Annotated in this window: 55 protein-coding genes and 1 riboswitch; of the genes, 17 read left to right on the top strand and 38 right to left on the bottom strand. The window is 43.4% G+C overall.

Annotation, left to right across the window (positions count from 1 at the left end):
- Positions 1–191 precede the first annotated feature (191 nt).
- Positions 192–644, top strand: coding sequence for an RNA recognition motif domain-containing protein (locus AACW75_RS14605; protein WP_004736687.1), 453 nt, complete (start codon positions 192–194; stop codon positions 642–644).
- On the opposite strand, the gene murI is transcribed toward AACW75_RS14605, so the two are convergent.
- Genes murI through AACW75_RS14590 form a run of 3 tightly spaced genes read right to left on the bottom strand, consistent with a single transcriptional unit; the run spans position 607 to position 4,008 of the window.
- The gene (gene murI / locus AACW75_RS14600) at positions 607–1,413 is read right to left on the bottom strand and encodes a glutamate racemase (RefSeq protein WP_029222711.1); all 807 of its coding nucleotides are present in this window, start codon (positions 1,411–1,413) and stop codon (positions 607–609) included. The genes AACW75_RS14605 and murI overlap by 38 nt on opposite strands.
- Before the next feature lie 60 nt (positions 1,414–1,473).
- Positions 1,474–2,139, bottom strand: coding sequence for an adenine nucleotide alpha hydrolase (locus AACW75_RS14595; protein ID WP_145572099.1), 666 nt, complete (start codon positions 2,137–2,139; stop codon positions 1,474–1,476).
- A 48-nt stretch (positions 2,140–2,187) separates the two neighbouring features.
- Positions 2,188–4,008, bottom strand: coding sequence for a TonB-dependent receptor domain-containing protein (locus tag AACW75_RS14590; protein WP_145572101.1), 1,821 nt, complete (start codon positions 4,006–4,008; stop codon positions 2,188–2,190).
- Between the two features lie 40 nt (positions 4,009–4,048).
- A riboswitch (cobalamin riboswitch) is annotated at positions 4,049–4,252 on the bottom strand.
- Between the two features lie 155 nt (positions 4,253–4,407).
- Between AACW75_RS14590 and trmA the strand changes: the two genes are divergently transcribed.
- Positions 4,408–5,517 (top strand): tRNA (uridine(54)-C5)-methyltransferase TrmA, encoded by a 1,110-nt coding sequence (gene trmA, locus AACW75_RS14585; protein ID WP_017075923.1) that lies wholly within the window; start codon positions 4,408–4,410, stop codon positions 5,515–5,517.
- 86 nt (positions 5,518–5,603) lie between these two features.
- On the opposite strand, the gene AACW75_RS14580 is transcribed toward trmA, so the two are convergent.
- Both AACW75_RS14580 and fabR read right to left on the bottom strand, forming a co-directional pair.
- Positions 5,604–5,975, bottom strand: a complete 372-nt coding sequence (locus AACW75_RS14580; protein ID WP_004736696.1) for a YijD family membrane protein — start codon at positions 5,973–5,975, stop codon at positions 5,604–5,606.
- Positions 5,975–6,616, bottom strand: a complete 642-nt coding sequence (gene fabR, locus AACW75_RS14575; RefSeq protein WP_017075925.1) for an HTH-type transcriptional repressor FabR — start codon at positions 6,614–6,616, stop codon at positions 5,975–5,977. The genes AACW75_RS14580 and fabR overlap by 1 nt, the downstream gene beginning before the upstream one ends.
- A gap of 327 nt (positions 6,617–6,943) precedes the next feature.
- On the opposite strand from fabR, the gene sthA reads away from it, so the two are divergent.
- Positions 6,944–8,344 carry a Si-specific NAD(P)(+) transhydrogenase gene (gene sthA, locus AACW75_RS14570; protein ID WP_004736699.1) on the top strand — a complete coding sequence of 467 codons (1,401 nt, stop codon included), beginning with the start codon at positions 6,944–6,946 and terminating at the stop codon, positions 8,342–8,344.
- Between the two features lie 195 nt (positions 8,345–8,539).
- Here the strand turns inward: sthA and dinF are convergent, their stop codons facing one another.
- The 4 genes from dinF to AACW75_RS14550 all read right to left on the bottom strand — a co-directional run bounded on the left by dinF (position 8,540) and on the right by AACW75_RS14550 (position 12,071).
- Positions 8,540–9,895 (bottom strand): MATE family efflux transporter DinF, encoded by a 1,356-nt coding sequence (dinF, locus tag AACW75_RS14565; protein ID WP_186437226.1) that lies wholly within the window; start codon positions 9,893–9,895, stop codon positions 8,540–8,542.
- Between the two features lie 122 nt (positions 9,896–10,017).
- Entirely contained in the window at positions 10,018–10,896 is an 879-nt protein-coding gene (locus AACW75_RS14560; RefSeq protein ID WP_145572103.1) for a class I SAM-dependent methyltransferase, read from the bottom strand.
- Between the two features lie 97 nt (positions 10,897–10,993).
- Entirely contained in the window at positions 10,994–11,614 is a 621-nt protein-coding gene (gene lexA, locus AACW75_RS14555) for a transcriptional repressor LexA (RefSeq protein WP_017075928.1), read from the bottom strand.
- 94 nt (positions 11,615–11,708) lie between these two features.
- Entirely contained in the window at positions 11,709–12,071 is a 363-nt protein-coding gene (locus AACW75_RS14550) for a diacylglycerol kinase (RefSeq protein ID WP_102551204.1), read from the bottom strand.
- Positions 12,072–12,291: 220 nt separating this feature from the next.
- On the opposite strand from AACW75_RS14550, the gene plsB reads away from it, so the two are divergent.
- On the top strand, positions 12,292–14,715 hold the full coding sequence (gene plsB / locus AACW75_RS14545) for a glycerol-3-phosphate 1-O-acyltransferase PlsB (protein WP_017075930.1): 2,424 nt from the start codon (positions 12,292–12,294) through the stop codon (positions 14,713–14,715).
- 116 nt (positions 14,716–14,831) lie between these two features.
- Here the strand turns inward: plsB and ubiA are convergent, their stop codons facing one another.
- Positions 14,832–15,686: a 4-hydroxybenzoate octaprenyltransferase gene (gene ubiA, locus AACW75_RS14540; protein WP_102551202.1), complete on the bottom strand. Its 855-nt coding sequence runs from the start codon at positions 15,684–15,686 to the stop codon at positions 14,832–14,834.
- Positions 15,687–16,229: a chorismate lyase gene (locus tag AACW75_RS14535; RefSeq protein ID WP_167853062.1), complete on the bottom strand. Its 543-nt coding sequence runs from the start codon at positions 16,227–16,229 to the stop codon at positions 15,687–15,689.
- Between the two features lie 162 nt (positions 16,230–16,391).
- Here AACW75_RS14535 and AACW75_RS14530 point away from each other — a divergent pair, with 162 nt between their 5' ends.
- Positions 16,392–16,799 (top strand): flagellar basal body-associated protein FliL, encoded by a 408-nt coding sequence (locus AACW75_RS14530; RefSeq protein ID WP_017075933.1) that lies wholly within the window; start codon positions 16,392–16,394, stop codon positions 16,797–16,799.
- A gap of 87 nt (positions 16,800–16,886) precedes the next feature.
- Here the strand turns inward: AACW75_RS14530 and glpG are convergent, their stop codons facing one another.
- The 6 genes from glpG to ftsY form a co-directional block, all read right to left on the bottom strand.
- Positions 16,887–17,729 carry a rhomboid family intramembrane serine protease GlpG gene (glpG, locus tag AACW75_RS14525; protein ID WP_135459030.1) on the bottom strand — a complete coding sequence of 281 codons (843 nt, stop codon included), beginning with the start codon at positions 17,727–17,729 and terminating at the stop codon, positions 16,887–16,889.
- A gap of 58 nt (positions 17,730–17,787) precedes the next feature.
- Complete coding sequence (glpE, locus tag AACW75_RS14520) at positions 17,788–18,108, bottom strand: thiosulfate sulfurtransferase GlpE (protein WP_017075935.1); 321 nt, start codon at positions 18,106–18,108, stop codon at positions 17,788–17,790.
- Between the two features lie 419 nt (positions 18,109–18,527).
- On the bottom strand, positions 18,528–19,385 hold the full coding sequence (gene rpoH, locus AACW75_RS14515) for an RNA polymerase sigma factor RpoH (RefSeq protein ID WP_029225174.1): 858 nt from the start codon (positions 19,383–19,385) through the stop codon (positions 18,528–18,530).
- A 177-nt stretch (positions 19,386–19,562) separates the two neighbouring features.
- On the bottom strand, positions 19,563–20,531 hold the full coding sequence (ftsX, locus tag AACW75_RS14510) for a permease-like cell division protein FtsX (RefSeq protein WP_145572105.1): 969 nt from the start codon (positions 20,529–20,531) through the stop codon (positions 19,563–19,565).
- Complete coding sequence (gene ftsE, locus AACW75_RS14505; RefSeq protein WP_004736585.1) at positions 20,518–21,195, bottom strand: cell division ATP-binding protein FtsE; 678 nt, start codon at positions 21,193–21,195, stop codon at positions 20,518–20,520. The genes ftsX and ftsE overlap by 14 nt, the downstream gene beginning before the upstream one ends.
- A gap of 78 nt (positions 21,196–21,273) precedes the next feature.
- A complete protein-coding gene (gene ftsY, locus AACW75_RS14500) occupies positions 21,274–22,509 on the bottom strand; it encodes a signal recognition particle-docking protein FtsY (RefSeq protein ID WP_145572107.1) in 1,236 nt (411 codons plus the stop codon).
- 230 nt (positions 22,510–22,739) lie between these two features.
- Here ftsY and rsmD point away from each other — a divergent pair, with 230 nt between their 5' ends.
- On the top strand, positions 22,740–23,342 hold the full coding sequence (rsmD, locus tag AACW75_RS14495) for a 16S rRNA (guanine(966)-N(2))-methyltransferase RsmD (RefSeq protein ID WP_017075939.1): 603 nt from the start codon (positions 22,740–22,742) through the stop codon (positions 23,340–23,342).
- Between the two features lie 10 nt (positions 23,343–23,352).
- A complete protein-coding gene (locus AACW75_RS14490) occupies positions 23,353–23,619 on the top strand; it encodes a DUF1145 domain-containing protein (protein WP_017075940.1) in 267 nt (88 codons plus the stop codon).
- Between the two features lie 143 nt (positions 23,620–23,762).
- Here the strand turns inward: AACW75_RS14490 and AACW75_RS14485 are convergent, their stop codons facing one another.
- The 4 genes from AACW75_RS14485 to AACW75_RS14470 form a co-directional block, all read right to left on the bottom strand.
- A complete protein-coding gene (locus tag AACW75_RS14485) occupies positions 23,763–24,347 on the bottom strand; it encodes a YhgN family NAAT transporter (protein ID WP_029225176.1) in 585 nt (194 codons plus the stop codon).
- 262 nt (positions 24,348–24,609) lie between these two features.
- Positions 24,610–24,846, bottom strand: a complete 237-nt coding sequence (locus AACW75_RS14480; protein WP_102552876.1) for a YecH family metal-binding protein — start codon at positions 24,844–24,846, stop codon at positions 24,610–24,612.
- A 90-nt stretch (positions 24,847–24,936) separates the two neighbouring features.
- Complete coding sequence (locus tag AACW75_RS14475; protein ID WP_145572109.1) at positions 24,937–25,557, bottom strand: lysoplasmalogenase; 621 nt, start codon at positions 25,555–25,557, stop codon at positions 24,937–24,939.
- A gap of 928 nt (positions 25,558–26,485) precedes the next feature.
- Positions 26,486–26,860 (bottom strand): hypothetical protein, encoded by a 375-nt coding sequence (locus AACW75_RS14470; RefSeq protein ID WP_029225178.1) that lies wholly within the window; start codon positions 26,858–26,860, stop codon positions 26,486–26,488.
- A 244-nt stretch (positions 26,861–27,104) separates the two neighbouring features.
- Between AACW75_RS14470 and AACW75_RS14465 the strand changes: the two genes are divergently transcribed.
- A complete protein-coding gene (locus AACW75_RS14465) occupies positions 27,105–27,434 on the top strand; it encodes a DUF2500 domain-containing protein (protein ID WP_017075943.1) in 330 nt (109 codons plus the stop codon).
- Between the two features lie 73 nt (positions 27,435–27,507).
- On the opposite strand, the gene AACW75_RS14460 is transcribed toward AACW75_RS14465, so the two are convergent.
- The 7 genes from AACW75_RS14460 to rhtB all read right to left on the bottom strand — a co-directional run bounded on the left by AACW75_RS14460 (position 27,508) and on the right by rhtB (position 33,980).
- Complete coding sequence (locus tag AACW75_RS14460; protein ID WP_102550984.1) at positions 27,508–28,521, bottom strand: acyltransferase; 1,014 nt, start codon at positions 28,519–28,521, stop codon at positions 27,508–27,510.
- 109 nt (positions 28,522–28,630) lie between these two features.
- Entirely contained in the window at positions 28,631–29,851 is a 1,221-nt protein-coding gene (gene arsJ, locus AACW75_RS14455; protein ID WP_145572114.1) for an organoarsenical effux MFS transporter ArsJ, read from the bottom strand.
- Between the two features lie 98 nt (positions 29,852–29,949).
- On the bottom strand, positions 29,950–30,441 hold the full coding sequence (locus AACW75_RS14450; RefSeq protein WP_135459020.1) for a cyclin-dependent kinase inhibitor 3 family protein: 492 nt from the start codon (positions 30,439–30,441) through the stop codon (positions 29,950–29,952).
- A 171-nt stretch (positions 30,442–30,612) separates the two neighbouring features.
- Positions 30,613–31,614 (bottom strand): ArsJ-associated glyceraldehyde-3-phosphate dehydrogenase, encoded by a 1,002-nt coding sequence (locus tag AACW75_RS14445; RefSeq protein WP_017075947.1) that lies wholly within the window; start codon positions 31,612–31,614, stop codon positions 30,613–30,615.
- 41 nt (positions 31,615–31,655) lie between these two features.
- Positions 31,656–31,997, bottom strand: a complete 342-nt coding sequence (locus tag AACW75_RS14440; protein ID WP_135459018.1) for a metalloregulator ArsR/SmtB family transcription factor — start codon at positions 31,995–31,997, stop codon at positions 31,656–31,658.
- Positions 31,998–32,096: 99 nt separating this feature from the next.
- Positions 32,097–33,317, bottom strand: a complete 1,221-nt coding sequence (locus AACW75_RS14435; protein ID WP_017075948.1) for an EAL and HDOD domain-containing protein — start codon at positions 33,315–33,317, stop codon at positions 32,097–32,099.
- A gap of 45 nt (positions 33,318–33,362) precedes the next feature.
- Positions 33,363–33,980, bottom strand: coding sequence for a homoserine/homoserine lactone efflux protein (gene rhtB, locus AACW75_RS14430; RefSeq protein ID WP_029225179.1), 618 nt, complete (start codon positions 33,978–33,980; stop codon positions 33,363–33,365).
- Between the two features lie 81 nt (positions 33,981–34,061).
- Between rhtB and AACW75_RS14425 the strand changes: the two genes are divergently transcribed.
- Positions 34,062–35,042, top strand: coding sequence for an alpha/beta fold hydrolase (locus AACW75_RS14425; RefSeq protein ID WP_145572118.1), 981 nt, complete (start codon positions 34,062–34,064; stop codon positions 35,040–35,042).
- Between the two features lie 186 nt (positions 35,043–35,228).
- On the top strand, positions 35,229–36,056 hold the full coding sequence (locus AACW75_RS14420; protein WP_145572120.1) for a Cof-type HAD-IIB family hydrolase: 828 nt from the start codon (positions 35,229–35,231) through the stop codon (positions 36,054–36,056).
- Positions 36,057–36,211: 155 nt separating this feature from the next.
- On the opposite strand, the gene AACW75_RS14415 is transcribed toward AACW75_RS14420, so the two are convergent.
- Positions 36,212–36,679, bottom strand: a complete 468-nt coding sequence (locus tag AACW75_RS14415; RefSeq protein WP_145572122.1) for an EVE domain-containing protein — start codon at positions 36,677–36,679, stop codon at positions 36,212–36,214.
- A 39-nt stretch (positions 36,680–36,718) separates the two neighbouring features.
- Here AACW75_RS14415 and AACW75_RS14410 point away from each other — a divergent pair, with 39 nt between their 5' ends.
- Both AACW75_RS14410 and AACW75_RS14405 read left to right on the top strand, forming a co-directional pair.
- On the top strand, positions 36,719–38,263 hold the full coding sequence (locus AACW75_RS14410) for a COG3650 family protein (protein WP_145572123.1): 1,545 nt from the start codon (positions 36,719–36,721) through the stop codon (positions 38,261–38,263).
- 2 nt (positions 38,264–38,265) lie between these two features.
- Entirely contained in the window at positions 38,266–38,868 is a 603-nt protein-coding gene (locus AACW75_RS14405) for a tRNA-uridine aminocarboxypropyltransferase (RefSeq protein ID WP_145572125.1), read from the top strand.
- A gap of 250 nt (positions 38,869–39,118) precedes the next feature.
- Here the strand turns inward: AACW75_RS14405 and AACW75_RS14400 are convergent, their stop codons facing one another.
- The 8 genes from AACW75_RS14400 to lptM all read right to left on the bottom strand — a co-directional run bounded on the left by AACW75_RS14400 (position 39,119) and on the right by lptM (position 49,089).
- Positions 39,119–41,599: a bifunctional diguanylate cyclase/phosphodiesterase gene (locus AACW75_RS14400; RefSeq protein ID WP_145572127.1), complete on the bottom strand. Its 2,481-nt coding sequence runs from the start codon at positions 41,597–41,599 to the stop codon at positions 39,119–39,121.
- 192 nt (positions 41,600–41,791) lie between these two features.
- The gene (locus AACW75_RS14395) at positions 41,792–44,290 is read right to left on the bottom strand and encodes a bifunctional diguanylate cyclase/phosphodiesterase (RefSeq protein ID WP_145572130.1); all 2,499 of its coding nucleotides are present in this window, start codon (positions 44,288–44,290) and stop codon (positions 41,792–41,794) included.
- A 167-nt stretch (positions 44,291–44,457) separates the two neighbouring features.
- Entirely contained in the window at positions 44,458–45,174 is a 717-nt protein-coding gene (yigB, locus tag AACW75_RS14390; RefSeq protein ID WP_145572132.1) for a 5-amino-6-(5-phospho-D-ribitylamino)uracil phosphatase YigB, read from the bottom strand.
- 15 nt (positions 45,175–45,189) lie between these two features.
- Entirely contained in the window at positions 45,190–46,122 is a 933-nt protein-coding gene (xerC, locus tag AACW75_RS14385) for a tyrosine recombinase XerC (protein ID WP_017075958.1), read from the bottom strand.
- Positions 46,091–46,789: a DUF484 family protein gene (locus AACW75_RS14380; protein WP_145572134.1), complete on the bottom strand. Its 699-nt coding sequence runs from the start codon at positions 46,787–46,789 to the stop codon at positions 46,091–46,093. The genes xerC and AACW75_RS14380 overlap by 32 nt, the downstream gene beginning before the upstream one ends.
- A gap of 45 nt (positions 46,790–46,834) precedes the next feature.
- The gene (dapF, locus tag AACW75_RS14375) at positions 46,835–47,665 is read right to left on the bottom strand and encodes a diaminopimelate epimerase (RefSeq protein WP_145572136.1); all 831 of its coding nucleotides are present in this window, start codon (positions 47,663–47,665) and stop codon (positions 46,835–46,837) included.
- An 11-nt stretch (positions 47,666–47,676) separates the two neighbouring features.
- Positions 47,677–48,930, bottom strand: a complete 1,254-nt coding sequence (lysA, locus tag AACW75_RS14370; RefSeq protein ID WP_145572138.1) for a diaminopimelate decarboxylase — start codon at positions 48,928–48,930, stop codon at positions 47,677–47,679.
- A gap of 42 nt (positions 48,931–48,972) precedes the next feature.
- A complete protein-coding gene (gene lptM / locus AACW75_RS26580; protein WP_017075962.1) occupies positions 48,973–49,089 on the bottom strand; it encodes an LPS translocon maturation chaperone LptM in 117 nt (38 codons plus the stop codon).
- 75 nt (positions 49,090–49,164) lie between these two features.
- On the opposite strand from lptM, the gene cyaY reads away from it, so the two are divergent.
- A complete protein-coding gene (gene cyaY / locus AACW75_RS14360; RefSeq protein WP_017075963.1) occupies positions 49,165–49,479 on the top strand; it encodes an iron donor protein CyaY in 315 nt (104 codons plus the stop codon).
- 71 nt (positions 49,480–49,550) lie between these two features.
- Here cyaY and AACW75_RS14355 read toward each other — a convergent pair whose 3' ends face one another.
- Positions 49,551–52,079, bottom strand: coding sequence for a class I adenylate cyclase (locus AACW75_RS14355; RefSeq protein ID WP_017075964.1), 2,529 nt, complete (start codon positions 52,077–52,079; stop codon positions 49,551–49,553).
- Between the two features lie 344 nt (positions 52,080–52,423).
- Here AACW75_RS14355 and hemC point away from each other — a divergent pair, with 344 nt between their 5' ends.
- From hemC to AACW75_RS14335, 4 genes are read left to right on the top strand one after another with little or no spacing between them, the layout of a single operon-like run.
- Entirely contained in the window at positions 52,424–53,362 is a 939-nt protein-coding gene (gene hemC / locus AACW75_RS14350; RefSeq protein ID WP_145572140.1) for a hydroxymethylbilane synthase, read from the top strand.
- 2 nt (positions 53,363–53,364) lie between these two features.
- A complete protein-coding gene (locus tag AACW75_RS14345) occupies positions 53,365–54,093 on the top strand; it encodes a uroporphyrinogen-III synthase (RefSeq protein WP_145572142.1) in 729 nt (242 codons plus the stop codon).
- Between the two features lie 19 nt (positions 54,094–54,112).
- The gene (locus tag AACW75_RS14340; RefSeq protein WP_145572144.1) at positions 54,113–55,330 is read left to right on the top strand and encodes a uroporphyrinogen-III C-methyltransferase; all 1,218 of its coding nucleotides are present in this window, start codon (positions 54,113–54,115) and stop codon (positions 55,328–55,330) included.
- Positions 55,330–56,511 (top strand): heme biosynthesis protein HemY, encoded by a 1,182-nt coding sequence (locus AACW75_RS14335; protein WP_145572145.1) that lies wholly within the window; start codon positions 55,330–55,332, stop codon positions 56,509–56,511. The genes AACW75_RS14340 and AACW75_RS14335 overlap by 1 nt, the downstream gene beginning before the upstream one ends.
- The last annotated feature ends 1,160 nt before the right edge of the window (positions 56,512–57,671 follow it).

The following is a 57,671-nucleotide window of genomic DNA, read 5'->3' as shown; positions in this document are numbered from 1 at the left end:
GGGCTTTTTTGAATAAAAGTTTTGTTCGCCTAAAAAGCCACCAGATCCGCATTTTTCGAATAAAAACTAAACATTTGAGACGTATCACAGCAATACATTGGCAAAATGGAAACCATGAACGTAAGATTCATGTATCTATTTTGTTAAGAGTAGATGCGTCTATTTCGTTTATTAATATGTAGTATTCCGATATGAACTCAAAAAAATCGATGTTGTTAATTGTCGCACTAGCTGTTCTAGGTGGCATTGTTTTCTCTCAGGTAGATATATCGCCTGCAATTACCTTTATCCTTGGTGTCTTGGCTTCCGCTTTTGTTGTTAACTTTTCAAGCACCGACTCAAAATCAGATTCAGAACCTAAGGCATCAACAAAAACACTTTATGTAGGTAACCTTCCATACAAAGCGAATGAATCACACGTACGTGAATTATTCTCAGAGTATGGTGAAGTATTTGCAGTACGCTTAATGAAAGACAAACGTACTGGAAAAAGAAGAGGCTTTGGATTTGTCGTAATGGCTAGCAATGATGTAAATCATGCTATTTCAGAACTTAACGATAAAGATTACATGCAACGAACTTTAAAAGTGCGAGTTGCAAATGATCCTAAACATCCAGAAACGGACGAAGCTGAACTGAGCTAAATCCTAACTGCTTTAACATGCTATTTAGTGCACTTTCTTTCTTAGGAAGTGCACTACAAAAAACCTCGCGCACTCCCCTTTCTTTATTACCACTTTCCAAATCCAATAAATCTTGAACTCGCTTCGCAATCGCTTTACCGGAATCAACCAATAAAACACTCTTACCTAAGACTTGTTGAATCTCTGATTTGATCAGTGGGAAATGTGTGCATCCTAAAACGGCCACATCAATTGTATTGATCATCGGTTGAAGGATTTGCTGTAACTCTTCAAGATTAATCGCCTCACCTCTGAGTTTATCTTCAGCCATATCCACCAGCCGAGTAGAACCTAAAAGCTCGACTCTTTTATTACTCGAGAAGTTTTTGATGAGCTCGTGTGTGTATTCACGAGTAATCGTTGCGGGAGTAGCAATGAGGCCCACAGCTTTATTGGCAAGTAGGGATGCCGGCTTGATTGCCGGAACAACGCCAACAATTGGAATTAGATTATTAGCACGGAGTGTAGGTAACACAATCGTACTTGCGGTATTACAGGCTATTACTACGATATCAATAGCGTGGCTAGCCACAAAGCTAGCGACGATACTTTGGACTCTGCGGACAAGAACTTGTTGATCGAGTTCACCGTATGGATAAGCCTCGTTATCGAATACATAAGTATAGTTATGATTCGGTAGTAACTGGCTTATCTCTTTATATACAGATAGACCACCCACCCCAGAATCAAAGACCAATATATTTTTTTGCAGACTATCCGACACAACGATTACCTATAATAAGTTTCGCTGCAATGATACTCCTTCGCTTAGTTTTCGCCAATCCTCACTCTATATAATGCAAGCTTGATAACGTTGATGAACAAAGCGCTCACCTTGCTCTACATTTCCTAGCTCTATCTTGAGCTTACCTTTAAAGCATGGCGCTGACGTCACTAAGGTGTGGAACTCACCATCTTCGCCACATGGATCGACATGACTCGGTAAGCTGCCTATTAGCTCAAGTGTGTATTCCTTCCCGCAATAGCTCATGTCTAATGCATCGCTATCGACCGTGACGAGAAAGGTTTCGATTCCTCTGTCTATTATTTCACTCGCAAGTGCCTGACTGCTCTCTCCCATGAGAGGGAACACACATTCCCAACCAGCGGGTTCTATATAGCTTCTTCGATAATCGGCAATGCCATTACAAAACATATCGCCAAATGCGACCGCATCAATTGATAAGCCTGAGCCTTTCAATGCTGAAACAATGGTACTTTGATAGATCTCGTTACTTGGAAACACTTCAGGAAGTTCAATCGTTACTAATGGTAAACCTACCAGCTTAGCTTGCATGGCAACCAAATCAATCGGAGTCACTTGGAAAGGGACCTCATCACCAACGTAAGTAGTATAGAGAGCAACAACTTCATATTCGGAGCTTTCAAGTAGACGCTCCAACGTTAATGTCGAGTCTTTACCTGACGACCAACTTATGACGACTTTCTTTTTCATTGATATACCCAATAAGAAAAAACCGCCCGGAGGCGGTTTAGGTGTAAATTAGAATTGGTAAGCTAGATTAGCAAAGTACCTGCGTTCAGGAGCGTTATATCCTAGCGTTGTTTGGTATTTCTCGTTAGTTAAGTTATCAACTCGACCACGAACCACTAGCTCAGGGGAGATCCAATACCCCACAGAAACATCCCACAAGCTCACTGATGGCAAAATATTATCTGGATCGGTTGTTTCTTTTGGATTACCCGCTCTATCACCCGTGTATGTATAAGTGAGGTTCAAATCAAAATCTTCATATGAAGCATCCATCAACCACTTATAGTTTTCATCAGCACGCTTCGCTAATTTGTTGCCCGCAGAGTCTTTATGATCTTTAAATTCAGCAACAACCGTGTGATGGATAAACCACGTGTCAAAATTACCTGTAATTTCTATGCCTTTAAGTTTTGCATCTACGTTTTGAGGATACCAAAATGGGCTACCTTCATACCAAATGATTAAGTTATCGACTTCATTATCGTATGCAGTCACATCCAGCTTGAATAAATCGAATTCACCGGTGTATCCAATTTCGCGATTTTCAGCTTCTTCAGGCTTCAGGTCTGAGTTTGTTGTCAGATCAGAATAGCTCGGAGCTTTAAATGATGTTCCTGCGGCAGCTCTTAACGAGTGTTTCTCAGTTAGGTAATAGCGAGTACCTAAAGACCAAGTCGTATGATTGTCGTATGTATCGTGTTTATCGTTACGCACACTACCTACGATTTGAACATCACCGAATCTAAGTTCAGAAGAAGCGTAAACACCCGTCGTATCGCGAGACTCGCCAGCTAGAGCATCAGGAGAACCATATGACAAAGCATCATCATCAAGCTTTTCTCTACGCCAATCTGCACCAGCACCAACAGAAACGTTCTCGTTAATGTAATACTGATTTAAGAACTGTAAGTTCGTTAGGTCTATTTTCTTCTTAGTACCTGCATTATCTTTACCCTGAGCTTGCGAATAGTCTAGGTTCTCGATCGCTTGTTGATTGGCCCTAAGAGTCGAGCTTAAGTTATCACCTTTATAATCAAGAGCAGCTGTAACACTCAGATTCTCAGAATAGCCATAGTTCTTACCACCAGAGTCATACTCAGTTAAACTATCGAACCAACGAACTGAAGCACTCCCTGAAAAGGCCTCATTAATAGGTTGAGAATACGATGCAAAAAGATTTTGGCTTTCATATCCATAATTAAGTCCAGTAGCAGGATCTTTGATATCGTAACCTTCAGTCTCATCAAAACCACCAGCGAGTTTTAATGTTCCGCCATTAGACAAATTACGAGTCGTCGAAAAGTTAGCTTCCTTTTGAGCGTCGCTACCAGCTCCAACGGAAATCATTGTCGATTCAGTTGAACTACCAGAGGCTGTAATAATATTAATTACACCCGCTACAGCATCAGAACCATAAAGAGCGCCGCCAGAACCACGAATCACTTCAACTCTCTCAATAATGCCTACTGGGATATGATTAAAATTAATACCGCCAGCAGCAGAGTCAATACGGACACCATCAACTAGAAACAAGACTTGATCACTGTTGTAGCCGCGCATAAAAACAGATGCGCTGTGTCCACGTCCGCCACTTTGAGAAACTTCAACACCAGGTACTCGTTTCAAAACATCCACTAGAGATTTAGCTTGGATTTCTTCTATTTCTTGTTTTGATACAACAGTCGTTGATGCAATAACCTCACTGAGAGGTTGCTCAAAACGGTTAGCCGTAACCACCATGGTTTCGTCAGCAGATGCTTCTTGGGCGTGTAAATTGGAGATAGGTGAAAGTAGCGATGCTACAGCAACCGCTAAAAGGGATTTGTTCATGTTGTGATCCTAAATCGCGTAAAGTCCTACCAAACCACATTGTATGGCTTAGCCGCTGGCAGGTATTCGGACTCAAGAGCACAACCTTTTGGTTTACCTCATATTCGACTTCCCACAAAACGCTATTTGCAGTGTCTATGAATATTCGTTCTCTTTTACCGCTGCGCGTCAGTTCTGGATTCACACCAGATTCCCTCTTCAGCCATCTATACATCCAAATGGCACCAGCTTGCGGGAGATAGTATTAATCTATGAATCATTTGTCTAGTCTAAGATAGTTATAAGCTATAGTTTTCATGGTCGATTTACACTGAATAGCTCTCAACACTGGACAAGCGTCTGTGATTGAATAAAATCTGCGCTCTTGATTTAAAAGCACGACAGCAAAAAGGCATAACAATGGCGAATTTAGATGTAAACCCGCAACGCTACCAAGAACAACTGACAGAAAAGACCGAACGTCTTACTGAAATGTTCTCACAATACAATGTGCCTGAGCTGGAAGTGTATGAATCACCAGAACAACACTACCGCATGCGTGCTGAGTTCCGCGTGTGGCATGAAGGTGACGATATGTATTACGTCATGTTCAATCAAGAAACCAAAGAAAAATATCGTGTAGACCAGTTCCCTGCTGCTAGCCGTCTTATCAACGACTTAATGCCTCTATTAACGAGTGCAATGAAAGAGAACCATTCTCTACGTCACAAGCTATTCCAAGTCGATTTTCTTTCTACATTAAGTGGTGAAATCTTAGTATCACTCCTTTACCACCGTCAATTAGGTGAGCAATGGATTCAAGATGCCAAAGCACTTAAACAGCAACTAAACGATGAGGGTTTTAACCTAAACCTTATTGGTCGTGCACGTAAGATGAAAATCGTACTGGATCGCGACTACGTCATTGAAAAGCTAGACGTGAATGGTGACAGCTACATCTACCAACAAGTAGAAAACAGCTTTACTCAGCCAAACGGCAAAGTAGCAGAAAAAATGCTGGAGTGGGCTGTCGACTGTACTCAAGACAGCAAAGGTGACTTACTAGAGCTTTACTGTGGTAACGGTAACTTTTCATTAGCGCTGGCACAAAACTTTGAGCGAGTATTGGCAACAGAACTAGCGAAACCATCAGTGGAATCTGCGCAATACAACATTGCAGCGAACGCTATTGAAAATGTTCAGATCATTCGTATGTCTGCAGAAGATTTTACTGTAGCAATGGAAGGTAAGCGTGAATTCCGCCGCCTGCAACAAGCAAACATCGATCTGAAGAGCTACAACTGCAACACTATCTTTGTTGATCCACCGCGTTCAGGTATGGATGTTGATACTTGTAAGATGGTGCAAGGCTACGAGCGTATCATGTACATCTCTTGTAACCCTGAGACATTGAAAGAGAACCTAGACATTCTAAGCGAAACACACGACATCACTCGTTTTGCTCTATTTGACCAGTTCCCTTATACGCACCACATGGAAGCCGGTGTATTCCTAGAGCGTAAAGCGTAAATATCGCTCTCTAGGTCGAAGCCAAAGCCAAACAACGGATACAAAAAACGAGCCAATTGGCTCGTTTTTTTTATTTGTAGATTGGTTTAAGCGGTTTTGCCGATAAAGCCTAGCTTCTTACCGACCCAAGCGAGCAGCAGCATCGCGACGATAATCGCAAAGAAGTTTGAACCTGCATCAGGGTGTTGTGCTTTCACAAAAGCCGAGTGACCAAATGCACCAACAAAGAAACAAGCTAAACCTACCAGCGGAATATCTTCAGATACTGGATTCGTTAGATATTCTTGGTAAAGCGCTTGTACAGCCAAAACTAAAGCAATAAGAGGGAAAATAGAGAAGCCCACTTCGCTCATTGTTACCCAAGATAACAATGCATCACCACACACACCTGCAACAACAGCAAGTACGAGTGTCTTTCTTTCAGAACCACGGTTTACAGTATTATTTTCATTCGACATTATTCAATCCCGCCTTTTAATCGGTTACGTTCACGTTCTTTACGATACCAAAAAGCCCCTTTGGCCATCATTCGCAATTGCATGATCAAGCGATCAGCCAATTCATCTCGCTGACGTCGATCTAAATCTAATGCTTCTGCCCCTGAGTTAAAGACCAATATGACGGAAGCTTCAGCTTGAGTAAAAGCTTCATCTCGTGTCATGCCAGTCGTTATAAGATATTCGGTTAACTCAGCAGAGAAGTGCTGTATCTCACGAGCTACCGCTGCACGAAACTCAAATGAAGTTCCTGAACGCTCTCGTAATAACAGTCTGAATACGTTTGGACTGCTTTCAATGAACTCCATAAAGGTTTCAACCGATGTGCGAATCACACTGCCTTCTTTTGCTATACGCTGCCGAGCTTGACGCATTAGTTGGCGTAGTAATAAGCCTCCTTCATCAACCATGGTTAAGCCAAGCTCATCCATATCTTTGAAGTGACGATAAAAGGAAGTCGGTGCTATTCCAGCCTCACGAGCGACTTCTCTCAAGCTTAGGTTGGAAAAACTACGATCGGCGCTAAGTTGGCTAAATGCTGCATCAATTAAGCTACGACGAGTTTTTTCTTTTTGCTGTGCGCGAATGCCCATTGGTTTCATACTTTATCAATTTCTTCTTTTACAGCCTAAACAGGCATGTCTAAACCTCGGTTTAATATAACGCGAATCACTTATTTATATAAGGCAATCTGGTTATATAAGACACTAAACACGCCTCTTTGTTCACGTACCGAAGTAAATACGTTCGAAGAAAAAATTTCAATATCCACACTGTCATTTGGAGACATACAACATACCAAATATTATTTTTTCGATAACACTGCGTGATCCCACCGACTCTCTGATGCCCTTTTCATGTACCCAAGAACAGAATCAGTTAAAATCTCGCTAAAGCAATGTTAATCAAATATAACAAGGAAGATATCTATGCCGCACTCCAACCACTTTGATGTAATCGTAATTGGTAGTGGCCCCGGAGGAGAAGGGGCAGCGATGGGATTAACCAAAGCCGGGTTGAACGTTGCAATCATTGAAAAAGAGAGCAGTGTTGGTGGTGGTTGTACACACTGGGGAACCATTCCTTCAAAAGCACTTCGCCATGCCGTAAGTCGTATCATTGAATTCAACAGTAATCCGCTGTTTTGTCAGAACAACAAAAGCATTCACTCGACCTTCTCCAATATTTTGGGGCATGCTAAATCAGTCATCGACAAACAGACTCGATTGCGTCAAGGCTTCTACGACCGTAACCAGTGCACATTGGTATTTGGTACGGCGCGTTTTATCGATACTAACACTATCTCAGTCATGCAGAGCGATGGTACTGAAGAACATTACAGCGCAGACAAATTTGTTATCGCAACAGGTTCTCGCCCTTATCAACCAGACAACGTCGACTTTCTGCATGAACGTATCTACGACAGCGACTCGATTCTTTCTCTTAAACACGATCCTCAACACATCATCATCTATGGTGCTGGCGTTATTGGTTGTGAATACGCTTCAATCTTCCGGGGTTTAGGCGTGAAAACCGATCTTATTAATACTCGAGATCGCCTGCTGTCATTCTTAGACAATGAAACCTCGGATGCTCTGTCTTATCACTTCTGGAACAGCGGCGTTGTTATTCGTAACGATGAGACCTTTGAGAAAATTGAAGGCACTGATGACGGTGTAATCATTCACCTAGAGTCAGGTAAGAAAATGCGTGCTGACTGTCTACTGTATGCCAATGGCCGAACAGGTAACACAGACAAGCTGAATCTTGGTGCCGTTGGCTTAGAAGCGGACTCTCGAGGACAAGTCTCAGTCAACAGCAACTACCAAACCAGTGTTGAACATGTTTACGCTGTCGGTGATGTGATTGGTTATCCTAGCCTAGCAAGTGCTGCTTATGATCAAGGTCGATTCGTGGCCCAAGCCGTGGTGAAAGGTGAAGCAGAACGACACCTTATCGAAGATATCCCAACAGGTATCTACACCATTCCTGAGATCAGCTCTGTCGGAAAAACAGAACAAGAGCTTACCGCGGCTAAAGTACCTTATGAAGTGGGACGATCTTCATTCAAGCACTTAGCTCGTGCTCAAATCGCAGGTAAAGATATTGGTAGCTTGAAGATACTTTTCCATCGTGAAACTAAAGAGATTTTAGGTATCCACGTGTTTGGTGAGCGTGCTGCTGAGATCATCCACATCGGTCAGGCGATCATGGAACAGAAAGGTGAAGCAAATACCATCGAGTACTTTGTGAATACGACCTTCAACTATCCAACAATGGCCGAAGCTTATCGCGTCGCAGCGCTTAACGGACTTAACCGTTTATTCTAAACAAAGAACCAAAAGGACTATTTGACCACCTGTAGGCCAAATACATAAACAGCAAGCCATGAGCTTGCTGTTTTTATTTAAACTACTGAATTATATAGCCATGTTAGCATTTAGATCATGATGTTCTAAATACCTTTTTACCTGCACAGCTTCTATTTATCGATCCCTGAACTAATCTATCTAAGGCTATCTAAGCTAAGCGAGAAACTCTCCTTTCTTCCACTGAGAAACAAATAAAATACCAAGACCAACCCCACGCATCGCCATAAAGCTCAGCATCGCTAGCCACAGCGCGTGGTTCTCTAAACCTGATGCTAAGTAAAAAATCGCAAAAAAACTGCAGGTGGCCACAAACATACTGTTACGCATATCTTTGCCTTTGGTCGCGCCCACGAAAATACCGTCTAGCAAGAAGCACCACATAGAAACGAGCGGCATTGCAATCAACCATGGCAGATACACCTCAGCCTGACTCTTAACTTCTGGGATTGTGGTGATCATGTTAATCAAGCTAGACCCCGCAATCGCGAACACAATGGTGAGCACCAAGCAAATGTTGAAGCTCCAAAAGAAGGTACCAATCAACGACTGATTTAACTCATCTTTATCTTTCGCACCAATAGCCTTACCCACCATAGCTTCCATTGCGTAGGCAAAGCCATCCATCCCATAAGAGATAATCATCAGAAAACTCATCAACACTGCATTGGCTGCTACCACATCATCACCAAAACTTGCCCCTTGGAAGGTCATAAAAGTGAAAGTCGCTTGCAGACACAGCGAACGCAGAAAGATATCGCGATTCAGTTTTACGAAACGACTCAAACCTTGACTGGTTTTCTTAAGCAGATCCCATGGCGATGGTAACTGCTTCTTTGCCCAGATTCGGCAAACACAAACCAAGCCAAACGTTAGGCCGGCATAATCAGCGATCACCGACGCCAGCGCCGCGCCTTCAACTTGCCAACCTAGGCCAAGAACAAACACGATATCCAAAACGATATTGGTGATATTGGTAATAATCACCATCCACATTGGCGCTTTAGCATTTTGGGTTCCGAGCAACCAACCTAAAATGACAAAATTAGTCAGCGCAGCAGGCGCACTCCATGCTCGTATTGAGAAATACTGTTGACCATAATGTTTAACTTGATCACTAGCACTACTCAGAGAGAAAACCGTATCCGCAACAAAACTGTGTAAAAGTAAGAAGACACCAGCAAATCCTAAAGCCATAGTCACGCCTTGCACGAAGACCAAGCCGAGCTGCTTGCTATCATTCGCACCGTAAGATTGCGCGGCTAATCCCGTCGTCGACATTCGTAGGAAACCAAGTAACCAAAAAGTCACACTGATCATCGTGCCACCTAACGCCACACCACCTAAATACCAAGAATGCTCAAGATGACCAATAACCGCAGCATCGACTAAGCCGAGTAGAGGAACCGTAATATTGGAAAGAACCATAGGGATCGCAAGTAATAGCACTTTTTTGTGCATCGCCTGATTAGATAAGGTTTGAAAAATAGTTTGGGGGTTGAATAACTTCACGATCACCTCTTCGATTAGAGGCGATAGTTTAACCTAGTGAGTATGCTTTCACTATGCTGCTCGCTTTTACTTATGTCGCGCGTTTGCTGAACTACCTATTTGATAGAGTAAGTAATCTTGCATTACCATTTCACGAGCACCAATTGTGGAGTTAGACGTTTTTTTAACTGAGAAATCTTACACAGTAATCGCTGCCACAATTTCCAACGATTGCATTGCTGTTCTAATGGTGAAAATGACTTAACCCATTGCGCCCAAGGTAGCCAATTAAGAACACTGTCTATCGGAGAAGATAAGCCATGTGCATATTTTCCAGAACCGAGCTTTTGTCCCAGAGCGCTAGAGCTTTTATCTCCAGCTAACACTAAACACGCATGTGCGTGGGTAAAGTAACGACTAAGCGACTGAATAAAATGTGCCGTCTGTTGTTCATTGCAGTCAAGCAAAGCATGTTCACACACCACCATCACCGAGGCTTGCTCTGGAATGTTGAGTTCATCCAACCAAGTAAGATCATCAACGGAACCACACTCTAAACGATAGCGTTCATTTTTGTGGAACAGGCGTTGTCGCCAAACTAGATTCTCGGTTACATCCAGTTCAACCCAATGACAGCGACCATTATCTAAGCGGTAGAAACGGGTATCGAGACCGGCCCCAACATTGATAATCCACGCGTCTGGGTTATGAGATAGAAACCGTTGAACTTGAGAGTCACAAAGTTGAGTCAATGTGGCATAGAGAAGTTGTTGTTGGTCGAGTTCGCCAGTAAGACATTCTGGTGCCAATTGGCAACGCTTACAGGCTTGTGCTGCAATAGGGTCATAAACTAGACCGTCATCGGCAAGGCTTTCACGACTGCGAAACCAAAGGTGTTGAACGAGATTGGTCGGAACTTGGAATTCTTGATGTGCAGACCCTCGATAAGAAGAAGCCTTTTGATCAGAGGAGCGCGGCTTACGAATAAGCGGCTTTATTTGAGGTTTGGTTGGGTTTGGCATCATCATCTTCCTTGTATCTCGACAAAGAAGATGATAATGAATATCAATTACAATAACAAGTTATTGAGAATAAATATCAATAAGCGGTTTGTACTGACTACATCCAATCGGTATTTCGAATAATACCAACCGCAAGTCCTTCGATAGACAAGTGTTGAGATTCTAGATCAACATGAATAGGAGAAAAGTCTTCATTTTCAGCATGTAACAGAACCGTTGAACCTTTTCGTTCTAGACGTTTTACTGTTACATCATCGTCGACACGAGCTACAACTACCTGACCATCACGTACATCTTGTGTTTTATGAACAGCCAGTAAATCACCATCCATAATACCGATATCTTTCATACTTTCGCCATTTACACGAAGTAAGAAGTCAGCTTGTGGTTTAAACATACCTGGGTCAACTTGGTAATGCATTTCTACATGCTCTTGAGCCAGAATAGGCTCACCAGCGGCAACCTGACCGATTAATGGTAAACCTTGCTCTTCATTCGCTGCATCTTCAAGCAAAATACGAATACCACGAGACGCACCCGGGATAATCTCAATCGCTTCTTTACGAGCAAGAGCTTTTAAATGTTCTTCTGCAGCGTTAGCAGAACGGAAGCCTAATTCACGCGCAATTTCTGCACGTGTCGGTGGCATACCGAAATCTTCGATCTTACCTTTGATAAGGTCAAAAACTTGTTGTTGGCGGGGCGTTAACGGCTTCATGATTCACCTGTCTTTTTATACAGTTGACTGTGAGTATATCCAGTAACTGGACAAAAGCAAAGCAATTGGTTGTTTTTAGTTCATTTTTAACTAATTACAAAAATAAGATCTCTAACCACACATAACCCGCTAGCGCTAAACAGATGAAAACCGCTGCCGATCCGACATCTTTCGCCATCCCTGATAGCTCATGATGTTCACTACCAATTCGGTCAACGACCGCTTCAATCGCGGTATTTATCAACTCGACAACGAGCACTAATACAACAGCTGAGATCATTAAGATCCGCTCAACCTGGCTTACGTCTAGGTAAAACGCTAATGGGATAAGCACTGCTGCCATAAACACTTCTTGTCGAAATGCGGCCTCGTTTTTAAACGAACTCGTAATACCTTGCCATGAAAAGCCTGCCGCTTTCACGATACGTTTGAATCCGGTGTTTGATTTTTTAGCCATTTTTAACCCTATACTCAATCAGTTGATGAATGATTTTCCACAAACTTAACGGCAATATGACTATTTCCATTAAAAGGTTAGACCAGTTTCTGGTATTCTTGCATCGATTAAATTTACGCCTAGGCTTATCCCTATTTCACTCATAGGTTTTATCCTTTTCATCATAGAAATAGAGATACGCTTAAGCACATTGAAATAACTATTGAGGCAGTGAACCTATATGTCTTCTGGACAATCTTTTTCACGTTCATTAATGAAGCTACCTTTATCCATTTTGGTAAAAGGCACATCAATCCCTTCGAACCCTGTTGAGGATTTGAACATTGATTTAGGCAAACCGATTGTATACGCCTTACCGTTTCGCTCAAGTGTCGACCTTCTGACACTACAAAAGCATGCGTTGGAATTAGGTTTACCCGATCCTTTAAGCAAACTTGAAATAAGTGGCAAATCACTGCAACGCTACGTTTTTATCTCTTCTCGCAAAACACTGCTTCAAGACGATGATTATGTACCAAGCTCTTCTATTGAGGTCTTCTCGGAGCTGCTTTCATTGCATGCTGAAGACTCTGAGCTCGATGTTCAAGTTATCCCTGCTACTGTGTTGTGGGGACGTAAACCTGGTAAAGAGAATAACCAAAAACCTTACCTACAAGCAATGAACGGCTTAGAAAAGTCAAAAGCAGTATTGCTAGCAGGTCGTGACTGTTTAGTTCGCTTTAGCCCTGTGGTTTCTTTACGTTACATGGCCAACTCACACGGTACCGACAGCACCATCGCACACAAACTGGCACGCGTGGCACGTATTCACTTCTCACGCCAAAAGCTAGCTGCATCAGGGCCTAACCTACCAAGTCGCCAAGCTCTTTTTGACCGCCTACTAAAATCTGAAGCGATTAAGAAAGCGATTGAAGACGAAGCACAAGCAAAGAACATCTCTATCGAGAAAGCGAGCAAAGAAGCTCAAGACATCATGGACGAGATTGCTGCGAACTTCTCTTACTCGCTAATCAAGCGTGGTGAGAAGATTCTTGGTTGGCTATGGAATAAATTGTATCAAGGCCTGCATATTAGCAACGCTTCAACAGTTCGCAAGCTGGCTCAAGATGGTCATGAGATCGTTTATGTGCCTTGTCACCGAAGCCACATGGATTACTTACTGCTTTCTTATGTGCTGTATCACGAAGGTATGGTTCCTCCACATATCGCTGCGGGTATCAACCTGAACTTCTTCCCTGCCGGTCCTATTTTCCGTCATGGCGGTGCGTTCTTTATTCGTCGTAGTTTCAAAGGCAACAAGCTGTACTCGACTATTTTCCGTGAATACCTAGCAGAACTGTTCGCTAAAGGTTACTCAGTAGAATACTTCAGTGAAGGTGGTCGCTCTCGTACCGGTCGTCTGCTGCAAGCCAAAACCGGCATGCTAGCGATGACCATTCAAGCGATGCTACGCGGTATGAACCGCCCGGTTACTTTGGTTCCGGTTTACATCGGCTACGAGCATGTGATGGAAGTGGCAACTTACGCGAAAGAACTTCGTGGTAAACGCAAAGAGAAAGAGAACGCGAGCCTTGTAATTCGTACTCTGCGTAAACTGCGTAACTTTGGCAAAGGTTATGTGAACTTCGGTGAGCCTATTCAGCTGAACCAATACCTGAACGAGCACGCACCAGAGTGGACCAAAGACATCGACCCAATGGGAACCAGCAAGCCACAATGGATGAATCCAGTGGTTAATGACCTGGCAACCAAAATGATGACGCACATTAACGATGCCGCGGCGACTAACGCACTGACTCTTTGTGCAACGGCACTATTGGCTTCAAGACAGCGTGCATTGTCCCGTGACTCTTTGGTTTCTCAGATCAACTGTTACCTGTCTCTGCTTAAGAACGTACCTTACTCTGATACATTTACGGTACCAAAAGACAGCGCTGAAGATCTGGTAAAACACGCTGAATCACTGAACAAGTTCCTAATTGAATCAGACTCAATGGGTGACATCATCTCGCTAGACCGTCACCAGTCGATTCTGATGACTTACTACCGTAATAACATCATTCATTTGTTTGCTCTACCATCGTTAATCGCTCAAATGACCATTCGTCAGCGCGGTTTATCGATTGAAGCCATTCAAAAGAATGTTGCAGCAATTTACCCGTTCTTGAAGAAAGAGCTGTTCTTAAGCTACGACGAATCACAGCTTGAAGGCGTAGTCGCAAACATTATTGATGAACTAGTAAGCCAAGGCATGATTGTGGTGTCTGACAATGAAGTGACGATCAACCAATCGAACAGCCAAGCTCTTATGCTGTTAGGTCGTACGATTTCAGAGACGCTACAGCGCTACTCTATTGCTCTAAATTTGTTGGCAGAGAATCCTGAACTGGATAAGTCTGACCTTGAGCAGAAGAGCCAAGACATCGCACAGCGCCTTGGTCGACTGCATGGTATCAATGCTCCAGAGTTCTTCGACAAAGGCGTATTTGCCTCGATGTTCGCAACGTTGAAGCAGCAACAATATCTAGATAACGACGGTAACTGTGATTTAGAGAAAACTCAGCAATTTGCTAAGCTTCTTCACTCGATGCTTTACCCTGAAGTTCGCCTGACGATTCAAGAGAGCATTCACCAAGCAGAGTAGTCTCTTTTCAATACTTAGCTTCAATACTTAGTTGTAATAGCTAGATTGAGCACGATCAGAAAAGGCACCCAATGGGTGCCTTTTTATTTGGCTTTTTCTTGAGCGAAAACTGATACTTACCAGAAGGTAATGAACAAACCGACCGTGACTGCCATTCCAACATAGTTATTGTTTAGGAAAGCTTGAAAGCATAAATCTCGATCACGGTGGCGCATCAAATGTTGTTGGTACACGAACAAGCTTCCTGCCGCCAATAACGCCCAGTAGAAGGTATCGCCCAATTGATACTGCATGCCCAATACAATCAACATCGCTAGTGTCACTAGCTGCAAGAAACCCACAATAAGCTTATCAAAACGCCCGAATAAAATTGCCGTCGATTTAATGCCGATCTTCAGATCGTCATCTCGATCGACCATCGCGTATTGAGTGTCGTAAGCGATCGTCCACAATGCGTTAATTGCAAAAATAAACCAGACAACACTTGGCAATTCGTTAGTTTGCGCCGCCCAAGCCATTGGGATTGCCCAACTAAACGCTAAGCCGAGGAACAACTGTGGAAGGTGCGTAAAACGCTTCATAAAAGGATAAATGAAGGCTAAGCCAACACCGATAACAGAGAGCTTAATCGTCAGCGGGTTCATGGTAAGTACTAATAAGAATGAAACCACTGCCAACACTACAAAGAGCAGTATCGCTTCCTTACTGGAAACCAAACCTGACGGTAATGGACGCTGCTTAGTGCGCTTTACATGACCATCGACTTTACGATCCGCAAAATCATTGATCACACAGCCAGCCGAACGCATTAACACCACGCCTAGAACGAAAACAACCAAGACATCAAAGTCCGGCATACCTTGCGCGGCGATAATCAGCGACCACAAAGTTGGCCAAAGGAGTAACAAGGTACCAATCGGGCGATTCATTCGCGTTAATTGCCAGTACGCTTTCGCTTTGGTGGCAAGCATTTACACACTCTCCTTAGAGTAAATGGGTGATGTTGGTAAAAATAGTTCGGCTACAAGCATCGGTTTATGGTTCATCCATAATCGAGAGCGACGCGCGAGTAATCGCTCATCACCTGCGATAACCCAACCGACTTGCAACGCATCTCGTTCTACATTCTCAGCACTAAAAACGGTTAACCCTAGCGGGACGTTACCTTGTTGAGAAAGGTCGGAGTGCTGATGATCTTCTAATGTGACTCGAGGAATTAAGGTTCGACCTAACACCCACGGTTCATCATCACCCTTTAAGATTACTTTACGTAGTAAGCAATCATACGATGATAAAAGATGTTCCTCGTCTTGTTGCAGCATTGAGCGTTCTACAACTTGATTGTGAAGCAGCTCAACAGACAGGTGCTGACAACACTCCCCCAACTTGCGGGAAAGAGAACCTTGCTCCATAAGCCACTCTTGGGTGGTTTTATTAGGAAAATCAAATGTTTCTGTACTTTGCCAATCTACATTCATTAACGAATTAAGATACAGCGATATTGGCTGATTCATACTAGTATTCAATAGGTGACTTTACACGTACAATAAAGCTTCAACTTTCGAACAAAATTAAAGCGTTCTTCGAATTGTAAACGTATTTAGATTTAGACCGCTCATTGTAACAAGACTAATGCGTTTCGAATATCGCGAATAAACTAAAGAAAAGTCACAAATATGCACAAACGTTATGTAGCCCAAATATTTCTTGCGATTAGCCTGCTGTTTTCAGCATCAAGTTTTGCTGAAGAAGAGTCGACACCCAAATTAGCCTACTTCACGCTAGAGCCTGACCTGACCACCAATTTTTACACTAAAGGTAAAAAACTGGGCTACATTCAGGTACGCCTCGATATCATGGTCGCGAATAGTAATGACTTGGCAGCTATTGAACACCACCAACCGCTGATTCGAGATGCGGTGATTGAATTACTTGGCAAACAAAACGAAGAAACCATTAAATCTTTGTCCGGTCGTGAAGATTTGAGAAAAACCTTAGTTGAACATCTCAACAAGGTTTTACTTCCTGAAACAGGAAAAACCCTCATTGCTGACTTGTTGTTTACTAAGTACCTTTACCAGTGATATCAGTCCAACACGATTCCCAATAAAAAAGCGGCTGATAGCCGCTTTTTTATATTTATAATTTATCTACTTACGATGAGGCATGAGTTAACTTGTTGCAGAGCGAGGTGCTTTCATTGAATCAATTAAACCAATAATTAAACCCGCTACCAAACCAGCTAAATGCGCGGTGTTTGCGATAGCCATGAACGGCTGCATATACCCAAGCACTAACCACACCAACATAAAGCCAACAATTTGTCTTGGGATACCCAAACCAAGTTGAGGAGCTTTCACACTAATCACCCATAAATAACCTACCAACGCATACACTACACCAGACAAACCACCAAAGTTTGCACCTTCAACCCAATACTGCCCAGCACCTGAAAGCGCTGAAGATACAGCAAAAATTTGAAGTAACTTGAGACTGCCTAGTTTTTTCTCGATATCTCCACCTAACTGCCACCACCACAAGATATTAAATGCGATGTGCATAACCGAGAAATGCAATACAGCATGGCTCAACCAACGCCACAGTTGCCATTGTTGTCCATCAACTGCCGGAAAATGTAAGGCATTGAAAATAGCCTGACCAAAACCAATTTGCTGCAGCGCAAAAATAACCACACACACTAACATCAGGCTAAGCGTCACAGGGCCCGCTTTGGCTTTTATCATGCCCATGAAGCTCGGTGTGTGATAATGAAAGTTGCTCTTTCTGGTCTCAGCCATATCCCAAGACGCAGCTTGATAACGTTTATGATTGGGTTCAGCAAGAAAACGATTCAGCTCTGCCTCAGTTTCAACCTGATATTGATCGTCGATAAGCCAAAGAGCAAAACGCCCTTCTCCCTCTGGAGACATTTGAATAGGGATCTGACGAGAAGCCATATAATCAATAAATGCTTGAGCAAGACGAGGATTATCCAACACCATCAGTCTAATCATTATTACTTCCTATTCATGCTATGAGAGATGCTTAAAGCGGTTCCAATGTTAAAGGTTGTTAACCGGCGATTACCGGAAGTTCAGCACGATGCCAAGCTTCGAAACCACCATCAACACTATATACCTCTTCAAAGCCTTGATTCACTAAATATTGTGCTGCTCCTTGGCTACTGATGCCGTGGTAACACATCACCAAGACAGGTTGTTCGAACTCTACCTCATCCATAAACGTCACCATCGTATCATTGGTGAGGTGATAAGCTGTTTTTGAGTGAGCAACCGCGAAAGATTGCGGGTCACGTATATCGACAAGTCTGGCTTCGCCTTGTTCTATGAGGGCTTGAGCGCTTTTAACATCGATATGTTTAAACTGGTCCATGACTTTCTCTTTTATGCTGATTTACTTTGCTGCCATTGTAACCTATCCCAAGGCTAACAATCACATCCACTTAATAAGGTTATCCACCAGCGATCACTTTTACACCGTTTGTGGATAAATCTGTGGATTGCGTGAATAAAGTGCTTTTTTAAAAATAGATCCACAACATGTAGTGATGATCCTGATCTAACTGTGGGTGTTATGAAAAATATCCCCACATCAAAAACCCTCACAAAGCCTTACTACACCCTGCTTTTAGACAGCTGACGAATAAACTTCTCACAGAGTTATCCACAAAATCATTTTGCAAATTTCGATCGCAAAAATTGCGAAATCGATCCAAAACAAAAAGGCCGAGATCTCTCGATCTCGGCCTTTTTAAAATTCAGCTTATTTTATCGCTTCTGGCTTACTTGCTTTTAGAAGTCACCAACAGCTTGTTTCAACTTCTTCATCGCATTCTTTTCTAACTGACGAACACGTTCAGCAGAAATACTGTAAGTATCGGCTAAATCTTGAAGTGTCGATTTGTTATCATCCAACCAACGTGAGCGCACAATGTGCTGACTGCGTTCGTCTAAGCTTGCAAGCGCTAATCCTAGACGGTTGTTGGTGTGTGATTCCCAGTTTGCTGCTTCAACCGTCTCAGCGACGTCTGATGCTTTATCTTCAAGATAGTAAACCGGAGCAGTATAAGCAGAACCACCGTCATCGTCGTCCATAGGCGCTTCAAACGTAGCATCTTGAGCCGCTAAGCGAGATTCCATTTCACGAACCTCTGAAGGCTCAACACCTAGCTCACGAGCAACAGTTTCTACTTCACCATTATTGAACCAACCTAAACGCTTTTTAGATTTGCGCAGATTAAAGAACAATTTGCGTTGTGCTTTCGTCGTTGCGATCTTAACGATACGCCAGTTACGTAGCACGTACTCATGGATCTCAGCTTTAATCCAGTGAACAGCAAAAGAGACTAGACGAACACCAACTTCTGGATTGAAGCGCTTAACAGCCTTCATTAAGCCGATGTTACCTTCTTGGACAAGGTCAGCCATTGGTAACCCGTAGCCAGAGTAGCCTCTTGCAACGTGCACCACGAAACGTAGGTGGGAAAGGATCAAGCCTTTTGCAGCATCGATCTCACCTTTGTAATGTAATCGCTCTGCCAGTCCACGTTCCTCTTCAGGCGTCAGCATTGGGTAACTGTTCGCTGAGCGGATATAGCTATCTAAACTATCTTGTGTGACTAAAGCCATTTGATACGCTTTGTTTGCCATTCGGTTCCTCATCAATCTCTGATCTGGAGTAATACATCTATTAAAACCCAACAATCTTGAACCTAAAATGAACAGGTTTCAAGGAGGGGGAAGTAATTATGCATAATCAATTCATCTATACAAGGCAAAAACTGGTTAAAAAGTGCCTATTTTTCGTCTAAATATGACTCTATTCACCTAAACTGGTTCAATTTCTTTTAGGTGACGCTGTGCAGAAAGCTTCGCAGCCACACTGCCAAGCAAGGTTCCAACGATCAAAAGCAGTAAAGACTCATCCCAACTCAGGCCAATTAATCTGAAGTGACTATCATAAAGCTGAGCCAAGTCATCTACCGCACTGTTAAGCAATACGGTAATCAAAGCCGTCATCACCCAAGCACTAATCGAACCTAACACACCAAACCACATCCCAGCATAAAGGTATGGTCGAAGAATGAAACTGTCGGTTGCACCAATCAGCTTCATGGTTTGAATTTCTTCTTTGTGCGCCAACACATTAAATCTTAATGTATTGCCGATAATCAAAAACACCGCACCCAACATCAACACCGTTAAGGTAATAACGATGACCGCCGCTAATGCTTTGATAGCATCTAATCTGGCTAACCAATCTTCATCTAAACGAACATCGGTCACTAACTCTTGTTTTTTAACTGTACTCGCTAGCTCTTTGATTAAGATATCGCTGTGTACACTTGGTGTAATAACCAAAACACCTGGCAATGAATAATCGTCTAGGATAGTCAGAGCATCCTCAAAACCAGAATATTGGCTTAGATCGGCAAGACCTTGCTGCGGTGAAATGTATTCCACCAGCTCAACTTGATCCCAGCTTTCTATTTCATCTTTAAGCACCATTACTCGTGGTTCAGGAATGCCATCTTCTACATAAGCACTAATCTGTGACGGGCTTGTGACATCTTGAGCCACCTCGCCAACGTTTTTACCCAGTAAATACAAACAAGCCGGCATTGCCAGAGCCATTGAGATAACCGCAAGCGTTAGCAAATTACCCAATGGACGTTGCCACATTTGCGAGAAAGAGGATTTGGCTTGTTTCCAATGAACAACAAAAAAACCGTCACTTGAAGCGCGGTTTGCAGCTCGGTTGGATTGAGGTTTTTTGATACGCTTATTCGCGGCCATAGTCTTCGACCTCACTCAAAAAGCCTTGGTTTAATTCAAGATGACGATATTGAGGGCGAGTGTTCACTAACCCGATATCGTGTGTTGCTAGGATAATAGTGACGCCCGCGCGGTTAAACTCTTCAAAAAGTCGCAACACGCGGTTAGATAATTCAGGGTCGAGGTTACCAGTTGGTTCATCCGCTAACAGCAAAGTGGGACGGTTCACCACAGCGCGCGCAATACCTACTCGCTGCTGTTCACCACCAGATAACTGACTTGGCAGGCAACGCGCTTTATCGAGTAAACCGGTTTTATCCAACGCAGCACTCACTCGACGTTTTATTTCATTTTCAGAAATAGACTCAATGCGCATAGGCAGAGCGACGTTATCGAAGATCGAGCGATCCATCAGCAGGCGATGATCTTGAAAAACAATTCCGATATTGCGGCGTAAAAAGGGGATGTCTTTAGCTGGAATACGAGTGATATCGTGATCGTTGAACCAAACACGACCATCGGTCGGACGCTCAATAGCACAGATCAACTTCAGCAAGGTACTTTTACCAGCTCCAGAGTGACCACCCAAAAAAGCCATCTCTCCACGTTTAAGATGAAAATCCACTTTTTGGAGCGCTTGTCGCCCACCTCGGTAGGCTTTACTCACTTGCTGAAATTTGATCACCGAAAATTCCTCTTACGATCACTCATATCAAATTTAAAAACGGTAGCAGGTTAAGGATAAACCACTTTGCTACGCGCGTTACTCTTCGCGACTAAATAGTGCTTCAATAAAGTCTTTTGACTCAAACGGACGCAGGTCATCAATGCCTTCACCCACACCGATGTAGCGGATTGGAATCTGGAACTGGTCCGCGATTGAGAAAATCACACCACCTTTTGCAGTGCCATCTAGCTTAGTTAGTGTAATACCCGTTACTGGTGCAACTTCACTGAACAGCTTCGCTTGGCTGATCGCGTTCTGACCAGTACCGGCATCTAGTGTTAGCATGATTTCATGGGGCGCAGAATCATCAATCTTCTTCATTACACGAACAATCTTGCGTAGCTCTTCCATCAAGTTGCTCTTGTTCTGCAAACGACCCGCAGTATCTGCAATCACAACATCGACACCACGAGCTTTCGCCGCTTCAATCGCATCGTAAATAACAGACGCACTGTCAGCACCGGTATGTTGAGCGATAACGGGAACATCATTGCGCTGACCCCAAACTTGAAGTTGCTCAACGGCTGCCGCACGGAAGGTATCACCTGCAGCAAGCATCACTTTCTTGCCTTCACCTTGGAACTGTTTAGCCAGTTTACCGATAGTGGTTGTTTTACCTACACCGTTCACACCGATCATTAAGATAACGTAAGGTGTTTTGGTGGTATCTACAACTAATGGCTGTTCTACTTGGCTTAGAATATCGGCCATCTCTTCTTTGAGCAGACCATATAGAGCTTCGCCATCTTTTAAGTCATTGCGAGATGCTTTTTCTGTCAGATTTTCAATGATCTTAACAGTGGTATTCATGCCTACATCGGCAATCAAAAGTTGCTCTTCTAACTCTTCAAACAGATCTTCATCGATTTGCTTGCCTTTGAATAAACCAAAGAAGCCAGCACCAATATTTGCTTTAGTACGGCTAAGGCTACGCTTAAGACGTGCAAAAAAGCTTTCTGTCGGCTTTTCTTGTACTTCTTCAATCTTAGCTGCAGGAATAATAACCTGTTCTGCTTCTGCTTCTGCTTCTGCTAAAACAGGCTGTTGCTCTTCTTGGTTTTGTTCAAGCTCTTGCTTTGTTTCAGTAGGCTTAGATTCAACTGCCGTAGTTGCCTCTAGTTCAGGCTCGGCTTGTTCAACCTCGACTTGTGATTCAACTTCAGTCTGCTCTTCAACGCTTTCTACGTTCGCTTCATTCTGAGTTTTTGGGCTTTGTTCTTCTTCACCAAAACCAAGCCACGATAATAATCCGCGCTTCTTTTTTTCCGTCATCAGAGGAGTTTCCTAGATCTACTAATTAACTGCATTGACTTAATGCACGTCGACTCTTTGCTATTGTTATACAATACAAGCTTGTACAAACGAATAGTAAAGAAAAATGACAAAGCAGTGATAAGTTTGCTTTTAGCTTGATACACTTTGTCATTGCAAATTTATTTAATATTCGAACCCACTTAAATTGGGCTCGGTATAGTATCACTTTATTAGCGGTCAAAAAATCTATGGTAAGACGTCGCCAGCAAAACACATCACAAAAAAAGCCATCCGGAGGCTTTGTTCGAATTATTAGTGGCTCATGGAGAGGCAGAAAACTGCCTGTTCATGATTTAGAAGGCTTACGCCCAACCATTGATCGAGTAAAAGAAACACTCTTTAACTGGGTAGCACAAGATATCCCACACTCGACCTGTTTGGATGTATTTGCCGGTTCTGGTGGTCTAGGTTTTGAAGCAGCTTCTCGCCAAGCAAAAATGGTAACGCTGTTGGAAATGAATCAAAAGGCCGCAAAGCAGCTTGCTGATAACGCTAAAGAGCTCAAAGCAGACAACATCAACGTGGTAAACACCGATGCGATCTCTTTTCTCAAAAAGCCAGGTACCCCCTACGATATGGTCTTTCTTGATCCTCCGTTTCGCAAAGGCTTATTAGCAGAAACTGTACAACTACTTGAGAGTAATGGTTGGCTTACAGATAATGCCATTATTTACGTTGAAACAGAGAAAGAACTGAAGCTCGAGGCTATGCCAGAAAACTGGGAATTGCATCGCGATAAGACCACTGGCCAGTCTAGCTACCGACTGTTTAATCGAACCACTGAAGAATAGGAGTTATTGAATGAAGTTCTTACTTCCACTAGCAAAAATAGCCATCGCCTTTGTTTGGTTTATCTTAATCGTAAATATTTTCTACCCATTCCCGGGTAATGCTGCGATTGCGCTTTATATCATGACAGCATTCTTGTTCTTCATGCACGGCCTACAGATGCTAATCTTTATCGGTGCTTTCGGCGATAAGATCGAAATGTCACGTTGGGAGAAGTGGTCAATATTGATTTTCGGAGTCTTTGCCCTCCTCGATATCCGACGCAAACACATGATGTAGTCGAGCTAGAGCCTAGATATACAAGCTTCAGTACACAGTACTCGATGCAGAAAGCCTAGTTACGAGAAAAATAAATACAAAAACGCCGCTCATTTGAGCGGCGTTTTTTATTGTTCGAGAAGAAATTGAATGATAAGAAAATGCTAAGACATGTAGCTTTTCACACCATCTAAGAACATTTGAGTCGACAGCATAACCAACAATAAGCCCATTAGACGCTCTATCGCCTTCAGACCTCGTTCTCCCAAAATACGCAGGAAGAATCCATTAAACATAAGAATGAAAAACGTCACGCCCCACGCAAGTAACACTGACAGAGATAATTCAAACATATTGTCAGGGTTTTGAGTCGCCAGAAGAATAAGGGCAGCGATAACTGATGGGCCAGCAATCATTGGAATAGCCATAGGCACGATAAACGGCTCTTCACCCGCGGCTAGGCCTGTGATGCTGCCTGCACTTGGGAAGATCATCTTAATAGCAATAATAAATAAAATGATACCGCCAGAAATACTAAGAGTTTCAGGCTGTACGTGCAAGAAGTTCATGATGCTCTGACCAGCAAACAAGAACAACAGCAGGATAATCAGCGCAAACATCAGTTCACGAACGAGAACAATACGACGACGCTTCGGATCGATGTGCTTAAGGATAGAAAGCACGATTGGCAGGTTGCCAAGCGGATCCATAATGAGAAACAGCATGGTCGCTGCAGATAAGATTTCCATAAATTGGTCTCGAAAAGCGAAGTTGCGCGGAGTATAGCAGCCTCAACATTGATTTTCGAACACAGTAACAAACGGGTCAATTTGCACCGTTAAGAGAGGGTTTACGGAGATAAGTGGCACGGGAATAAATATAGGAGTGGAGTCGAAAGCATCTAATCCACTCACCAAACATCTAAAAGTAAAAAGGCTTTGAAAATCAAAAGTGACTAATCACTAATCACTAATCACTAATCACTAATCACTAATCACTAATCACTAAAGATCAATGATTACATACACGCTCGCGATTGGTGCAAAGCTTACCATCAACAATTACGACCTTTTCCATCTTCAGGAAAAACTTCAACAGGGCATCCAAATCAAGATCATCTAGCTTACAAGTATGAAAGCGAGCTTCTGTGCCATATGTTTGAGCAAGCTCTTGTGTCAGTTCTTCGCGAGTCAGTGGCTTTTCACTAAGCAGGTTTAAAACATTGTGTGCGTGAATTTCGGTCGTCATAACTCAATCTCATGTTTAATGAATTAAGCGTAGAGTACCGATTTTCCACAACGCTGCTTTGATGTAGCTCAGAATTGAGAGAGCTCTACCCTAAATGGTAAGAGACGCCACGATAAGTGCATGTGCGAACAAGTAACTACCCGTCACCCAAAAATAAGCGCCTTTGATTGGGCTACGGTAACAATTCAGAGCATAGGCCAATGCAGAAAGCAGCAGCACACTACAGCCAGCAAAGCCCACTGCATGTGATAGTTGAGGGTCAAGCAACCAAACCTCACCAGAAGCCCATGCAAGCTGAATAAGCACCATCCCCATGATAACAACAGGAAAGACAAGTTTGTCTAAGCGAGGCAGTAATAAGAAGAAAGCTACGATGCATGCCGCTAACAACAAAGCGAACAGCCACCAGACCATATCTCCTGACAACTGTAACCAAAAGGCTTTGCTGTAACAGAGTTGAGCAACCAAAAAGCAAACAAAATGCAGAGAGCGTTTTTGAGTAAGGGTATGAAGAACATCTGCGATCGCAGAAACAGCCAACCCAGCGACGACCCAATAGGTAAAATTAGCAACGACAGACTGAGTTAATGCAATTGTTGCCAATAATAGAAAGGTAAATACCTTATACGATAAGGCCTGACCGATATGTCCATGCTTCTTGCCTATTATTACTCCGATACCAGACAAGGAAACCGCTAACCAACTCCACATACCATTTGCCCTATTGCTTTAAAACGTCGCCAGTCTAGGCACACGAGTGTTGATGTAAAGCCTAAGCCCTTCAAAGTTGGATCTTGATTACGCTTCCACTAAAAAAGCACCTCTTTACACTCAAGCGATAGGAATTCCCTTAGCTCTCATTGTTATTTGTTTAAAACTAGAACACTCCCAAGCAAAACCTCTTGAAAGTACCACTCCAATGCTTCAGCTTGCCATTCCAACAATTCTAGTCTATCTAAACTATCGAAAACGACCAATAAATGGAAAAAAACAAAGTAGGAAATATAAATTATAAATAATTTAAATCAATAAAAACAAAAACTTAAAACCAAAACACAAAGGTAAAATGAATAACAAAAAGGCCAGACAATGCTAGCCCTTTAAAGTAAGTAATTTGTTTTGATTTTTCGCCTATTTGTCAGTTTCACCCCATATCTATGTAAAAATCATCACCAAAAACTTGGTAAAAAATCAAAAACACAAACAAAAACAACCTGAAGACACTCAACCCCTATTAATACAGTTTAACAACTTTTAACAATATCAATTAAGCAAGTCAACCCATTAAAAACAACAACTTAAGAAAAATAAGAGCAAACATAAACCACAACGAACAAAATAGAAACACATCATAAAATACAGTTAAACACAGCCATACAAGCCAAAACCAAGTAGTTTTCTGTTACTTTTAAGGCTTTCGAAAGTAATTATTGACCTAAAGCCATAAGTAGTGCTATTCTTTGAAACATAGCGAGAGACAACCAAATTTAGGAGTAGTGTTATGATTTCATCTTCGCAAAGACAAGGACTTGTAATGATCGCGGTAGTTGTAGGTCTTATGACACTACCGATGATGTACTAAGCAAGTTACAGATAAAAAAAGGGACGCCATGAGCGTCCCTTTTTTTGTTTAATTTTTTCACTTCGAAAACAGATGCAGTGTTAATACATCCCAATTCGCATAATAGAAGCCAGCTGCAGCCAAAGTCATCACCATCATGAGCAAGATCGCGACTCGCCAGATAAAACGGCCGCTACGTGGCGTCAGTTCTTTCTCACAGTCGTTACACATCATGATAAATTGATGCTGATCTTCCAACTGAGCATCATGTTCATTCACTACTTTGTTACGACACGTTGCGATATAACGCAACTTGATTACCATATCGTGCGGTAGCCTTTCTTCACAGCTTGTCACAAGCTCGTGCAATCCTTCGCCTTCAGCGTGATATTGAAGTCTCAATAATTTTTCTATATTGCGAGTTCTTGTCACTACTTTTTCAATATCGGTCATCTTGGCCCTCCCACTCCACACTATAATTCTAGTCGAGCATTTCCTTATATTTATACAAAACTACTACTATTTACTTTAGAAAGAGACAATAAATAACAATGCTTTATCCCAAACAGGCCATTAAATGTGATATCAGCCGAAAAATAATCAGCTTGCCTTACAACAGTTCACGAATAACGGCTTTAAACACATATCCCTATAGCCCGAAAGACTAGAATAACCACCACGACTACATGGAGGTTATATGCCTAATTCACTCTTTTTTGCCATATTTGCACTCGTCGCTCTAGCGGTTTGGGTATTTCTTGGTTTCTACCGAAAGCATATGCAAGGCGAGAACGCACCAGAAAAAAAAGTGAACGTCACAATATTAGATAAACAATCTATAGACCTTCCTGACGCAGAGCCAGGCCAGGAAGATCAAGAGTACTGGATTTACGTTCAGCGAGGTGTGGTTGGTCCGAAACGAGAATTTCAGGTCGGTATCCACTACTTCCACGCGCTTAACCCTGGAGACAAAGGAGCCTTAACCTATCAGGGCGACAAATTTTTGCACTTTGCATTGAAGCGCTAATCATCAGTCACCTTAACTCCACACCAATAATCTAGTACCCACCGTCAGTACCTAATAGCCTTAGCACTAATCGCTAAGGCAATAACCAACTTGTTTTCTCTGACTTAGCGACCAGCCAACTCATCCATAAAGCGCCAGCACCACTGATTATGATCCATAACGGAATAACCCAAGCAGGATGACCTTGGTACCAACCGAACTCTTTCATTGGCCACAAGAAGATAGGGTGCAGGAGGTAAATACCTAAACTGTGCTTACTGATAAAGCCAACCACTTGATTACTTTTCTCAGACAAACCTTCACCATAGTAACGGCACACCATGAACACCATGCTCGCTGCCAATACGGTATTCAGCGTTTTATAAGATAACCAACGCCCGACCGTATACTCTTCAGCAATCAAACTCGCATCAACCACCATATAAACAGTCGTTAGCAACGCGAGCCCGCCAAGTAAAACACTCACACCGACAGTCATCTTGTTAAGTGGAACGATTTTATACAACAGATACCCTAAAGGTAGATACCCGGTGTACAACCACAATTCGTGGCTCCATGGCCCATCTATTTTGAGTAAGAACAACAAGGTGGTAAATAGCCACACCGTGGTGAAACCGTAGACCGCTTTATCTCCATACTTTCTGACCATGATCTGTAAGAAAGGAATCACAAAATAGAGTGGAATGAAGTAATAGAAGAAGCCCAAGTGGTAATAGGTATAGTGGTGATAGCTATTGAGCAGCACATCCCAACTAACATCAGCATCAAAGCCCATCACAGACCAACCAGAAAGGTAGGTGTAGAAAAGCGACCAGACAATAAAAGGTATTAACACCTTACCCAGTCGACGCTTAAGGTAATACTTGGCATCAAATGGGCGTTGATCGCTCAGCATCAATGCGCCAGTAATCAAAATAAACACGGGTACCGCCCAGCGACTAAAGCCATTGACCGTGATAGCCGTCAGCCATTCTCCGAAAGGAATGGTACCCAGCTCATTACGATATGGGGCCAGAACATGAATCGCGATAACTGCTACGGCCGCGACACATCGTGCTAAATCAAAAAAGAGAATTCGCTGCTTCATGTAAACGCCTGATTAATATTCAATCATTCTACTATAGCAATAAAAAAGCTGACCGGAATAAATACCAAGTCAGCTTACTGTTAAAGGAGAGGCTTATCGCGAATTTAGCCTATGCAGAAGAAACTTGTGTCACCTTAGGCAAGCGAAGAGAGATCACCGTCGTTATCGCTAAAAACGCGAAGGATACCCACAAACACGCAGACAAACCGGCCATTTGAAATACTAACCCTGATAGAATTGTACCAATCAAACGGCCCATTGCATTCGCCATGTAATAGAAACCGACATCAAGAGACACACCATCACCTTTCGCATAACTCACAATTAAGTATGAGTGCAATGATGAATTCACCGCGAAGATGGCACCAAACACCATCAAACCACCGATGATGACTAACTCTGGTTGCCAACCGATCTGTACCGCGTAAGCAATACCGGCAGTCACGATAGCCAACGCACCCGCCCATAATAGCGCCGCATGCCCATCTGGCACCTTGCCTTGAGCTTTACCAGTAATCTTAGGTGCGATGCCCTGTACAAAGCCATAAGCGATGGTCCAAGCCGCTAAGAAGCCACCTACCCATGAGTGGTCCCAGCCAAACACGCTACCTAGATAGATCGGCAGAGCAATCACAAACCACACGTCACGGGCACCGAATAGGAACATACGAGCCGCAGACAAGATGTTGATGGATTCAGATTTAGAGAAAATCTGCTTAAACTTGGGCTTGGTTTTCGCTTTACCCATGTCCGCTTCCAAGCTCATCAAACTTCCGATGAACACCAATGTCAGCGCAGCAGCCATCGCAAGCACTGCGTATTGGAAACCAATCGTCGAAAGCAGCAAACCACCAATAAAAAATCCTGCACCTTTCAATGCATTCTTAGAGCCGGTTAGAATCGCAATCCATTTATAAAGCGCACCTTGCTGTTCATCAGGGACTAAGGTTTTGATTGAGCTCTTGGCACTCATCTTATTAAGATCTTTGGCGATACCAGACAACGCCTGAGCGGCCATCACCCAAGGAATTGTCAACATTGCGCTTGGCACGGCGAGCATACCCAAGGCGACGACTTGCATACCCAATCCGATGTTCATGGTCTTATTGAGACCAAGACGCGCCCCTAACCAGCCACCGATTAGGTTGGTCACCACACCAAAGAATTCATAGAAAAGGAACAGTGAGGCGATCTCTAACGAACTGTAGCTAAGGTCATAGAAATACAAGACCACCAGCATACGAAGTGCACCATCAGTAATGGTGAAGTTCCAGTAGTTAAATGTCACCAACATGTATTGGCGAACACTCTTACTTAGATTTGAAAACATAACAGCTATCTCTGCAATCTAAACAAAAAGAGCTTTTGGATCATGATAAGTTCAACACTCCAGATACCAAAAGCTCCTTGTATAACAACAATGGCTTATTAGCTGTTCGCTACGCCACTAATGTATTCAACCTGAATAGGCTTAGTAAATGCGCCCGGGCGAAGTGATTGTACTTCTTGAACAATCTTGCTCAGCTCCCAGCTCTTCTCTAATAGCAGGTGTGCAGCCAGCAAGCCAGTACGCCCAGAACCGCCCATGCAATGCATCGCAACCTTGCCGCCGTTATCCACTACTTGGTGTAGTGCAGGGCTAGCCGCCTGCCATTTCGCAGCAAAATCAGCACCCGGGGCACAGTCGTCTTCAATCTCGATTTGGAACCATTGCATGCCTAGTGCTTGCGCTTTCTCGCCTAGCTCAGATACGTTCTTGCTCGCCAGTTCTTCACTGTCTAGAGCCGTCACAATCGCTTCTACACCTTGCGCTTTAAGTTGTGCTAGAGATGCACCTAAGTCAGCATCTTTGGTGCCTGGGCACGGAGTAAGTACTAATGCACCAGTTTCTAAATCTAGTTGCCATGTTGGATGTGTCATTGTGTATTCTCTTAAATTCTTATAGAACCAATACTCAAAATAATTGGAGTTGCAGCTAGGCAACCTTTTCCCTAAAAAGGAATGAAGTTCAGCCCTATGAGCATAGGGGCTCTATGTGATTAGGGTGAACTTACGCAGTTAACAACGCTGCAGCTTCAAGTATGAAGAGTATTATGCAAGACCAACAGTACGAACTAGCTCAGCAGTACGTGTTGCGTAGCCCATCTCGTTGTCGTACCAAGCGTAAATCTTAACCATGCGCTTACCCACTAACATGGTTGATAGTGCATCCACGATGGTTGAGCGTTGGTCACCTTTGTAATCAATAGAAACCAATGGACGCTCTTCAAAACCAAGAATGCCTTTAAGTTCATTCTCAGACGCTTCTTTCAGCATCGCGTTAACTTCTTCGGCTGTGGTGTCTTGCTTCACTTCAAAGATGATGTCTGTCAGAGAAGCATTCGCTAGTGGTACACGAACCGCGTGGCCGTTGATGCGGTTTTCAAGCTCTGGGAAGATCTCAACAATCGCTTTAGCGCTGCCTGTCGTTGTCGGGATAAGACTCATACCACATGCACGAGCACGACGTAGATCTTTGTGCGGCGCATCTAATATAGTTTGTGTATTGGTTAGATCGTGAATAGTGGTAAAGGCTGCGTTCTCGATGCCTAACTTCTCGTTAATCACCTTCACAACAGGCGCAAGACAGTTAGTAGTACAAGATGCCGCAGTCACAATCTTATGTACCGCGGGATCGAAGATAGCGTCATTCACACCAACTACGATGTTGGCGACACCGTCTTCTTTCACTGGAGCCGATACCACAACACGCTTCACGCCTTGCTCTAGGTATTTATTAAGGAAAGAGGTTTTACGGTGAACACCGGTCGCTTCAAGAACAACATCACAACCAGACCAATCAACAGCATCAATATCGCGTTCTTGAGTCGTCTTGATACGCTGTCCGTTGACGATCATCTCATCACCTTCTACATTCACAGCGTGATTCCAGCGACCTTGAACAGAATCGAACTCAAGCAAGTGAGCCAGTGTCGCTGTATCGCCAGCAACATCGTTAATCTGAACAAACTCTAGCTCAGCCCAATCGAATGCTGCACGAAGTGCTAGACGGCCGATACGACCAAAACCATTAATACCTACTTTAACTGTCATTGTGTGTTCTCTCAGTCAGTGGTGAATCTAAAAATATTCAATTAAACGCAACATTGAGGGCGTGAAGTTATTGCTTCTAAACGCTCAATATCTTGCTGGTATTCCGTTTTCAAACAGCTCGATGCGATAAGGTCATCAATTAACTTGAGCATCCAACCGGGTAAATCTTGTGACAGACGATAAAACACCCACTGCCCTTGGCGAACATCCGTCAAAATACCATTTGAGCGCAACTGCGCTAGGTGACGGGAAATCTTTGGCTGACTTTCTTGTAATGCTTGAGTCAACTCACCAACAGAAAGGCATTCATTGCGCACAATCAGCATTAAGCAACGCACTCGTGTTTCATCAGACAGTAATTTAAAAAATTGGTGAGGAAGCATAACTACATACTCATATATGGATATGCATATATCTTAGTTATAAAAAAACGCACGTCAAGGCGTGCGTTTCAATTGTCATAAAAGTTTAACTAAGATAAATCAAAGCTGATTGGTGACGGTATGGCTCCAGCGTCTAGCTTCAATGAGCTCCGTTTTAACTTGTTCCACGTTCAGTCCAAGTTCAGCGCAATGCTCATCAATCTGTTGCCAATCAGCATGTTCAAAGCTCTCTTCAAGAGCCAATAATATGCCATATGGCCCTTCTCTGCGCAGTAAAGCAACCTTGATGCTTTTACACAAAGGCAGCTGCTCGACTAAGTTCTCTAACGACAAATCGAGCAGTGCATCAAGCAACGAGAACAAACCAATCATAAAGGCCTGCTCAGTGTGCCCTTCAAATGCCTGATAACGAGACATGCGCTGACAAAATTGAGCGCGCTGTAAAGACAAGCCGTACAGCTCTTTTGGCTTCTTGTCAGAGACATAAGACGCCACCGCCAACGAGACAAACATTTTCAGCTTCTCTTGGCCCAGATAAACCAAGGCCTGACGGAATGAAGAAATGGTGACTTCAAGACGAGGTGACATGGTGTTCACAAAGCGCAGTAGCTTATAGGACAAAGCAACATCTTTTGCGACAATGCTTTCGACACGTTGGAAGTCGACGTCCGGCTTACACACCTCTTGAAATAACTCCATGGCAATCACTTGCTCTGGGCTAATGTACTTAGTCTTGATGACTTCGGGCTTACTAAAGAAATACCCTTGAAAGAACTTAAAACCCGCTTCTTTAGCTTGCTTGAACTCTTGCTCGGTTTCGACCCGCTCAGCAAGAAAACTAAACTTCTTACCTTGGTGAGCTTTTACCAAATCACACGCCTCATCCAAACCCATTTGCATAATATCGAGCTTAACTATGTGCGTGTATTTTAGGAAACGTTCCCATTCTTGCATCGAAGTAAAATCGTCTAGGGCGATCATATAGCCAGCTTGGTAGAGCTCTTTGACTGCTTCTAATAACTCATCGGTTGGTTTACAGGTTTCTAGGATCTCAACCACCACCTTGTCTTTCGGCAAACTTAAAGGAAGTCGACGAATCAGGCTTTGGTATGGAAAGTTGATAAAACAGCGCGAAGATGGGATCGAAGGGTTAAGGCCTACCGACAAGAAGTTTTCAACAATAAGACGATACGTTGCTCTATTTGACTCAATATGCGCTGGGTAGGCATTCCTTTCTCCGTCGCGAAACAACAACTCATAACCGAGCGTGTTTTTGTTACGATTTAAGATAGGTTGTCGAGCAACGTACGTAGCGGTCATTTATTGATAACTCTAATTGGTTTAACTATAACTCTATTGCTTTTATTAAGCTTTGGCGGCAGCCAGTAAAGCCCCGCAGCCCATGAACATACCACCAAATATTTTATTTATCTTACCCATTATGCGATCAGAGCGAATAAAACGTCCCATTTGTGAAGCTAATGAGGTGTAACCCAACATAACAACGCTATCAATAAATACCGTTGTCACACCTAGCACTAGCAGTTGTGGTGCTTGAGGTTGTGTAGGGTCAATAAATTGAGGAAACAGAGCCACCAAAAACACGATAGATTTCGGGTTAGTTAGATTAATAAGTACGGCATTTCTAAGCAACTTACCACTCGATAACGTCGAGCTCTCTTCCGAAGCCACCAAACTAGATTTATCACGCCATTTTTGAATACCAAGCCAAACAAGGTAAACCACACCAACCCATTTAATAATGGTAAACGCCAATGCAGATTTAGCCACTAATGCACCGATACCCGCGCCCACCAGCATAATGTGAAAAGCCAAACCTAGTTGTAGGCCTGCGATCGACGCGAGTGATTTCTTGGTGCCATAACTTAACCCATTGCTGATTGAGTTAACGGTACCTGAGCCCGGAGCCAAACTGAACAATATCGCAGTGACGACATAAGCAAGCCAAACATGAGTATCCATTTGCATTTCCTTACTAGTTCTTTAATCTAACAACATTAGTAGCAATAAAGCTCTCACATGCATCAGTTCAGGTAATTTCCCATGGAAAACCACAGCGACGCCCCGTTTTCTTACACGCAAGAACCTCAATTCGAGCAAGCGATTAAACACCCGATCCCCACCCTTTGGCAACAACGAAAAGATGGGTATCTAACAACATCTGGTAAAAAGAAGCTGTACTGGTGTAGCCTAACCTCACCGATGCACACCAAAGCCATTGTCATTTCAAATGGCCGCATTGAGTGTTGCTTAAAATACCAAGAACTCTTTTATGATTTCTATCAGCAAGGCTATGACGTTTATTCATTTGACCACCAAGGTCAAGGCCAGTCTGAACGTATGGTAACAGACTCTGATATTGGTCACATTCACGAGTTTGATGATTACGCATCAGATATGTCTGACATCACTGCCAGTTTTGACCTAAGCCGATACTCCAATCGATACCTGCTCGCACACTCAATGGGCAGCACCATCGCCACACGCTACTTGCAAATTCATCCAGATCACCCGTTTGACAAGGTCACCCTGTGCGCACCAATGTTTGGTATCAATACCGAGTGGTATTTTAAACCTATTGCGATGATCGTCGGACAAGTGTTAACGGCTGTTTACGCCAAACCAACCTACGCTCCGGGTCAACAAGCTTATTATTCAAAGCCTTTTGAGAACAACTTACTCAGCCACAGTAAGGTTCGTTACCAGTGGTTCCGTTGCTTGTATGACGGATCCCCCTCTTTGCAGGTTGGGGGGCCAAGTACTCGCTGGGTTTGGCAAGGGTTAATGGCATCGAAGCAAGCGATACAACAAACTCGTCAAATCAAAATCCCTCTGCTATTGATTCAAGCTGGGGAAGAGAAGATTGTGAGTAACGATGCTCAAGTGAAATTCATCAATAAGCTAAAGAAAACCAACTCAGACTGCCAGTTTAGGGTCATTGAAGGTTCTAGGCATGAAGTGTTGTTTGAACAAGATGAATACCGTAACCAAACACTGGATGCCATCAATCAGTTCTTTGCCTAATGGTGGCTATTGAGAAGATGCGTCTTTAGGTATTTTGGAGCTAAAGAGGAAGAGAAGTAAGTAAGCTTTGCCCTCTTTTCTTACGCAAATTTGGCATACAATTTCTCGGTAAAGATATTGTAGTTAAAGAGAATACTAGCGTTGGCTAGTGTCGATTTTGGTTAAGCATTTTGCAATGAGGGTTAAATGACTATTCCTGCACTAAAAGATTCCGTGAAAATTGTTGCCTCCGACTTAGATGGTACGCTGCTAGCGCCAAATCATCAGCTCAGCGACTTTACTAAGCAAACACTCACGAAGTTACATGGACAAGGTTATACCTTTATCTTCGCAACGGGTCGTCACCATGTTGATGTTGCAGGTATTCGCAAACAAACTGGCATCCCGGCTTACATGATTACCTCGAACGGTGCACGTGTGCATGACCAAGACGACAACTTGATGTATGCCAAAAACCTTCCAGTCGATCTTGTGCAAAGCGTTGTCGATGTTCTCAAACAAGATCCTGAGATTTTTATTCATATCTACATGAACGACGAATGGTTGCTAAACCGTGAAGACGAAACCATGAAAAATTTCCACGATCAAACCGGTTTCACTTACAGATTGTATGATGTCGACAATGCGCCGACCGAAGGCATTGCTAAAATCTTCTGTACTCATCCAAATAAGGAACATGAGCACCTCGTTCCATTTGAAGATAAACTCAATGCATTGTTTGGCGAAAAGCTAAATGTCGCGTTCTCAACACCTTGGTGTCTAGAAGTGATGGCTGCAGAAGTGTCTAAAGGCGATGCGCTACAAGCCGTGGCGCAATCCATCGACCTAGAACTTGAGAACTGCATTGCCTTTGGTGATGGCATGAACGATGTCGAATTACTTTCAATGGCCGGCAAAGGTTTAGTCATGGGTACATCACATGAGAAGGTTCTTAAAGCTCTGCCAAATAATGAAGTGATTGGCAGCAACGCCGACGATGCGGTAGCACACTACTTAGAAAAGCATCTGCTTTAATCTAATCTAGCCTAAGACATCTGAATAAATAAAAAGGCAGCCAATGGCTGCCTTTTTTGAACCTTACGCTCAATGTTCCCTCTAACGCTAACAGACGCCAATTCTAGATATGAATGTGGCTATTAATATCTAGCGCAGAAGAGTTTCAAACAGTGTTAACGAGAGCCTAGTGTTTCTTTGCTCAAGATCGCCTGCCACTCTTGCTCTGTAACCGGCATGATCGATAAGCGATTGCCCCGTTTAACTAGCGGCATTTCAGCTAACTCAGGCATAGCTTTCAACGTTGCTAAGGGGATCAATCGCTCTGTGACGCGCACGAACTCAACGTCCACCATTATCCAACGCGGGTTATCTGGCGAAGATTTGGCATCGTAATAATCGCTCTCTGGATCAAATTGAAAATGATCCGGATAGGCTTCTCTGGTTACTCTAGCGATCCCCGCGACGCCCACTTTTTTACACGATGAATGGTATATCATCACTAGGTCTCCAAGCTTGACGTCATCACGCATCATATTTCGAGCTTGATAATTGCGTACACCCTCCCAACAAGAGGTTTTCTGCACTCTCAGAGTCTGAATAGAAAAGGTGTCGGGTTCTGTTTTAAATAACCAATATGCCATAATAAATCCAATTAACGGTTGCTCCGAGGAAGATATAACATGAAGGTAATGAAAAACCCAGTGACATGGCTAGCCGCGTTTGCTTTGCAAGGCTGTGTAACGGCACCAGATACGCCACAACAACCCGAATTACCACCAGCAACCTTGGATGAGCCTCTTAGCATTCAACCACAAACCTTCATCATGCGTGGTCAGGTAGTAGTTGGCCACGAAAGCCGAACCTTCACGCCTTGCGGTAGCCAACAACAATACTGGTTAGACTTATCACCAGAGCTAGCGCTAGAAGCTCAAGGGTTATCAACCAGACCTTACCAAGCTTTATACGGTGAGCTGATTGGTCATCTCACCGTACCAAGTCAAACGGGTTACAATGCAGACTTCACGGCACGTTTTGTGGTTGACCAAGTAAATATTCTAACCTCAGAGAACCCTGATCGCTGCGACCAACCATTGCGTTCAACGAGAGTATTCGGCAATGAACCATTCTGGTCAGCAACCTTCGATAAAGACCAACTCAAATACGCTCAGATGGGCGAAGAGCCACAACGCCTCAATATAGAATCAAGCCGTACCACAACAAGCCGTCGTGATTACCATTTAGAAGGCAAAACAGCACAAGGCGAACTCAACCTCAAGAAAGAGACCTGCAGCGATGGCATGAGCGACTCTATCTACGGGTGGGAAGCCAAACTCAACCTTAATGACAACAACTACAGTGGCTGTGCGACGGTATCTAATCAAGATCCAACACTGAACTGGAGTGGGCTGTACTTCGCAAGTTCAACGCAGAACACTGGGTTCTCTATCAACCTTGAACTCAACGATGACCACAGCGCTGTGACCACTTACTCGTACAGCAATGGTGACCCTTCGATTGTTGAACAAGGCTTCTGGCAACAGCTAAGTCAAAACCAAGTGCAGGTTGTGATGACTCGCCATCAACAACAGTATTTAATCTCAGAGCGCATCTTCACACTCGATGACGGCAAGCTGATCGCTAAAAAAGAAAAAGTCGGCAACGTTGTCTACTCAATAGCGAATGGTGGATTGGTATTATTTGAAGCCAAAAGTGAACAGGCGCAAGTAAAACCGACCGCTGCCGTTGATCTAACTGCAAAGAGAGTAAACTCTAGCGATCAATTTGATCAAAAAGTCGACCAAGCGATCCGCGAATATTTCAAGATCAATAACACATCACCTGACAATACGAAGTACCGCTGGTTAACTTACGACCTAAATGGCGATGGTAAAGAAGAGTTGCTCGCTCAACTCGACTGGTGTGGTTCTGGCGGTTGTACTTTACTCATTTTTGAAAACCATCAAGACAATTGGCGCTTCAATAGCCGAGTGACATTGGTTAAGGACGACATACGCTTAGGCAAGTCGCAAAACCACGGCTGGCAAGATCTGATCTTCAATGTCAGTGGTGGCGGTGCAACACCTGCCAAGCACACTTTGTCTTATTCTGGTGTTAGCTACCCGCTCAACCCAAGCGTAGCGCCAGTTGCAGATAATGCTGATATCAGCGACGTGGTTTTGTTCGCTGATGGTATCTCACCAGTAAAAAGCGGAGTTAAGTTATAAAGATGGGTAATCAACAAGCTTGCTCCAGTTGTGGGTTCACTCACCAATGCATTTGCCATTTGATACCGAGTATTGAGAGCCAAACCGATCTCGTGCTACTCACTCATGAGAATGAACTGTCGCGAGACACCAACACCGGAAAGTTGCTTCAACAATCTCTTCAACAATGTCAGTCCTTCGTTTGGCAACGAAAAACACCACCAGCTGAACTAATGGCACTGCTTGAAGATAAAACACGACAGCCTTTTCTATTGTTTCCAAGTGATACAAGTATCGAATGCCAGCAAGCTGTGATAACCAAAGCCAAGAACCGTAAGCCGTTATTTATCATCCTAGATGGTACATGGCAGGAAGCGAAGAAAATGCTCAACAAGAGTATTTGGTTACAAGCGATTCCACAGGTTCACCTCAACATTACCAGTGAATCCTCGTACACTCTGCGCCGCAACCAAGACAGTGGTCACTTGTGTACTTGTGAGGTTGGCGTTGAACTGCTCAAGGCATTAGGTGAAGACGAGCAAGCGCAACAGATTGATGGCTACTTCCAACACTATTTAAAAGTATTCCAAGCCGATAAGTGTGGTCACTCACTCAAAGAGATTTAGCCACAACAAGCTCGCACTAAATCAAGCAAACTAATGGGCGGGACACAGAAACAACAAAGGGTGAGCCAGAAGCTCACCCTTTTCACATCTAACGTTAATCTATTGAACAAGTTGGTGTTTCACGTGAAACGCTCACTCTACTTAGTCATTTAGACGATCCCCTGTCATTCAGAAGACCTAGAGACACCTAAAAGATACACAGGCGCTTTTGAACGTACATAACCACTTAAAAGATGTTCAACTCGCTTTATCAAAATAAACGCTTAGGTTCCCCAAAATAGTAACCTTGTAAGTAATCCACCCCCATATCCTCTGCAATTCGACACACTTGCTCATTGTGTACAAATTCCGCCACCGTCTTAGCATTTAAGATCTGACACAGACTGACGAGTTGCTGGGCTATCTTCCTTTGCTTCTTATCTTTATCTATATTGCGGATTAAACTGCCATCAAGCTTTATCACTTGTGGCTCCAGTTTCAATATTTCATCGATGTTCGAATAACCAGAACCAAAGTCATCCACAATAATATTCACCCCAAGATCGCGAAAGTGATTACACACCTCGATCAAGCGACCGTAATCCTGGATTTGCTCGGTTTCCAACACCTCTAAACCAATACGTTGTGGGTGACTGATTTTCTTGATGGCTTGCTCAAGGTGTAAAATGGTTTTTTCATTGCTGAAATCTTGTGGCGCTAAGTTAATTGAGAACGAGTCCGTTCTCTGGCTCATGAAATCAAAGGTGCGCGTTATCATTTGGCGACTTAAACGCGTATAGAGGTGAGTACCCTCAATAATAGGTAAGAACTTACCCGGTGCGATCAGCTGGCCATCTTCTTCGATTCGAACCAAGCACTCGTAGCTTTCTACTTGATGACTATGCGCCGATACAATGGGTTGCGAGCAAGCAACAATATTTTGGTTGAGCACCGCGCGGCTGACACACGATAGCCAACCGAGTTGTTCTTGGCGATGCTTCTCTAATTGGATTAACGCCTTGGCACTCACCAGATGTTTATTCTGACTCACCGCGCTGCGTCGAGCTTCAATCGCTTTCAGTAATAAATCATCAATGGAGGTCGTAGGGAAATCGCGACGACTCGCGACACCTGCGCAGACTGAAACCGAAAGATAATCGATATCAGGTAATCCCATAGGCTCAAAATTCACATGTTCGGTTTGATCTGCAAATTCAGAGAAACGTTGATGAATGTGTTCTTGGCTAGCCCAACTGTCGAAAACCACGGCCCACTCGCCAATACCAATACTATAAAGCTGGCAACTCTCATCAAAGAACTTCAACAGTGCTTTTTGAAGGTATTCACTCAAGTCATGCAGAAGCTTGTCACCGACTCGATAACCATACTTCTCATTGATTTGACCAAAGGTAGTGACCTTCAGCGTTAACAAATGGCTATCAAAACTCATTTTTGACAGTACTTCACGCAATACACTTCGATTGGGTAAACCAGTCCGGCGATCAATTCGGTAGCTTGCCGTCAATGCGGTCGCTTGTTGCTGAATCTTACTGGCCATGCTGTTGTTCATGTCGTCGACATCAAGCAGTGCATTTCGGATCAGTGAAAACAGAGGAGAGATATTTGTCGCCGGTTGTGTGTCTAATGGCAGGACAGCCTTACCTTCACCTTCTCTTATCGCGAGGTAAGTTAAGCTATGATGTAAAATTCGTTGTTGACCATCCTCTTGATGTAGCTCGCCCATACAGTAAACACCATAAGTGTCCGCCAGCTTTTGGAAAACCTCCACCTCTTGGTTGCCATCAATAAAGTCGAGACGAGAAGTACAATTATAGATAAAAAGCTGCTCTGGCTTATGAGAAGCGATCTGTTGAACGCCAAGCCTAATCTGCTCTAAGGTAAGTGAAGGATGGTCATAACAAAACCTGACCTCATCACCCACCTTAAACTGACCACTGAATTCTATCTCTCCGTATTTCGTGACACTGAGTGGTAGGTGAATGTTTTGTTCTTTTGGATCGCCGACCATTAAAGGGAAGTTGTGCAGCTGTTCGAAAGGAACCTCAAGACCATCAGCAAGGTAACGATTATAAAGATCACGAACCGGCATTCCATCCAGTTCAGTTAACAGATTATCTTGAGCACCCGTGACCCGAAAGGTACGACCTATTGGGTTCCACTCAGTGTAATAACCTCTGGTAATGAGAAGCTTTGAGCTATGCAGCGCCACCATCACATAAGCATTTTCATAACAGACACCGTTTAGCATCACCCATCGTCCACTATCAGTAATGGTAGAGGCACCGCCACCAATGGGTAATGAGTATCTCGATTGCTCAAAAGCTGCGAACAAGGCTCGGTTATTTATTTGCAAACGATCGGCAAAGCAGATGATGCTTTGAGTTTCGGCATTGCACTCCAGTTGCTCCCACATCGTTCGACTATCAAGTAGTGGTTGATCACTGTATTCCACAACACCACAAGTGTAAGACATCGTGTCAAAGCGAGTGACAATAAGATAAAGGCCTTGATGTAGGATGACACCCTGGCTGATGTAGTGGTTCGCACTACAACCAATGAGTTTGGCATTAGGGAAAGTCGATTGAATCACTTGGCAGGCAGCCAAAACCGAACCTTTCTCGAAAGAAGAGAACACCTGAATCAGCAGACTTTCATGTTTATGAAAATCTATCTGGTCCAATTCATGTTGGGTTTGTTCTATGTCTTGTATCAGGAGAGAGGTCGACTGCATATTCACATTAATCGTTACGTTAATGATTCGTTATTGTGCTTATTATAAATACAGCTTGCACGGAATACTTACGATCGTCATGCGAATAATGTGACATTAGTTAAACATCATTCATTTCAATAAAACAAAGCGTTGAGCTGTGGTTATGCACCGCTCAACAAAGATATCGTATAACAGCCTGACCTTTGTATTTTAAAACAATCGCTTAGGCTCACCAAAGTAATAACCTTGCAGGTAGTCGACACCCATCTGTTCTGCTATCTCACAAACCTGTTGATTATGGACAAATTCAGCGACCGTTTTCGCATTAAACACCTGGCATAAACGAACCAGTTGAGAGGCAATGTTTCTCTGCTTTTCATCTTTATCGATGTTGCGAATCAAACTGCCGTCTAACTTAATAATCTGCGGCTCAAGCTTAATGATTTCATCAATGTTGGAATAGCCAGAGCCAAAATCATCGACAATGATTCTCGCTCCTAATGAACGGAAATGATCACACACCTCAATCATTCGACCGTAATCTTTAATCTGCTCAGATTCTAAAACCTCTAAACCAAGACGAGTCGGATCCTTCATTCCACCAATCGCCGTTTCTAAAATTTCGAGCGTTTTGTCGCTGAGTAAGTCTTGAGGTGAAAGGTTGATAGAAAAAGAATCTTGCTTGTCAGCCATATAGCCGATGGTGCTCTTAATCATGTGTCGACTTAGGCGAGTATATAAATGGGTATCCGCAATAATGGGTAAAAACTTTCCTGGCGGGACAATGGAGCCATCAGCTTCCATAATTCGCACTAAGCACTCTTGCCCAATTTTCTCATGTGTCCCTGACGCCACAATTGGCTGCGAGTAGGTGATAATATTTTGATCTAAGATTGCTCGGCTTACACAACTCAACCAACCCAGTTGTTCTTTGCGATCCTCTTCACTGACCTGAATATCTTTGGCGTTAGTAATATGAGTATTGTTACGAACCCCATAACGTCGCGCTTCAATGGCTTTAAGCAATATCTCGTCACCATTGTCTGATAAGAAATCACAGCGACTAGCAAAACCACCGCACAAGGAAACCGAGAGGTAATCAATATCCGCAAGTCCATAGGGTTCAAAATTGATGTGTTCAATGTCATCTGCAAACTCAACAAATCGTTGCTCGATTTGTTCGTTACCAATATTCGCATTAAAAATAATGGCCCACTCACCCACACCAATACTAAAGAGTTCAACTTTAGTGGGTGACTCCTTAATGAAACGAGGTTGTAACCGGTCGATAAAGTGGTTAGAAAGATCGAGCAATAGTTGATCTCCCACTTGGTAACCATATTTCTCATTCACTTGATGGAAGTTTGTTAGTTTTAACGTCAGCAAATGTTCTGTTGTCAGTATGGTATTGAGACGTTCCTTCAATACAATTCGATTAGGCAAACCGGTACGAGAGTCAATTCGGTAGCTCTCTGTCAAACGCCGAGTTTGTTGATGGAGCTTTTTCTCCATCTGCGTATTCATGCTATCCAAATCAGCAACAGCGTTTCTCACAAGATTAAGCAGTGGTGATACCGTTGAACCACAATTAAAGTCGTCACAGCGAAACTCGTCAATCTCGTCAGACTCTCTCATAGCAATATAAGTCAAGCTATGATGGAGGATGTCTTGGCGGTCTTCATTTCGGTATAACTCACCCATGCAGTATGCACCACACGTGTTCACGATCCCTTCAAATGGCTTCAGCTCAAGTTTACTGTCGATAAACTCGAGTCGAGATACACAGTTATAAATAATCACTGATTCAGGCTGATGCATAGCGAGTATCTCAGCACCATGACGAACTTTTTCCGCAGTCAAAGACGGGTGGTTATAACAAAACTGCGCTTCTTCTCCGATATGCCAGGGGCTATCAAACTCGATACTGCCATCATCATTGATACGCAGTGGTGTCGAGATCCCCTTCTTTCTGCCAAGTTCTCGATAGAGCGGAAAGCTCATCAATTGACTAAAGGGAAGGTCCTTTCCATCGGCAAGGTAATGTTTGAATACTTCGATAGCCGGCTTATCATTCAGCGCATATAAGCGATTCCCCTTGGCGCTAGTAACTCTTAGCTTCATCCCAATCGGGTTCCACTCAGAATAAGCATCTGACCAAACTTTTAATTTAGGGTTGGTCAAAGCGACGGCGACACAAGCGTGCTGATAGATCTTTTCGTTGTGCATCACCCAACGGCCAAATTCATTCTCATGACACAACCCACCAGCAACTGGCAAGGCGTAAGGTAGATTTTCAAAGGCGCTATAGATTGGGTAATCACGACCGTCAACCTGATCGCACAAGCTGATCACGGTTTTAGTATCTTGAGATAGGTCTAACTGGGCAGCCAACGCTTGGCTGTCATGATTGGGGCTGCCCGAAAAAGGCTGAACGGCAGTGGACAACCGTGTTTCATTAAACTCACTGATAATGATTAAAGTACATGCGCTCTCAAGGCAATTATCACAGATAACATGACGAGCACTTTGGCCAATTAGTGTCACACTGTTTAAACGCTTAAGGGCGATACTCGCGATTCCACGGGCTACATCAGAAGATTGAGCGGAAAAGAGTTGGATAAGATATTGCTTGTTGTCACACCACTCTCGCTGATCAAATTGAGATTTAAATAACTCCTCAGTATTTGCGAGAAATGTAAATGTTTGCATACCAACCCTTGTTCAAAATCGAGTAAAGTGAGAACCCGCAACCACTGCTATGATTGAAATAAATCGATAAAAGTATTCGCCAATTATCCTAGCCTAAACAGGCATTTAATTACGAACAATGTAACAATTCAATATCATAAATGCGACATAATAGCTTACCGTAGCCATTAAATTAGTCGCATAAGATCGCTAAGTTGGTCTATTTCAACATCAGGTAACACACTTGCCTTCGAAGATAGGTATAAATTGGAACCAATGTCATTAAACCAGCAGGCTTGGAAGCCATTTCGCTTGGCACCATAGACGTCAGTTCTGAGATGGTCGCCGACATGAAGAATGTTGATGGCATCAACATCTAAGTATTGCTGCGCTTTATCAAACATATCAGGGTGAGGTTTTGCCTTGCCGTCAGGGCCGGCTTTTAGGATTAACTGAAAGTACTGACCTAAGCCGATTTTATGAGGGTCCACGTTACCATTAGTAACAGCAACTAGCGGAATACGCTGGCTAAGCTCAGCCATCACTCGATGCGTTTCTTGAGGAACGTCAACTTGGTTACGCAGCCATAGCGCATGATTTATTCCTTCACGAGCAGCGAGTTCAGCTTGGTTCTGAGAATACCCTAACCGTAGCAAGCCACATCTAATCTGGGTTTCACGCCAGACGGTGACATCATGCTTCAAATCTGGGTTTTCAGAGGCGACGTGTTGTTTAACGTCTTGCCACTCTTCTAGCGATAAAGATGCCGACACAGGGTGCTTTTGGTAAAGCCACTGCGCCATCTCTTTCTCTACCTTCATAATCACAGGCCAGTTGTCATACAAGGTGTCATCCAAGTCAAAGGTCATGGCTTTGATGGGCTTTAACCCTCGATAAATTCGCATAGTAAACCCTTTAATCTAGTCTTTATTCTTCTTACGCGCTCTTGGGTGAGCTTGATCGTAAGCTTGTGCTAAGTGTTGAAAATCCAAGTGGGTGTAAATTTGGGTGGTTGAGATGTTTTCATGCCCAAGTAATTCTTGGACAGCTCTCAGATTTTGGCTCGACTCTAGGACATGTGTAGCAAATGAGTGGCGAAGTTTATGTGGGCTTATATGGCTCGCAACAGATTGCTTCTTACCCCACTCTTCCATGCGCTTTTGCACGCTGCGATGTGATATACGGGTTCCTAGCTTAGAGACAAACAGAGCGTTTTCACCTGGTGAAGCTAAGTCACCTCGCACTTTTAACCACTTATCAACCCACTCTTTGGCCAAACCAGAAAACGGGGCTTTGCGTTCTTTATCGCCTTTACCAATCACTCGGATTTCGCCTTGTCGAGCCAACACATCTCTCAGGTTGATACCGACCAGCTCGGCCAGTCGCAAACCAGCACCGTACATAACCTCCATCATCGCTCGGTCACGAATCGACAATGGGTCATCCTCATTCACATCGAGCAGCTGACCAACTTCGTCAACATCAAGATTTTTAGGTAAAGGTCGTTGTTTACGTGGAGCGGATACTCCTTTGGCAGGGTTGGCGGTCATTTCGCCACGCAACACAAGGAAATCAAAGAAGCTGCGCAGTGAAGATAAGCGCGTTGCAATGCTGCTCGCCTTCATTCCCTCACGCATGCCTTTGCTGGCAAGTTGTCTGACCCACGCCGCATCGACTTGACCCCAGTCTTTCAATCCTAGCGTGACTAGATGACCGGCCATGGTTTCAAGTTGTTGTTTGTAATTACGTTGGGTGTGTAGGCTGAGTCCCTTCTCGCTTCGGAGATATTCATAGAAGCGAGAAAGTGGTGTTTGAAGGCTATTAGGAAGAGGTGTTTTGGGCTCTAGGCTCATTATTTATCTGCCAAGGTAAGGTGTCCGCCAAATGAGCCACTACCAGCGCTAAATGGCGTAAAAAGAGCGTGTCCATATGGGGTTGAAAATGTCCGCCATCTTCACTAGAAAAGGCGAGCAAGCCCAATGGAGACTGCTTAGCAAGCGGTAGTACTACATAAGAGCCTAGTTCTGGAACTTGAAAATCACCAAACAAATCGTGTCTGTCTGCTTTTCTCAAACGACCCAAATAAGCATCTTTGCCATTAAAATGGTTGAGCGAAAACTTCGAATAGCGCTCTTCATTGAGCAGATAAAAACCTGGTCGCGAGAGGAGTCGCACATGAGCCTTAAGCCCTAGGTCTAACGCTTTTTGTTCAACCGCTTTAATAACCTGCACAAAGTCACTGCATTTCAATACTTGAGCTTGCAGATCCATAAACTCATAGAATATTTTATCGTTATTCGCCGCCAACGACATCAAGCCAGTAAGTTCTTCTTCTAGCTCTTCGATTCTATGACGTTGACGTTTAAGCTGAACCTCAACCAGAGAAACAGCGCCTTGCTCAACATTATTAATAGCAAGGCGATCAACCAGATTTTTCCTGTCCTGAAAAAAATCTGGGTTATCACGTAAATATTCCGCGACCACTTCTGCAGTGAGTGTGTCGGCTTCAACGTAAGACAAAACCTATCCTTTATTTTTTATGAATCGACTTGTTATAAATCGTTGTTAGCAAGAAAGTTGACCATCAAACACATGCGTTGCTGGGCCTGTCATAAACAGCGGCTTACCTGGGCCTTGCCAGCTAATCTGTAGATCACCACCTGGTAGACGAACTTTTACATTCTCAGCAAGTAAGCCTTGATTGATACCGACAGCAACGGCGCCACATGCGCCGCTACCACATGCCTGAGTTTCACCTGCCCCACGTTCGTAAACACGTAAGCGAACTTCATCACGACTGATTACTTGCATAAAGCCAGCGTTCACTCGTTCAGGAAAACGCTCATGCGATTCTAGAAGTGGGCCTAAGGTGTCCACATCAGCAGTATCGACGTCATCAACAACGGTAACCACATGCGGGTTACCCATGCTTACGGCACCGCAGAACAGGGTGTGTACATCCGTTCTCAGGATATACGTCTTCTCTGGCTGCTTTGCCTTGAATGGAATTTTGCCTGGTTCGAACTCAGGAATACCCATGTTCACAGTGATCTGGTCATTGTCTTCAATCTTGAGAACCATTTTTCCTTTCTTGGTGCTCACATTGATGCTGTACTTATTCGTTAAGCCTTTCATGCGAACGAATCGTGCAAAACAACGAGCACCATTACCACACTGTTCCACTTCACTGCCATCCGCATTGAATATGCGGTAATGGAAATCAGTTTCTGGATCATAGGGAGCCTCAACCACAAGTAGTTGATCAAAGCCCACACCAGTGTGACGATCCGCCAAACGACGGATCAAATCTGGAGAAAAGAAAATATTTTGAGTAATGCAGTCCACGACCATGAAATCATTGCCCAAACCATGCATTTTAGAAAAGTGGAAGTGCATAACGCTTAAAATTACTCCGGAAGAATGTTTTCAAGTTCCCACAGACTCGTAAGCTCTTCACGCTGACGAACCAAGTGAGTTTTATCGCCATCAACCATCACTTCAGCCGCACGCGAACGAGTGTTGTAGTTAGATGACATAGCGAAGCCATAAGCACCAGCAGAACGAACGGCCAGTAGATCGCCTTCTTCAAGAACAAGGTCACGATCTTTACCTAAGAAGTCACCCGTCTCACAGATAGGGCCAACCAAGTCGTAAGTCACGGCTTCACCCTGACGCGGGCTCACTGGCACAATATCTTGCCAAGCTTGGTAAAGTGCCGGGCGCATCAGATCATTCATTGCTGCATCTATGATGGCAAAGTTCTTATGCTCTGTTGGCTTTAGGAACTCAACTTTTGTTAATAATACACCAGCGTTAGCAGCGATCGCTCTTCCAGGCTCGAAAATCAGCTCTAGATCAGAATGATTACCTAAGCGAGCCAATAAGGCTTTCGCGTAATCTGAAGGTTGTGGTGGTAACTCATCACGATAAACCACACCCAAACCACCACCGACATCAAGGTGCTTGATGTTGATACCGTTAGCTCGTAATTGATCGATTAGAGCAAGTAGGCGGTCTGTAGCATCAATGAAAGGTTCGATATTCGTTAACTGAGAACCTATGTGGCAATCAATACCATGGATAGACAAGTTATCGAGTGTTTGTGCAAAGGCATAGACTGCAGGTGCACGATCGAACGCAATACCAAATTTGTTATCACGCAAGCCTGTAGATATATAAGGGTGAGTGTTAGCATCAACATCTGGGTTAATGCGCAGTGAAATCGGCGCTTTAACACCTAGCTCACCTGCCACTTTATTCAGCCGCTCTAGTTCTGGCTCAGACTCTACGTTGAAGCACTTAATGTTCAACTCAAGCGCACGCTTCATTTCAGAGGCTGTCTTGCCTACACCAGAGAACACAACTTTAGCCGGATCGCCACCCGCAGCAACCACACGCTCTAACTCACCGCCAGAAACGATATCAAACCCTGAGCCCAAGCGAGCCAACGTATTCAATACACCAAGGTTCGAGTTAGCTTTAACGGCATAACACACCAAGTGTGGATGCTCACCAACCGATGAATCAAACGCATTCCAGTGGCGTTCTAATGTTGCACGAGAATATACATACAGCGGTGTACCATATTGCTCTGCTAGTTGTGAAAGTGCGACGTCCTCAGCCCAAAGCTGGCCATCTTCCTGATAGTTGAAGTAATCCAAAGTTCTTATCCCTTATAAATAACGATTTCTGCGTGTTTTCACTTATTCTGATTGTTCAGTTTGCTGTACTTCATCAGGATCGTACAACGGACCTGTTTGACCACAACCAGAAAGTCCAATAACGGACACCATAAACAGAGCGGTAATTAATTTTTTCATTTTGCATATCGTGATTATTAACTCAATGCCCCCTATAATCGCACCACACTCAGGAAAAGCAATAGGATAGAAAGGATGAACGATACTGAATTTCATCAACTGGTCGATATACAGATGCAAAACATCGAAGAAGCTATCGATGATTCAGAGGCTGATGTTGATTACGAAGTGACTGGCAACGTGATGACGCTGGAGTTTGAAAACCGCAGCCAAATTATCATCAACCGCCAAGAACCAATGCGTGAGATATGGTTAGCCTCTAAATCTGGCGGCTTTCACTTCAAGCTAGTGGATGACAAATGGACATGTTCAAAGACGGGCATGGAGCTGTTTGAGATGGTGAAAGAAGAATGCGTTAAGCACGCAGGTGAAGAGATCAATTGGGTCTAATCATTTGTAAGAAAAACGAAAAAGGAGTGAATCAATCACTCCTTTTTTAATTTCGACCTGCTTAGAGAAACCTAGATATTTACGATCTTCGAGTTACGAGAAGATAAGGTTGCATCATTGCGGTAAGGCACAACGTACGAGTTGCCTTCTTCCGGATGAACAATTTGATAGTACTGAGGTAGATTGAAATTAATCAACCTAGAGGACACTTTCGACTCATCTTTTACGGAAGTGTAAAAAGAATTCACGCTCGCGATCATCTCATCTTTTTCACCACTGTACTGGTGATACACCTCAACTTGATTCGATTCATCCAATACATAAATATTGAAACCTTTATCCGTATCTTCAAAGAAGAACTGGATCAAACCTTCACTTGCAAAACCATCGACCACATCTGGTAGTTGATACTCCTGCTCTTTATCCAACATCTGTAAAGGTGAACCCTTTAACTTATTGGTTGAAATACTACGGTAGAAATCAACCGAGTTTTCCAACATCTGCACCGAAACACCACGACGCTCAAAGAACAGACCAAACATCTTGTTCGCTAAACGGATAGCCTTAAAGCGACGACGCTTTTCAGGTTCAATCGGTTTTAGTCGTAAATCGATGCATTCAGCCAATAGTTGGTACACCATATTACGCATTACACCGCGTAGATTTTTGCTGTAACAAAACACATCGACTGATTCTGGCGGTAAAGCATCTTGGTGCATTTTACCAAGTACCGTTTTGAGAGCGTCCAACATTGCCGTATCACCTTGAAAATGAAGCGTACGTACTTCATGCCAAGAGTTACGATAAACCAGATCGACACTCCCAACTAAACTCTTACCTTCTTCACCAAAACTGAAGATATCAGCATTCTTAAGATCAACCTTCAATTCACGAGGACTCAGTTCAGAAGTCGGGTCACTTTCAAAGTTTATGAACATCGCCAATTGGCTTATCTCACATGGGCTTGCGAGTGCTTGCATACTCGGGCGGCGCTTACGCAAAGAGAAGGTATTACGCAGATCGCTAACCATTTGATAGAACTTATCGATATCAATCTGGGCATCACGAACGACAGAGTGCAAACGAGTCGACTCTGTAATCAAACCATTAAAGAATGACCAAGCAACCAACTTACTCAAGTACTCATGGTGCTCAAGGGATGGCTGACCCAGAATGCGGTGGGCGATCAGTGGTTGTTTATATAAGTACCAACCCGGCTTGTTTGCCTGCCCTTGTCGAACCTCAATAAAGCTCAAATCCGGTTCATGCAGATCCGGGGAGATTTGAGGATTCAATAAGGTCACTTTACCAGGCAAGACTTCAAACGCTGCATAAAGCTTACGAGCCAAGATACTGATATCTTGTGGGCTAATTGCCGAGGTAATATCATTGCGACGTGCAAATTGAATCAGATTACGATAACTCAGCATCAAAGCGTCAAGCAGTGCATGATGCACCACTTTAACCTGCTCAACCTTCCAGTTACGACGGTTATCGAGCTCAGCAATAGTTTCATGTCCCCAATTCCAAGATTTGGTCATCTCGGTCAAGGCTTCACGACGCCATGCAACAGAGCCAATACCCGCCTCACGAGACAACTTCTCATGGGTCTTAAGATAGAAACAGCGTCTCACTAAATCCAAACGAGTATGATCATTAATACGTTCTAGATAGCGCGTTACTTTCTCAAGCATAAGATAGTAGCTATCCATACCATACAGATCAGGTTCGTCTGCAAAAAAACGACGCTTGGTATCAATGCTAAGCAGTTGGGTATTTGGGTATTCCCATGAATAAGCTTCTAGCAGGATCGCCTTCAAAACCGATTTATACGGCGAGTCGATACTTTTATAAAGCTGCCATAAGTTTGAACCGAAGTACTCTTCAGCGGGAATACTATTCAGCTTACCGAAATCGATCCACTGCGAGCAATCAAGATAACCATCCTGACATAACCCATGAACATATTGGTCATAACACTCCTCCATTTCTGGTGGAATGATCTGCCATAACAAACGCTGGCCAGCCAAACGAACTGCAGAGCGATAAAACTCATCAAGTAATAGCAAATGTTGTGAAGAACCACAGTTATCGCCAGTCATCTCTTCAGAATGATTTGAACGAAAACGCTCTCCATCCATTAAGAAGAAGTTTGCTTCAACCCCTAAGGTTTCCGCCCAATCGGTAATAAGCAAACATTTGTTAGTCAGGCTATCGCGCGATGCACCGTCCATATCTGGAGAAACACAAACCCAGATATCGAGATCACTTGAGGTGCTTTGACCAATAGAAGAAGTGCTACCCATGGTGTAAAGACCAAGGATCGCTGGTTCAGCCGCTTCGGTCAGCTTGCCACCAAGTGTTAATTCAGTATCAGAGACAAATTGCTTTTGGAATGAGTTAAACGTGAAGCTACGAATTCCAAAAGGAACTTGCTGGTCGTAATAACCAGGCATCATGGGGTGATTGAAATGAAGCAGTGCAGGAATAAGGTTAAAAACTCGCTGACCTTGGACATTCATCAACGCCAACGCACGATCAATGCGCTGCTGATTTAGATTGTCTAATCGTTGAATCAAAGTCTGAGTGTAAGCCTGCAAGGTAAGTCCTTGGTTTGAGATTAAATGCACTTCTGTTTAGTTACTGAACGAAAGCAGCAACAAAACGTGATCAATTTAACACTTTTACCCTTAATGGTAAAGCAAAGGAACCCGTCATACTGGCCAATTCCTTCATGACAAAAAGTTAAACTTACGGCGCCGTAGTGTCCTATTTATTGGCTATTACTAATAATAGCCCATGTTTCAAATGAGATACCAATCACACTATTTTGGTGAACTCATGAAAATCCCTCAGCTATCAAAGCATGGAATGATCAAACAGTAAGAATTTTCGCTTCACAATGGTAGGATTAAGCTATTACAGAACCTATATCGGAAACACCATGACAAATTCAGCACCAATCCGTATCGCTACCAGAAAAAGCCCTCTTGCCCTTTGGCAGGCATACTTTGTAAGGGATGCACTTCAAGCTGCTCACCCTGGTTTAGAGGTTGAGTTGGTAACTATGGTGACCAAAGGTGACATCATCCTTGATACGCCGCTAGCTAAAGTTGGTGGTAAAGGATTGTTCGTTAAAGAACTCGAAGTGGCGATGCTAGAAGGTCGTGCTGACCTCGCTGTTCACTCTATGAAAGATGTGCCTGTAGACTTCCCTGAAGGTCTAGGTCTGGTGACTATTTGTGAGCGCGAAGATCCTCGTGATGCTTTCGTATCAAATACTTACAACAACATCGACGAGCTACCACAAGGTGCTGTCGTTGGTACATGTAGCCTACGTCGTCAATGCCAGCTATTGGAATATCGCCCTGATTTAATCATTAAAGAGCTTCGTGGCAACGTTGGCACTCGTCTGGGCAAACTAGATAATGGCCAATATGACGCTATCGTACTCGCGGCGGCGGGCCTGAAACGTCTGGAACTGGAAGAGCGTATTCGTAGTTTCATCGAACCAGAACAGTCTCTACCTGCTGTAGGCCAAGGCGCGGTAGGTATTGAATGCCGTCTTGATGATGAGCGTCTGATTAAGCTTCTTGAGCCACTGAACCACAAAGACACAGCCGATCGCGTGCTATGCGAGCGTGCTATGAACCTAACTCTGGAAGGTGGCTGTCAGGTTCCTATCGGTAGCTACTCACTATTAGACGGCGACAACATCTGGTTGCGTGCTCTTGTCGGTGAACCAGACGGTTCTAAAATGGTTCGCGGCGAGATCTCTGGCTCTCGTAAAGATGCTGAAACACTCGGTGTTACTCTGGCAAACCAACTGTTGGATGACGGTGCGAGAGAAATCTTAACCAAGCTATACGCAGACCAAGAATAGCCATGACAGTGTTGGTAACTCGTCCCGGTTCAGAGGGACAATCGCTTTGCCAACAACTAGCGGATGAAGGGATTCAAGCAATCCATCATCCGCTGATTCGTATCGTTGATAATCCACTCTTATCGGATTTAAGTGCCCAGCTTAGTCACAGCGATATCATCATCGCAGTCAGTCACCATGCCGTGACAGCTGCCCAAAACATCCTTTCAAAAACTTCATCTATTTGGCCATCTTCGCCGCTTTATCTTGGCGTTGGTCAAAAAACTGCGCACGTTTTAAGCAAAGTCTGTAAACAAAAAGTAAACTACCCTCAAGTTAGTGATAGTGAACATCTTCTTAAACTTACTGAACTTAATGGTGTAAATAATAAATTCATCTTGATACTGCGTGGTAATGGTGGGCGTGAGCTTATTAGAGATTCTTTACTCAACCGAGGCGCACAAGTCTCTTATTGTGAGACCTACCGTAGAGAATATATTCCCATTTGCGACCACAATACCTATCAAACATGGATAAACAGAAAAACATCCAAAGTTGTCATCACTAGTCAGGAACAATTGGAGTATCTCTGCTCAATTACCCCTGATGAGTATTTGGCTTGGCTTTCAACAAGACAACTATTTGTCCCAAGCCAACGCATTGCAGATCGAGCTCAACAGCTCGGTTTCTCCAACGTGACCAATACTCAAAGTGCTGCGAACCAAATATTACTGGCTGCTCTCCAGCCTTAGCTAGAAACAGGAAATAAGCATGACAAGCAAAAAAAATAACGAGCATATTGAACCTGAACAGAAACCAGAAACTCAGCCAGTAGTCATTGAGAACGAAAAAGTTGAATCTAAAGCAACAAAACAGCCAGAAGATAAGCTTGATTCCTCAACGTCAGATGTAGCTCAAAATGATAAATCCCAAGCAGAACAGATAGAGAAAGCTGAGAAGCAAGGAAAACGCGGTGTCAAACTAGGCGCTATTGCGATCGCTATTTCCATTATTTTCAGCGGCGGTATCGCATTTCAAATGCAGCAAAAGAGTGCTGAATACTCAGCGCAAATCGCAGCCCTACAAGCTCAACTGCAAAATACTCAGTCTGCCGTAAACAAAGACCTACAGACGATCAAACAAGAGACTATCCAAGAAGCATCGCATGCCGTAGAGAAAACTCAGGTAGTACAATCTCAACAACAAAAGAGTATTCAAAGCCTACAGTTAGCAGTTGCTGATGTTAAAGGCCGTCGTCCTAATGACTGGCTGCTTGCCGAAGCCGATTACCTTGTGAAACTTGCTGGTCGTAAGTTATTCCTTGAACATGATGCCGTTAGCGCAACGAAGCTAATGGAAAGTGCCGATCAGCGTATCGCAGCATTAAATGACCCTAGCTTAGTATCTCTTCGTCAATCGATGACTAATGACATTACTAAGCTTCGCACTATCCCTCTGCTCGATCGTGATGGGCTAGTATTGCGAATCACAAGCCTTCAACAACAAGTCGACAACCTACCACTTGCTAATGCAATCTTGCCTGAAGCGGCAGTTGTTGAGAAAAAAGCTGTCTCAGAAGATATTAATGATTGGCAAAACAACCTGATGACATCAATGAAAGGTTTCTCAGAAAACTTTATTACTTTCCGTAGCCGTGATGGTGAAGTAATACCGCTACTGTCTCCAGAGCAGCATTTCTACCTACGCGAAAATATCAAAGGTAAGCTCGAGACCGCTATTCGCGCTGTCTACAAAGAACAAGGTGATGTTTATAACGCGGCTCTTAAAACAGCAAACGAATGGTCGGCTGCTTACTTAAACCAAGACAACAAATCAGTCATCGAGTTTGAGAAGGCCATCAAACAGTTAAGCGAGCAGAATATCTCTGTGAAATACCCTGTAAAACTTGAGTCTCAAAACGAGTTGTCAGATGTGATACGCGAACGTCTACGTCGTGAAGTAACTGTTATGACCACGGAGGAAAAATAATGATTCGTTGGATTTTTCTTTTTCTCGTACTTGGGGCGGGCCTGTTTGTCGGTACCCAGTTCTCAGGTCAACAAGGTTATGTACTGATCTCGATTGCCAATAAGACTATCGAGATGAGTGTGACGACTCTGGTTATTTTTGTCATTGCTCTTTTGGCTGCCTTATTCGGCTTAGAGTACCTCTTTAAAAAACTGATTAACGCAAGTTCAACAACTTGGAACTGGTTCAGTGTACGCAAGCTAAAGCGCTCTCGTCGTTATACCAATGAAGGTATCATCAAGCTTCTTGAAGGTGACTGGAAAGGTGCAGAGAAAAAGGTTACTCGTTGGGCTAACCACCACGACATGCCTTTACTTTGTTATTTAGTCGCTTCTCAAGCTGCCCACGAGCAAGGGAATACAAGCGAACGTGATAAATACATTGAGCTAGCGAGTCAACAAGAAGACTCTCAGCTTGCTGTCGAGTTGACGAAAGCTAAGCAACAAATTAGTGAATCAAACTACGAAGCGGCCTTCGACACGCTTTCAAATCTAAAAGGTTCATACCCAAATAACACAGCTGTACTTGGTCTACTTAAAGCAACCTACATGCAGCTTAAACTCTGGCAGCCACTGTTAGAGTTAACGCCAAAGCTCGCTAAAAACAAACTATTAACGGCGGCAGAACAAGTTGAGTTAGAACAAAAAGCTCAATGCGGTTTACTTCACGATGTCGCACAGCAGCAAGGTAGCGAAGGTTTAATAAGCCATTGGAATAAGCTTTCTAGAAAACAGAAACAAAGCTCACACTTGGTGTCATGTTTTGTTAAACAACTGATAGCTCGTAAAGCTGACTCTGAAGCCTTCACTGTGATTAAAGAGAACATTGCTAAGAATGGTTCCAATGAGCTTTATATGCTACTTCCAGAGCTTAACCTGGCCGACCATCACCCCGTTATCGTGATGCTAGAACGTGCGATCAGTAAAGATAATAGCAATGCCGAAGCACACAGCGCATTGGCTCAGTTCTATCTAAGAGAACAGAAGTGGGCAGAAGCACAAAGTCACTTTGAAAAAGCATTGGCACTGCGCTCTAATGTTTCAGATTATGGATACCTATCTGATGCTTTAGAAAAGCAAAACTTAACGAAAGCCGCCCATGAGGTTTCTCGTAAAGCTCTTGCCTTAGTTCAACCAGCTTAAGCTAATAGAGCTAACACGAAGCCGATGCCTAGCATCGGCTTTTTTGTATCTACTGTTTACCATAGATAACTTGCTAAGTACTAATAAGCAAACACTAGGGGGGATAGTAAAAGTCTTCCATCCAAACCCCTTCTCCACAGCCAGCTTATTACTGACCGAAGCACCGTCCATTTTTAATAAGACCTACCCAGCCGGAACAATCCATAACGAACACATCTTGATCATTGGCTTTCAAATACTATTAATGCTCTAAAGTACTGGTTTAAGTCGCGAGGTTAAACCTTCATGAAATCACCCGTAAGGTTTCCTAAAAAACACTGAGAGATACTTTAGGCCTATCCGTATGTAAGTTTTAGCAAATTATAAAACAAGTTGTTTAGAATCCATTTGAGCTGGCTGACAACCTTTATATAGATTTTTGAAGAAATAACGATCAGATAATTTGGTTGGATTTGTACCGAAAGAAAGAACGTTTCGCAGTAGTTGTATTAGATCTAAATTTCAGTGGGCTTAGGAACTGGAATCATTAGATGAAAGTTACATTTCAGTAATGTACCTCAAAGCATTGGAGCACGTAAATCCGACCTACCTCCGTAACCAACCTATTAATTCAAGGTTGAAGAAGTGAATGAATAGCAGCGGAGTTTCAAAATCTAGACGAAATCAGTACTGAGACACAACAAAACTCCGAAGTTTAAAACGAGGTTTAATCATCTCTCATAAAAGTAATTAAGAAGCCGCAGCCAATTAGAAAACTCCTGCTAACTTATTTATTAAAATCAATTTGTCATGTTAGAGCCCACAAACGCAAAGCCCTACTATTGCTAGCACAGCTTTCTAATCAATCGTTGATTCAACGATTACTAGCAAAAACAAACTTTTACGGAAGCCAAAACCAAGAGTTAAAACTCATACCCCAGAAACGACGAAAGCCTAGTCGACAGACTAGGCTTTCTAATATGTTCCGGTATAGCGGGAGCGTTTCATGCAGGGCCGATAAATGAGGACAACATCTCTATGGAACTCATTCAGCCAAAAAACAAAACACTTTTCTTGAGATGTAAAAAAGCCCTGCTATTTCTAGCAGGGCTTTTCTAATAAGTGGCGGAGTGGACGGGACTCGAACCCGCGACCCCCGGCGTGACAGGCCGGTATTCTAA

It is taken from the genome of Vibrio sp. L3-7, assembly GCF_963898195.1.
GTDB classification, from domain to species: Bacteria; Pseudomonadota; Gammaproteobacteria; order Enterobacterales; family Vibrionaceae; genus Vibrio; species Vibrio echinoideorum.
This window is presented reverse-complemented; position numbering and strand designations above follow the sequence as displayed.

Bases quoted from the DNA above. Each gene is read 5' to 3' on its own strand.
- AACW75_RS14415 (WP_145572122.1), bottom strand. From the start codon at position 36,679: ATGGCATATTGGTTATTTAAAACAGAACCCGACACCTTTTCTATTCAG.
- AACW75_RS14435 (WP_017075948.1), bottom strand. From the start codon at position 33,317: ATGACCGCTACGTACGTTGCTCGACAACCTATCTTAAATCGTAACAAA.
- rhtB (WP_029225179.1), bottom strand. From the start codon at position 33,980: ATGGATACTCATGTTTGGCTTGCTTATGTCGTCACTGCGATATTGTTC.
- AACW75_RS14590 (WP_145572101.1), bottom strand. From the start codon at position 4,008: ATGAACAAATCCCTTTTAGCGGTTGCTGTAGCATCGCTACTTTCACCT.
- AACW75_RS14605 (WP_004736687.1), top strand. From the start codon at position 192: ATGAACTCAAAAAAATCGATGTTGTTAATTGTCGCACTAGCTGTTCTA.
- ftsX (WP_145572105.1), bottom strand. From the start codon at position 20,531: ATGGCCGCGAATAAGCGTATCAAAAAACCTCAATCCAACCGAGCTGCA.
- AACW75_RS14460 (WP_102550984.1), bottom strand. From the start codon at position 28,521: ATGAAGCAGCGAATTCTCTTTTTTGATTTAGCACGATGTGTCGCGGCC.
- rsmD (WP_017075939.1), top strand. From the start codon at position 22,740: ATGGTAAGACGTCGCCAGCAAAACACATCACAAAAAAAGCCATCCGGA.
- sthA (WP_004736699.1), top strand. From the start codon at position 6,944: ATGCCGCACTCCAACCACTTTGATGTAATCGTAATTGGTAGTGGCCCC.
- AACW75_RS14335 (WP_145572145.1), top strand. From the start codon at position 55,330: ATGATTCGTTGGATTTTTCTTTTTCTCGTACTTGGGGCGGGCCTGTTT.
- plsB (WP_017075930.1), top strand. From the start codon at position 12,292: ATGTCTTCTGGACAATCTTTTTCACGTTCATTAATGAAGCTACCTTTA.
- AACW75_RS14345 (WP_145572142.1), top strand. From the start codon at position 53,365: ATGACAGTGTTGGTAACTCGTCCCGGTTCAGAGGGACAATCGCTTTGC.
- AACW75_RS14400 (WP_145572127.1), bottom strand. From the start codon at position 41,599: ATGCAGTCGACCTCTCTCCTGATACAAGACATAGAACAAACCCAACAT.
- AACW75_RS14485 (WP_029225176.1), bottom strand. From the start codon at position 24,347: ATGGAAATCTTATCTGCAGCGACCATGCTGTTTCTCATTATGGATCCG.
- AACW75_RS14420 (WP_145572120.1), top strand. From the start codon at position 35,229: ATGACTATTCCTGCACTAAAAGATTCCGTGAAAATTGTTGCCTCCGAC.
- AACW75_RS14405 (WP_145572125.1), top strand. From the start codon at position 38,266: ATGGGTAATCAACAAGCTTGCTCCAGTTGTGGGTTCACTCACCAATGC.
- arsJ (WP_145572114.1), bottom strand. From the start codon at position 29,851: ATGTTTTCAAATCTAAGTAAGAGTGTTCGCCAATACATGTTGGTGACA.
- AACW75_RS14410 (WP_145572123.1), top strand. From the start codon at position 36,719: ATGAAGGTAATGAAAAACCCAGTGACATGGCTAGCCGCGTTTGCTTTG.
- ubiA (WP_102551202.1), bottom strand. From the start codon at position 15,686: ATGCTTGCCACCAAAGCGAAAGCGTACTGGCAATTAACGCGAATGAAT.
- rpoH (WP_029225174.1), bottom strand. From the start codon at position 19,385: ATGGCAAACAAAGCGTATCAAATGGCTTTAGTCACACAAGATAGTTTA.
- AACW75_RS14440 (WP_135459018.1), bottom strand. From the start codon at position 31,997: ATGCTTCCTCACCAATTTTTTAAATTACTGTCTGATGAAACACGAGTG.
- AACW75_RS14465 (WP_017075943.1), top strand. From the start codon at position 27,105: ATGCCTAATTCACTCTTTTTTGCCATATTTGCACTCGTCGCTCTAGCG.
- glpG (WP_135459030.1), bottom strand. From the start codon at position 17,729: ATGATTAGACTGATGGTGTTGGATAATCCTCGTCTTGCTCAAGCATTT.
- glpE (WP_017075935.1), bottom strand. From the start codon at position 18,108: ATGGACCAGTTTAAACATATCGATGTTAAAAGCGCTCAAGCCCTCATA.
- AACW75_RS14580 (WP_004736696.1), bottom strand. From the start codon at position 5,975: ATGTCGAATGAAAATAATACTGTAAACCGTGGTTCTGAAAGAAAGACA.
- AACW75_RS14450 (WP_135459020.1), bottom strand. From the start codon at position 30,441: ATGACACATCCAACATGGCAACTAGATTTAGAAACTGGTGCATTAGTA.
- AACW75_RS14530 (WP_017075933.1), top strand. From the start codon at position 16,392: ATGCACAAACGTTATGTAGCCCAAATATTTCTTGCGATTAGCCTGCTG.
- AACW75_RS14490 (WP_017075940.1), top strand. From the start codon at position 23,353: ATGAAGTTCTTACTTCCACTAGCAAAAATAGCCATCGCCTTTGTTTGG.
- yigB (WP_145572132.1), bottom strand. From the start codon at position 45,174: ATGCGAATTTATCGAGGGTTAAAGCCCATCAAAGCCATGACCTTTGAC.
- AACW75_RS14475 (WP_145572109.1), bottom strand. From the start codon at position 25,557: ATGTGGAGTTGGTTAGCGGTTTCCTTGTCTGGTATCGGAGTAATAATA.
- lexA (WP_017075928.1), bottom strand. From the start codon at position 11,614: ATGAAGCCGTTAACGCCCCGCCAACAACAAGTTTTTGACCTTATCAAA.
- AACW75_RS14470 (WP_029225178.1), bottom strand. From the start codon at position 26,860: ATGACCGATATTGAAAAAGTAGTGACAAGAACTCGCAATATAGAAAAA.
- AACW75_RS14425 (WP_145572118.1), top strand. From the start codon at position 34,062: ATGGAAAACCACAGCGACGCCCCGTTTTCTTACACGCAAGAACCTCAA.
- trmA (WP_017075923.1), top strand. From the start codon at position 4,408: ATGGCGAATTTAGATGTAAACCCGCAACGCTACCAAGAACAACTGACA.
- AACW75_RS14560 (WP_145572103.1), bottom strand. From the start codon at position 10,896: ATGCCAAACCCAACCAAACCTCAAATAAAGCCGCTTATTCGTAAGCCG.
- xerC (WP_017075958.1), bottom strand. From the start codon at position 46,122: ATGAGCCTAGAGCCCAAAACACCTCTTCCTAATAGCCTTCAAACACCA.
- AACW75_RS14395 (WP_145572130.1), bottom strand. From the start codon at position 44,290: ATGCAAACATTTACATTTCTCGCAAATACTGAGGAGTTATTTAAATCT.
- AACW75_RS14535 (WP_167853062.1), bottom strand. From the start codon at position 16,229: ATGAATCAGCCAATATCGCTGTATCTTAATTCGTTAATGAATGTAGAT.
- lptM (WP_017075962.1), bottom strand. From the start codon at position 49,089: ATGAAAAAATTAATTACCGCTCTGTTTATGGTGTCCGTTATTGGACTT.
- fabR (WP_017075925.1), bottom strand. From the start codon at position 6,616: ATGAAACCAATGGGCATTCGCGCACAGCAAAAAGAAAAAACTCGTCGT.
- AACW75_RS14595 (WP_145572099.1), bottom strand. From the start codon at position 2,139: ATGAAAAAGAAAGTCGTCATAAGTTGGTCGTCAGGTAAAGACTCGACA.
- AACW75_RS14445 (WP_017075947.1), bottom strand. From the start codon at position 31,614: ATGACAGTTAAAGTAGGTATTAATGGTTTTGGTCGTATCGGCCGTCTA.
- cyaY (WP_017075963.1), top strand. From the start codon at position 49,165: ATGAACGATACTGAATTTCATCAACTGGTCGATATACAGATGCAAAAC.
- hemC (WP_145572140.1), top strand. From the start codon at position 52,424: ATGACAAATTCAGCACCAATCCGTATCGCTACCAGAAAAAGCCCTCTT.
- AACW75_RS14340 (WP_145572144.1), top strand. From the start codon at position 54,113: ATGACAAGCAAAAAAAATAACGAGCATATTGAACCTGAACAGAAACCA.
- ftsY (WP_145572107.1), bottom strand. From the start codon at position 22,509: ATGACGGAAAAAAAGAAGCGCGGATTATTATCGTGGCTTGGTTTTGGT.
- dapF (WP_145572136.1), bottom strand. From the start codon at position 47,665: ATGCACTTCCACTTTTCTAAAATGCATGGTTTGGGCAATGATTTCATG.
- AACW75_RS14480 (WP_102552876.1), bottom strand. From the start codon at position 24,846: ATGACGACCGAAATTCACGCACACAATGTTTTAAACCTGCTTAGTGAA.
- AACW75_RS14550 (WP_102551204.1), bottom strand. From the start codon at position 12,071: ATGGCTAAAAAATCAAACACCGGATTCAAACGTATCGTGAAAGCGGCA.